Source organism: Aeromonas sp. R5-1 (assembly GCF_040908265.1).
Taxonomy (GTDB): domain Bacteria; phylum Pseudomonadota; class Gammaproteobacteria; order Enterobacterales; family Aeromonadaceae; genus Aeromonas; species Aeromonas caviae.
The window spans coordinates 1-45,665 of the sequence record NZ_JBFODJ010000061.1 but is presented as its reverse complement, the minus strand read 5'-3'; the positions used below and the strand labels follow the sequence as shown (position 1 = coordinate 45,665).

Genomic DNA, 45,665 nt, shown 5'->3' with positions numbered 1-45,665 from the left:
GGCGTTGTTGCTCAAATCAGGGAACTATCCCGCAGTTTGGTGATCTGATCTCTTAGGTTCACCACCGGGAGCGCCAGATGGGCAAGTCCAAGCACAAGATCAGCAACTGGAAACAGTACAACCAAGCCTTGGTGCAACGTGGTTCGTTGACCGTCTGGATGGATGAGCAAGCCATCCAGCAGTGGCATTGCCAAACCCATCATGGCCGCCGGGGGCGAGGCTTCCATTACAGCGACTCTGCCATTGAAACCGCGCTGATGCTCAAGGCGGTATTCAAGCTACCGCTGCGTGCCTTGGAAGGCTTCATCAACTCGCTGTTCAAGCTGATGAAGGTGCCCTTACAGTCGCCGGACTACAGCTGTATCAGCAAGCGTGCCAAGACGGTCGAAATCAAGTACCGCCTACCGAGCCATGGCCCGGTGGCTCACCTCGTCATCGATGCCACCGGACTCAAGGTCTATGGCGAGGGCGAATGGAAAATTCGCAAGCACGGCAAGGAGAAACGCCGCGTCTGGCGCAAGCTTCACCTGGCCGTAGATGCGGCGACCCATGCCATCGTCGCAGCCGAAGTCAGCCTGGAAACGGTGGGCGATAACGAGGTGCTGCCCACGCTGCTCAACCCCTTGCGCCGCAAGATAGAACAAGTCAGCGCCGATGGTGCTTATGACACCAGAGCCTGTTATGCCCTACTGCAAAAGAAGGGCATCAAGGCCACCATACCGCCGAGAAAGAATGCGGCATTCTGGAAGAAAGGCCATCCACGCAACGAGGCGGTTGCCGCGCTCAAGGCAGGAGAACTGGAGCAATGGAAAAAGGACTCTGGCTATCATCAGCGCTCGATAGCTGAGACCGCCATGTATCGCTTCAAGCAGCTCATCGGTCCGAAACTGAGTCTGCGGAGCTACAACGCCCAGGTGGGTGAGATCCTGGCCGGGGTGAAAGTCATGAACAAGGTCATAGGGCTTGGTATGCCTATTCGGCAGGCCGTCAACTAAGCCCGCCCGGCGGGTTGGGGAGCGAGTATCCGACTTTGGATTTGATCAACAAGGCCTCTTGATCATGGACGAGCCCACCACGGCGCTCGACGTGGTGGTGCAGCGGGAGATTTTGCAGAAGGTCTATGCGCTCAAGGCGAAGTTCAACTTCTCCATCCTCTTCATCACCCACGACCTCTCGCTCATGGTCGAGTTCTGCGATCGCATCGGCATCATGTACGCGGGGGAACTGGTGGAGGTGGCGCCGGCCAAAGCGATCCTGACCGCGCCCCTGCACCCCTACACCCGGGGCCTTGGCAACTCCTTCCCCCCCCTGCTCGGGCCCAAGACCGTGCTGGAGGGGATCCCTGGCAGCCCACTCAATCTGCTGGAGGTGCCGGTGGGCTGCCGCTTCCAGGCACGCTGCGCCAAGGTGCATGAGCGCTGCCGCCAGGAATACACCCGGCTGGCCGAGATCCGGCCCGGCCAACAAGCTGCCTGTCACCTTCATGAGGCAGCAGAGGAACAACCGGATCTTCCGATCCATCTGGACAAGGCCGCTGGCTGTTAAGGATGTCTGTCATGCAAATCGCCCAAACCGACGCGCCCATCATCGAGGTCCAGCACCTCTACAAGGACTTCGCCGTCAACTCCAACGCCATCAAGAGCGGCAAGATGCGGGCGCTGTCCGACATCACCTTCAACCTGCACCGGGGCCGCGCCCTGGCAGTGGTGGGGGAATCCGGCTCCGGCAAGAGCACCATCGCCAAGATCATCGCCAAGATGTACAAGCTCTCCAACGGCCGCATCCTCTACCGTGGCCGGGATCTGGAGGAGTTCAACAAGGGCACCGCCCTGCTGGACTATCGCCAGAGCGTGCAGATGGTGTGGCAGGATCCGTTCGGTTCACTGAATCCGACCCACACCATCTACCACCACATCGCCCGCCCCCTGCTGCTGCACAGCAAGGTGAGTGACAAGCGGGATCTGCCCGACATGGTCTATGGCCTCCTTGAAAAGGTGGGGCTGACTCCCGCCAAGGCGACCGCGGCCAAGTACCCGCACCAGCTCTCCGGCGGCCAGCGCCAGCGGGTCAACATCGCCCGCAACCTGGCGGTGGAGGCGGAAGTGGTGCTGGCGGACGAGCCCACCTCCATGCTCGACGTCTCCATTCGCATCGGCATCCTCAACCTGATGGAGCAGATGAAGAACGAGCTCGGCGTCTCCATGCTCTACATCACCCACGACATCGCCACCGCCCGCTACGTGGCCGAAGATCTGGCGGTGATGTATGTGGGCCACATGGTGGAGTGGGGGGAGGTGGACGAGATCCTGCACCACCCCCAGCACCCCTACACCCAGCTGCTCATCTCGGCGGTGCCGGATCCCGAGAAGAGCATCCACGCCGAGCTGGAGGGAGGCCGCAAGGGGGAGATCCCGCTCTGGACCCCGGAATCCCGTGGCTGTCCCTTTGCCGGGCGCTGCCATCAGGCCATGCCCCGCTGCAAGGAGAGCCTGCCCCCGGTGACCCGGCTCGCCGACAACCACTTCGTGCGCTGCTACCTCCACGAGCAGGGGTAAGCAGGCCTGCGGCCGGGCGCCGTCGCCCGGCCATGCCTCGCGTCGGGGCCGCAAGGCCCCGCAATGAGCCTCGCCCGCCAGGGGCGAGCCTTCGGAGTAAGACCTTGATGGAACTTTTGATCAACCAGGTGGGTTACGAATGTGACGGGGAGAAGAGCGCCCTGCTGCAGTGCGGCGCCGACCTCGATATCCGCGGCCACGTCAGGTTGCTGCGCCAGCAGGACGACCACCTTTTGCTGGAGACGCCGCTGGTGGCGGCGGGATGCGTCCCCGGCTGGCAGGGGCGCCACTACTGGCGGGCCGATTTCTCCGCCTTCACCGAGCCCGGCCACTACCGGCTGGAGGCCGTCGTGACCACGGGAGCGCAGGAGCATCTGGTGCGCTCCACCCCCTTTGCCATCGGCCGGGGGCTGCTGGCGCGCCGCTGCCTCTCCGATGTCATCCACTACTTCAAGGGACAACGCGCCAGCGGCACCTTCGACCGGGCGGACCGTAGGGCACGCCTCTTTGGCACCGATCAGCGCCGGGACGTACATGGCGGCTGGTTCGACGCCAGCGGCGACATGAGCAAGTACCTGAGTCACCTCTCCTACGCCAACTACCTCAATCCCCAGCAGACCCCCATGGTGGTCTGGTCCCTGCTCAAGTGCAGGGAACTCCTGGCGACACGTCGCGACATCGACGGGATGAACCTGTGTAAACGGCTCAATGACGAGGGGCTGCACGGGGCAGATTTTCTCTGCCGGATGCAGGACGAGCGCGGCTTTTTCTACATGACCCTGTTCGACAAGTGGAGCAAGGATCCCGAGCAGCGGGAGCTGTGCGCCTATTCGACCCAGCAGGGGATCAAGTCCGCCCGCTGGCAGGCGGGCTTTCGCCAGGGGGGTGGCATGGCCATCGCCGCCCTGGCCCGCGCCGCCCGGGAACCGATTGGCGGCGACCTTGACACAAGCCAGTACGCCGACGCGGCCAGACGCGGCTACCAGCACCTGCGCGAGCACAACCTCGCCTACCTGGACGACGGGGTCGAGAACATCATCGACGACTATTGCGCCCTGCTGGCGGCTGTCGAGCTCACCAGAACGCTGGGCGCCGAGTGGCTCGCCGAGGCGCGGGATCGAGCCGGCCGGCTGTGCGCCCGCCAGCGCGCCCACCCCGATCTCGGCCACCATTGGGCCGCCAACGACGATGGCTCTCGCCCTTACTACCACGCCGCCGAGGCGGGCCTGCCGGTGCTGGCGCTGCTGGAGTATCTCGCCATCGAGCCGGATCCGGCGCGCCAGTGGGCGGCCCGGACCGTCGCCGAGCAGGCCCTGGCGGCCGAGCTGGCCCTCGCGGCCCGGGCAGGCAATCCCTTCGCCCTCGCCCGCCAGTATGTGAAAGGGGTCGATGAGGCGCCCCGGGTGAGCTTTTTCATGCCCCACCACAACGAATCCGGTTACTGGTGGCAGGGGGAGAACGCCCGGCTGGCATCGCTGGCCGCCATGGCGTTTGCTGCCGCACAGCACCTGCCCGGGCAGAGCGCACTGCTCTGCACCTTCGGCCAGCAGCAGCTCGACTGGATCCTGGGGAGAAACCCCTTCAACGCCTGCATGCTGGCGGGTCAGGGCATCAACAACCCGGAATACACCGCCGGCTACCCCAATGCACAGGGGGGGATCTGCAACGGCATCACCGCCGGCTTCGATGACGAAAATGACGTGGCCTTTATTCCAGAGGCGTACAAGGATCGGCTGGATCAGAACTGGCGCTGGGGGGAGCAATGGATCCCGCACGCCGCCTGGTTCGCCCTGGCCATCACCTGGCAGAGCGCACAAGGAGGCCACCATGATTGAGTTCTGGGTCGGGGTGGACGGCGGCGGCACCCACACCCGGGCCCGCATTCGCAACAACGCAGGCAAGCTGCTCGGCGAGGGGCGCGCCGCCGGCTCCAATCTTGAGTTGGGCATCGCCCTCGCCCACGGCCATGTACTGGCTGCCATCGATCAGGCCCGCATCGACGCAGGGCTGCCCAGGGAGAGCGAACAGCGGATGGGAGTCGGGCTCGCACTCGCCTCCGCCGAGCTCGCCGACTGCTACCACGCCATGCTGACCATGCCCTTCCCGTTTGCGCGGGTGAAGCTCACCTCCGATGCCTTTGGTGCCTGCCTCGGCGCCTTCGACGGCCAGGAGGGGGCCATCCTGATCGCGGGCACCGGCTCGGCGGGGCTCATCTACCGGGAGGGACGCCTTCACACCTGCTCGGGTCGCGGATTCCCCGTCTCGGATCTCGGCAGCGGCGCCTGGCTCGGGCTGCGCGCCATCCAGCAATCCCTGCTCTGCCACGACGGCATCCTGCCCCCCAGCACCCTGGCGGTGCGCCTGATGGATCACTTCAAGCGGGATCAGGCCGAGGTGGTGCGCTGGGCTGCGCGCGCCATCCCGGCCGACTATGGCCGCTTCGCCCCCTGGGTGTTCGATGCCGCGAGCGACGGGGACGATCTCGCCACCGCCCTGCTGGATGAGACCTGTGCCCAGCTCGGCATGCTGCTGGAGGGCATGACCCAGCTCGGGGCAGACCGGATCGCCCTGCTGGGCGGCATCGGCACGCGCCTCGCCCCCCGTCTGGGCCACTTCCATCTGGTCGCCCCCAAGCGCGACGCGCTGGAGGGGGCCATCCTGTTTGCCAGGACGGAGGCGCTGCCATGTCTGCATCCCTGAGCCTGGTCGGGCCGACAACACCTGCGGGACAGGCTCCCGTTTCCTTCATCCCATCAGAGGAATTCCCATGTCCGCACCCCTGATCCACACCCGGGTCGATCACCGTGACGGTGACGATGTCTGGTTTCGCTTCACCCTGAGCCAACTGCCAGCAGCCCCCTGGAAACTCCACTTCTGCCTAGCCCGCCAGATCGATCCCCACTCGATCGAAGGGGGCACCCTGGAGCGCCAGAGCGGCAGTTACAAGGTCATGGTGCCCCACGAGGGGGTGAGCGAGTTGCGCTTCTGCTGTCGCAGCACCCCGCTCAAGCATGACTCCGATATGCCTAAGGGTTTCTTCCTGAGCCTGGAGAGTAAGGGACAGCTGCAACCCCTGGTGCTGGAGGGGGAAGACCTTGGCCTGACCAACCCGCCCTCCCCGGGCCCCGACCTGCCACCGGTGGAGGCCGTCAACGGCCTCGTGCCCCAGCCCGCCCACCTGATTTATACAGAAGGCAACTTCCGGCTGGCCGAGCGGGCCCACGTCGACGGCCCCGTTCCCCTCGCCTCCCTGCTCGCCCATTTCAACGAGCTGACAGGCCTGGCCCTGACCCAGGATCACGATGCGGAGATCCACCTCGTCGAGGCGACACTTCCCCCCGAGGGGTATGAGCTCACCATCACCCCTGAGGAGATCGTCATCCGGGCCGCCGGCGAGGCGGGCTGGCGCCACGGGCTGGTGAGCCTGGCCCAGTGGGCACTCCAACACGGAGAGAGCCTGCCCTGCCTGACGGTGCGGGATGCACCGCGCTTCGGTTTTCGCGGCATCTTCCTCGACTGTGCCCGCCACTTCCACTCCATCGCCACCCTCAAGCGCCTGCTCAAGCAGATGAGCCTCTACAAGTTCAACCGCTTCCACTGGCACCTCACCGATGACGAGGGGTGGCGCCTGGAGATCAAGGCCTTCCCCCAGCTGACCGCAGTGGGAGCCTGGCGCGGCCATGGCCTGGCGGTGGGGCCCCAGCTGAGCGGCGGCCCCGATCCCTACGGCGGTTACTACACCCAGAGCGAGGTGCGCGAGCTGGTCGCCTACGCCGCCGGGCTTGGCATCACCATCATTCCGGAAATAGACATCCCGGGGCACTGTCACGCCGCCATCAAGGCGCTGCCCGAGATGCTGGTGGAAGAGGCAGACCGCTCCCGCTACCTCTCGGTGCAATATTTCGACGACAACGTGCTTAACCCAGCCCTGCCCGGCACCTACCGGTTCCTGGACGCCGTGATGGACGAGGTGTGCGATCTCTTCCCAGGGAGTCAGGTTCACATGGGGGGGGACGAAGTGCCCACCAGCGTCTGGACCGACAGTCCCGCCTGCCAGCAGCTGATGGCCGAGCAGGGGTATCAGGATTGCCGCGAGCTGCAGGGCCACCTGCTGCGCCACTGCCAGCACTACCTGGCTGGCAAGGGCAAGCAGATGCTGGGGTGGGAGGAGATACTTCACGGTGACAAGGTGAGCCGGGAGGCCACCGTCTTCGCCTGGACCAGCTTCCAGGCCGGCCTGGATGCCGCCGCATCCGGTTACCCCGTGGTGATGGCGCCTGCCCAGCACCTCTATCTGGATCTCGCCTGGAGTCAGGACATCCACGAGCCGGGACTCTACTGGGCGGGTACCCTCAACCTGGCGCAGGTGCATGCATGCGATCCTGCCCCGGCCGATTTCCATGCCAACGATAACATCCTGGGGGTGCTGAGCCCCTTGTGGTCGGAACTGATCACCTCTCGCGATCGTCTCGACTACATGTTGTTCCCGCGCATGCTGGCCACGGCAGAGGTGGCCTGGAGCACTCCCGCCCGCAAGGTGTGGGAGCACTTCGTCGCCCGTCTGCCCGGCCAGCTGCACATCCTCGACCAGTTGCAAGTGCGTTACCGGGTACCACAGAGGTAGTGTTATCTTTTTCTTTTCGGCGACCTTTTGGTCGCCGTTTTTTTACCCATCGACAACAAAAACCCAACCTAGCCCCTACTTTTCATCTGCCTTTGTTGGCAAAATAAGGCCCCCGATGAAACCAGACAGGGGATGCACCTCCCTGCGGTTCCGCCACAATAACAATCAGCAAACAGATCGGAGCTTACCCTTATGGCCCGCAAACACGCCCAGGTCGTGGACAGTGAAGTGGAATTTCCCGCCGACGTGCAACTCGTTTCCACCACGGATCTGCGCGGCGTCATTACCTACGCCAACCCCGCCTTCTGCCGCATCGCCGGTTACCAGGTCGATGAACTGGTCGGCCACAACCACAACCTGGTTCGCCACCCCGACATGCCCAAGGCCGCCTTCGCCGACCTCTGGGATCGCCTCAAGGAGGGCAACCCCTGGCGGGGAGTGGTGAAAAACCGCTGCAAGGATGGCCGCTATTACTGGGTCGACGCCTACGTCACCCCCATCTACGAGCACGGCAAGATAAGCGGCTACCAGTCGGTGCGCTGCAAGCCCGACCCCCAGCTCAAGCAGGCTGCCGCCCAGGCCTATCGGGCCCTGCTTTCGGCCGAGCAAAAGGGCACCCCGGCCCGCCCCTCGCTGCGCCGTTTCAGGCCGCTGGTGCTCGGCCTGCCGCTGCTGGCGCTGCTGGTCTGGGCCGCCCTCACCCAGGGCCCCCTCACCGCGCTGCTGATGCTGCTCCCCCCCCTCGCCATTGCGGGCGCCTACTGGCGCGAGCTCATCGCCTTGCCCCGCTATCTCAGGCAGCTCGGTCAGCAATATGACAGCCTGACCCGGCTGGTCTATTCGGGGGATGCCCCGGGTGCCATCGCCGATTTTCACCTGAAGATGCTGCAGGCCCGGATCCGCACCGTGCTGGGGAGAGTCGACGATGCCACCCATCCGCTTCAGGCCCTGGCAACCGATCTGCAGGACTCCTCACACCGCGCCTTCCTCGACATCAACGAGCAGGATGCCCAGACCCAGCAGATGGCAGCCGCCATGACCCAGATGGCCAGCACCGCCCACGAAATCGCCCGCAACATCCAGGACACCAACGGCCAGGTGACCGAGGCGCGCAGCAGTTGCCAGAGCACGGTGGAACAGCTGGACCAGACCCAGCAGCAGATGACCAGGCTGGCCAGCCAGGCGGAGCAGGCCTTCCACTCCGCGGTGGAGCTCGCCAGCGAGTCGGAGCGCATTGGCAGCGTGATGGGTGAAATCCAGGGCATCGCCGAGCAGACCAACCTGCTGGCCCTCAACGCCGCCATCGAGGCCGCCCGTGCCGGCGAGCAAGGGCGCGGCTTTGCGGTGGTGGCGGACGAGGTGCGCACCCTGTCGACCCGTACCCACAAGGCGACCGAGCAGATCCAGGGCAGCATCAGCCAGATCCAGCACACCCTGGAACGCTGGCAGGGCATGATGCAGGACAACCTGGCCCAGACACGGGAATGTGTCGAGATGACCCGCCAGGGATCAGGCAACCTGCACCTGGTGCTGGGGGAAATCGATCAGGTGACCGAATTCTCCACCCAGATCGCCGCCGCCGCGGAGCAGCAGCAGGTGGTGGTGGAGGAGATCAGCCGCAACATCCACCAGATCTCCGAATACTCCCGCGCCAACAGCCAGAAGATCCAGGCGGTGGACGACTCCAGCCAGGAGCTGCTCAGGCGGGCCCGCGAGCTCAGGGGACTGAGCCAGACCTTCGGCTGACAGATTGCAAGCCCCATGACAGAAGCGCCACAATGGCGCTTCTGCTGTTTTTGACGAGCCATCATCATGAGAACGAACGCGCTCCCTCTGGACAAGACGGCCCGCATCGAGGCGATCCTCGCCCTGATCCCCCCCGGCCGCGTGGTGAGCTACGGCCAGGTGGCGGATCTCGCGGGCCTGCCCGGACGGGCCAGGCTGGTGGGAAAAGTCTTGCGGGAGACCGACAAGGTGCTGCCCTGGCACCGGGTGCTGGGGGCGGCAGGCACCATTTCGCTGCCAAAAGGATCCGCAGGCTTTGACAAGCAAGCGGGGCTGCTGCAGGAGGAGGGGGTGCCCGTGATTGGCGGGCGGGTCAGGATGCGGGAGTGGCAGTGGCAGCCCGACCTGGCCGAGCTGCTCTTTCTGGTTCCCTTCTGACGAGGCTGGCACGTCCCGAAGGGATGGGGGCTCTTGCAACAAAGGGAGGGCCTCTGTGATCGCCCTCCGTCACGTTCTCTTCCCTAGTCGCCGGCAATGGGTCCCAGAATGTCATCGCTGCGCACCTGTACCGGGATGGTCTCATCTTCCCGTTGCAAGAGCACCAGCAGACTCTGTCTGTCCACCTCCAGCACATAGGCTGTCCCTTCACGGGTCAGGCAGGTCATGCCCGGCCGTATTTCATGTATCTCCATGACAACTCCCTGTCTTGCGCTGCCATCCATGCAGCCATTCCAGTATATCGCCATCCACCAACAAAGAAGCCCCTCGCAAGGGGCCTCTTTCATCATGCCGTGAGCGGCGTCGCCATCAGGCTTTCTTCGCCTTGGGCAGGCTCTCCTGCCATTTTCCGTTGTCGTAATGGGCTGTCCAGCCGGTCGCCTTGCCGTTGACCTCGGTCATCACGTACTGCTCCTTGGTCTTGCGGCTGAAGCGCACCACGGAGGCGTTTCCGTCAGGATCTGACGCCGGGGCGTCCGCCAGGTACTGGTGCTTGGGAGAGAGGCGATCACGGAAGCGCTTGAGCTCCTCCACCAGGGGCGCACGGGTCTCGCGGGATTTGGGGAAGTTGCTGGCGGCCAGGAAGAGGCCGGCGGCGCCGTCCCGCAGCACGAAGTGGGCGTCGGACTGGGTGCATTTCAGCTCGGGCAGGGGTACCGGATCCTCTTTCGGCGGCGCAATGTCGCCATTTTTCAGGATCTTGCGGGTGTTCTTGCAGCTCTCGTTGGTGCAACCCATGTATTTGCCGAAACGGCCGTTCTTGAGCTGCATCTCGGAGCCGCAGCGATCGCACTCGATGCTCGGCCCTTCGTAGCCCTTGAGCTTGAACTGCCCCTGCTCCACCTCGTAGCCATCGCAATCCGGGTTGCGACCGCAGACGTGCAGCTTGCGGCTGTCGTCGATGATGTAGGCGTCCATGGCGGTGCCGCAGATCCCGCAGCGATGCTTGGCACGCAGGGCATCGGTTTCCGCCTCGTCCCCGTCGGTGGCGGAGACGAACTCGTCCGCACTGACCAGGTTGATGGTCTTCTTGCAGCGCTCCTTGGGCGGCAGGGCATAGCCGGAGCAGCCGAGGAAGACGCCGGTGGTAGCGGTACGGATACCCATCTTGCGGCCACAATCCGGGCAGTCGATGTCGGTCAGCACCATCTGGTTGGCACGCATGCCCCCCTCTTCATGGGGCTTGTCGGCCTGCTCCAGCTCCTGGGTGAACTCGGCGTAGAAGGCGTCGAGCACCTTCTTCCACTCCAGGCTCCCCTCGGCGATGCCGTCGAGCTTGTCTTCCATCTTGGCGGTGAACTCGTAGTTCATCAGCTCGACGAAGTTCTCCACCAGGCGGTCGGTGACGATCTCCCCCATCTTCTCGGCGAAGAAGCGGCGGCTCTCGACCCGCACATACCCACGGTCGACGATGGTGGAGATGATGGAGGCATAGGTGGACGGACGGCCGATGCCGCGCTTTTCCAGCTCGCGCACCAGGGCCGCTTCGGTGAAGCGGGCGGGCGGCTTGGTGAAGTGCTGGCGCGGATCCAGCTTGACCAGTTTCAGCACCTCGCCGACGGTCACCGCCGGCAGCTGGCTGTCTTCACCCTTGCGGCCCATGGGCGGCAGGGCCTTGGTCCAGCCGGCGAAGCGCAAGGTGCGACCACGGGCCTTGAGCTCGAACTCCCCTGCCTTGACGGTCAGGGTCGAGGAGTCGTACTGGGCCGGGGTCATCTGGCAGGCGACAAATTGGCGCCAGATGAGGTCATAGAGCCGCATGGCATCGGGCTCCATCCCTTCCAGCATCTCGGCAGTCACCTGGACGCTGGAGGGGCGGATCGCCTCGTGGGCCTCCTGGGCATTGGCCTTGGCGCCGTAGAGGTTCGGCTCGCTCGGCAGGTAGGCGGCACCATACTGCTCGCCGATGTATTCCCGCACCGCGTCCACCGCCTCTTTGCTGAGGTTGGTGGAGTCGGTACGCATATAGGTGATGTAACCCGCTTCATAGAGACGCTGGGCCATCATCATGGTCTTCTTGACCCCGAAGCTCAGACGAGTAGAAGCGGCCTGCTGCAAGGTGGACGTGATGAAGGGAGCGGACGGCTTGGAGCCGGTCGGCTTGTCTTCCCGGTTGACCACCTTGTAGTCGACCCCTTCCAGGGCCGCCACGGCGGCGAAGGTCTCGGCCTGGGTCACCGGCTTGAAGTCGGCACCGTTGCGGCTGACCACCTCCATGCGCAGCTCGCTCTTCTCGGCTGTGAGCAGGTCGGCGTTGAGATCCCAGAACTCCACCGGCACGAACGCCTTGATCTCGCGCTCCTTGTCGACGATGAGGCGCACCGCGACGGATTGCACCCGACCGGCGGAGAGGCCGCGGGCCAGCTTCTTCCACAAGAGCGGGGAGACCATGTAACCCACCACCCGGTCGAGGAAACGACGGGCCTGCTGGGCGTTGACGCGATGAATGTTCAACTCGGACGGCTGGGCGAACGCCTCCTGGATGGCGCTCTTGGTGATCTCGTTGAACACCACGCGCTTGTAGCGGCTGTCGTCGCCACCGATGATCTCGCGCAGGTGCCAGGCGATCGCTTCCCCCTCTCTATCCAAGTCGGTTGCGAGATAGATGGTGTCGGCCTTGGCGGCCAGACTTTGCAACTCGCTGACCACTTTTTCCTTGCCGGGCAAAATCTGGTAGTTGGCCTGCCAGCCTGCGGTCGGGTTGATGCCCATCCTTGAGAACAGGGCGTTGCGATCCTTGGCCGCCTTCTCGGATTCGCTGAGCTTGATGCCGCGAATGACAGGTTTTTTGGGCTCGGTGCTGGCGCTGCCGCTGGTCGGCAGATCGCGCACGTGGCCTACGCTGGATTTCACCACGTAGTCCTTGCCCAAATATTTGTTGATGGTCTTGGCCTTGGCCGGAGACTCCACGATGACCAGTGATTTGCCCATGCTGTAACTATTATCCTCATTGCACCCGACGGGGTTGGCGTGCGGTTTTGTGGGGCTGTATAAGAGATTTGACGGGAAAAAGCAATCTTGCGGGTCAATTTGCCCGACAGCCCGAACCGCCCTGCTTCTTTATTTATTAATGCGAAGCCGGGGCGCGGGAAGCAACCGCTTTTTTGTTTTTATGCTATATCCCCCCCTTTTTTAGATTGGAAATGACATATCCAGCCACCCTTGTGACATAAAAACCCATTCTGGTTATCAGCTTGTTACAAAGGATGAAATCTCTTTATAATGGCCGCACACCGCAGCTTTGTGCGCGGAAGGAACCGCTCCCCATATAAAAATCGAAAGGATGTGATCATGAAGCACTTCGAGGTCAACTTCGACGGCCTGGTCGGCCCCACCCACAACTATGCCGGCCTCTCCTATGGCAACGTCGCCTCCCAGAGCAACGCCAAAGAGGCCTCCAACCCCAAGGAAGCGGCCAAGCAGGGGCTGCGCAAGATGAAGGCGCTGACCGACCTCGGCATGGTGCAGGGCGTGCTGGCTCCTCAGGAGAGACCGGATCTCGCGACCCTGCGCCGCCTGGGCTTCACCGGCAACGACGCCAGCGTCCTGGCCCAGGCCGCCAGACAGGCCCCCGCCGTGCTGGCCGCCTGCTACTCCGCCTCCAGCATGTGGACTGCCAACGCCGCCACCGTCTCCCCGAGCGCCGACACCCAGGATGGCCGCATCCACTTCACCCCCGCCAACCTGACCAACAAGTTCCACCGCTCCCTGGAGCCCGAGGTGACCGGGCGCATCCTGCGGGCCGTGTTCAACAACGATCGCCACTTCTATCACCACCAGCATCTGCCGGAGAACGACCACTTCGGTGATGAAGGCGCCGCCAACCACACCCGGCTGTGCCGCGCCTATGGCGAAGCGGGGGTCGAGCTGTTCGTCTATGGCCGCAGCGCCTTCGACGTCTCCCAGCCCGCCCCCAAACGCTACCCGGCCCGCCAGACCCTGGAAGCGAGCCAGGCCATCGCCCGCCTGCATGGTCTGGGGGATGAGAGTGCGGTCTTCATTCAGCAGAACCCGGACGTGATCGATCAGGGAGTGTTCCACAACGACGTCATCGCGGTGGGCAACCAGAACGTGCTCTTCTTCCACCAGCAGGCGTTCCTCCATACCGAGGCGGCGCTGGCCGAGGTGCGTACCAAGTTCGGCGACGGGGAACTGCACTTCATCGAGGTACCGACTGCAGAGGTGTCGGTGCAGGATGCGGTGAAGTCCTATCTGTTCAACACCCAGATCCTCACCCTGCCATCCGGCGAGATGGCGATCATCGCCCCCACCGAATGCCGCGACAACCCGGCGGTGTCCGCCTATCTGGCCAGGCTGGTGACCCAGGGCACCCCCATCAAGGACGTCCACTACATGGACGTGAAGCAGAGCATGAGAAACGGCGGCGGCCCCGCCTGTCTGCGCCTGCGGGTCGCCATGAACGACACCGAGCTCGCCGCGGTCAACCCGGCCTGCCTCATCACCGACAGCCAGTTTGCCCGCCTAGATCAGTGGGTCGAGAAGCACTATCGCGACAGCCTGGCGCTGGACGATCTGCGCGACCCCTCCCTGGTGCTGGAGACCCGCACCGCCCTGGACGAGCTGACCCAGATCCTGAAACTGGGTTCCGTCTATCCCTTCCAACGCTGAGGTGCGCCATCGGCCTGCAGAGCCGACGCAATAAAAAAAGAGAGCCGGGCAATGCCCGGCTCTCTTTTTAGTCCTTTGCACTGAGCTATAAAACCTGTTCACGAGCTGTAGCGAGAGATCGTCAGCAAGGTGAAGAGCTGCGCAGGAACCGGAGTGTGTAGATACACATGAGGATTCCGAGCAGCACATGAGCCTTGATCACGACCTCGCAGTAAGCTCGAAACAGGTTCTCAGCGCCAGGGGCTCTGCTGCCACAGGCGGCCGAGGGCCCCCTCCAGCCCCAGTGCCGCCTGCTTGCCAAGCTTCTGGGTCAGGCTCCTGGGTTTGCTGTAGCGGATGCCGACCACCTTGTGATGGCTGGCCTGGGCCAGCAGGTAGTCATCGCTGGTGCAAAGCGCATCCACCAGTCCGAGCTGCTTAGCCTGGCTCGCCAGCCAATGCTCGCCGGTGGTCACCTTGTCGATGTCGAGACCGGGTCTGTGCTCGGCCACGAAGGCCTTGAACTGTTCGTGGATGGCCCCCAGCTCCTCGCGAAACTTCTCCCGCCCCAGATCGTCATTCTCGCCGAACATGGTGATGGTGCGCTTGTACTGGCCTGCGGTGTGCATCTCGAATTCGATGTCGTGCTTCTTGAGCAGCTTGTTGAAGTTCGGCATCTGGGCAATCACCCCGATGGATCCGACGATGGCGAACGGCGCCGCCAGGATCTTGTCCGCGACGCAGGCCATCATGTAGCCACCGCTCGCCGCCACCTTGTCGATGGCCACGGTCAGCGTGATGTCCTTGTCCCGCAGCCGCTGCAACTGGGAGGCGGCCAGGCCGTAGCCATGCACCACGCCACCGCCGGATTCGAGGCGCAGCAGCACCTCGTCCCCGGGGCGGGCCACGCCTATCACGGCACTCACCTCTTCCCGCAGGGAGGCCACTTCCTTGGCATCCATGCTGCCGTTGAAGTCGATGACGAACAGCCGGCTGCGCTCATCCTCCCCCTTGGCTTTGGCCTTGTGCTCGGCCTTGCGGGTCTTCTCCATCTGCTTGCGCTCGGCCTTGCCCGCCAGGGCTGCCTGCAGTTGATGGCGCCCCTGCTCCAGCTCGCCGGAGAGATCGGTCACCACCAGCTCCCCCTTGCGGGATTTGGGCTGGCGGCTGCTCGCCACCATCAGGATGACGGCGCCGATGGCCAGCAGGAAGGTGAGGGTCTTGGCCAGAAACAGGCCGTATTCGGTCAAAAATGCCACTTGATGCTCCGCGCTATGTTCGGTTTTTTCACATAGTAAGGAGTTTGCCCCCCTCGCGCAAAAACTCTGCCATCTCCCGTGCCAAGGACGGAGGGATCGACGCTATCGCCCTGTTTTATTCACATTTTTGCCGTCTCATACTGGTCAACTGCCGGGCCGGGTCAGTACACTTGCCCACTCGATTCGTTGCGCCAAGCCGCCAGGCATTGTTAACAGGAGTCCACATGCTCGACTATCAGGCCCCCCGTGATCTGCTCAAGGACAAGGTCATTCTGGTGACGGGTGCCGGTGACGGCATCGGCCGCGAAGCGGCCCTCACCTATGCGGCCCACGGCGCCACCGTGATCCTGCTCGGGCGTACCAGTGCCAAGCTGGAGGCGGTCTACGACCAGATTGAAGCGGCCGGTCACCCCCTGCCCGCCATCGTGCCGGTGGACTTGAAAGGGGCTACTGCCGCCCACTACCGCGGCATGGCGGAGACCTTCGCTCAGCAGTTCGGCCGCCTCGACGGCGTGCTGTTCAACGCCGGGCTGCTCGGCACCCTGTCGCCGTTCGAACACATTCAGGAGCAGGAGTGGGACGAGGTGATGCAGGTCAACGTCAAATCCGAATTCCTGCTGACCCAGGCGCTGCTGCCCCTCATTCGCCAGACCGCCAAGGAGCACGGCGAGGCGTCCATCGTCTACACCTCCTCCAGCGTGGGCCGCAAGGGGCGCGCCTACTGGGGCACCTATGCCATTTCCAAGTTCGCAGTCGAAGGCATGATGGAGGTGCTGGCGGACGAGCTGGAGAACACCAAGGTGCGGGTCAACACCCTCAACCCGGGCGGCACTCGCACCAGGATGCGGGCCAGCGCCTTCCCGGCGGAAGATCCGCAAACCCTCAAGACCCCGGCCGATCTGATGCCCCTCTATCTCTACCTGATGGGGCGTGACAGTCAGGGCCAGAGCGGCAAGACCTTCGTGGCCCAGCCCAAATAAATCAACAAATCAACCGGATGGGATTACAGTGAAGAGGGGGTGCCAAGGCGCGCCCTGTTGAATCCCATCGGCCCCAGACAGGTTGCACTATGTTTCGTCCCAAGAGCACGTTTGAGCAATGGCGGATCTTTCAGGCGGTGGTGGACTGCGGCGGTTATGCCCAGGCTGCCGAGGCGCTGAACAAGAGCCAATCCTCCCTCAATCATGCGGTTGCCAAGCTGCAACAGAGTCTGGGGGTGGCCCTGCTGGAGGTGCGGGGACGCAAGGCGGTGCTGACGCCGGCGGGGGAGATCTTCCTCAAGCGGGCGCGCCAGCTCAGCCAGCAGGTGGAAGAGCTGGAGAACCTGGCCAACAACCTGGAGCGGCAGTGGGAGCCGCAGATCAACCTCTATGTGTCCGTGGTGCAGCCGCGGGAGCGCCTCTACCGGGCGCTGGCCCACTTCTACCCCCGCAGCCGCGGTTGCCGCATCAACCTGCACGAGCGGATCCACTGCCACTTCAATGCGCTGCAGGCGGGAGATCTGATGCTCTCCGAGCACCTGCCCCAGGATCGCACCGGCCTGCCGCTGGACGAAGTCTGTCTGCTTCCTCTGTGCGCAGCGGGCCACCCCCTTGCGGAGCAGGGAGAGCCCATCACCGCCGAGGTGCTGGCAAGCCACAACCAGATAAGCCTGCATCCCCCCATCCACCGCTCGGTGGACTGGAACGATGCGGACGACACCGGCTGGAAGGCGACCCACTATCATGAGGTGCTCAACATGGTGCGCCTTGGCATGGGTTACGCCTGGGTGCCCCGCCACCTGGTGCAGGAGGAGCTCGCCGAGGGCTCGCTGGTGCAGCTGGATCTCACCGGCGGCAGCGAGCGCTATCTCTACACCTACCTGCTCACCCCCTCGGTGGAGGCGCTGGGGCCGGCGGCCGAGCTGTTGCTGCGCTGCCTGCGCATCGAATACCAGGGAGACAACCCCAGGTAAGACCGCTTCTTCCCCGCACGACCGGGGCACTGGTGCCGGCACATCCGGGCATCGACTCCCCTTTGCATCCCCTATACGTTGGGGACCCGCCAGCAGGCGGCCAGCGCCATCAGCGCCAGGGCCGCCGCCACCATGAAGACCCCGTGGAAGCTCCAGAGCTCCGCCACCGTTCCCGCGATGGCCCCCGCCATGATGGAGCCGGTGCGGATGCTGTTGGAAAAGAGCGTGGTCGCCACCCCGGCGCGCCCCGGCATCAAGTCCTGGAAATAGGACATGCCGATGCCGGCCACGATGCCGATGAAGATGGCATTGAGCAGTTGCAGCGCAATGAGGGCATGCTGGCTCGACAGGGTCACGAGACCGCCATAGAAACCGACCCCGGCCAGCACCGCCAGCAGCATCATGGGCCGCTTGCCGAAGCGCCGGGTGTAGTAGCCCGCCAGCAGCATGAAGGGGATCTCCAGGGCCGCCGCCGTGCCCATCAGCAAACCGGCCAGCTTCTCCTCCAGCCCCAGCTCGCGGGTGATGTAGAGGGGCATGTTGATGAGGTACATGCTGTTGCAGGTCCACATCAGGGTGGAGGCGATGAAGAGCGCCCGCACCGACGGATCCCGCCAGCTACTCACCCGCTCCACCTCGCTGTCCATCACCGGCAGCGGCAGGGAGGGAAGCCAGCGCCACACCACGAAGGCGCAGATGACATAGGCCAGCGCCGAGGCCAGATACATCACCTCGAAGCCGTAGCCGATGGCGAGCGCGAAGGCGATGGGCGGCCCGATCACCCAGGCCAGGGAGAACTGGGCCCGCAGCACCGAGCTGAACATGTCGGCCTGTTTGTTGCGGCTGTCGGCGTATTCCCGCGCCAGGGCGAACAGCTGCGGGCTGGCGGTGGCGGTCAGGCTCGCCAGCAGCACCCCCAGGCTCACCAGCAACCAGTACTGCCGGTTCGAGGCAAACAGCAGGGAGAGCACGATGCCGGCGAAGCAGCAGCGCAGGATCAGCTGCTTGCGATCCCCCTTGTTGTCGGAGCGGTGGCCGAGCCACTGGCTGATGAGGATGCCGATCACCGCGTTCACCGTGTAGAAGAGCCCCACCAGGAAGGGACGCACCTGCACCTCCTCGGCCAGAAACAGGCTCAAGGTCGGCACCTGCAGCGCCACCGCCACCCCGGTCATAAAGGTCACGGCGAGAAACGAGAGAGAGACGGGATCCGGCCTCTTGCGGGCAACAGACAGCAAACTCATAGAGATACCATTGATATGGAAGAAAAAAAGGAGCCAGATGCGGGCGGGCTTGGCGTATGGCGGCGGCTATTTTATGTCATTATCAACAGCCACCTCAAGGGTTGCGGGGGGGCGTCCAAGTCCGTACATTGGAAGCCCATCCAGCGCCAGTACAAGGATTTAACATGTTTGATTTTGACCGGGAAATAGATCGCAGCGGTACCATGAGCCTGAAATGGGACAAATACAAGGGTCAGGATGTCCTGCCCATGTGGGTCGCAGACACCGACTTCGTCTCTCCCCCCGCCGTACTGGAGGCCCTCACCCAGCGTGTCGCCCACGGCATCTTCGGCTATTCGCGCCCCTCTCCCCGGCTCATCGAACTGATCGTATCGCGTCTGGCCAGCCGCTATGGCTGGACCATCCAGCCCGAATGGCTCGTCTTCCTGCCCGGGGTGGTGCCGGGCCTCAACCTCGCCTGCAAGGCCTGGAGCCAGCACGGGCGCGGCATCATCACCCCCAAGCCGGTCTACTACCCCTTCCTGCAGGCACCGGGCTTCAATGACCGCCCCCTGCTCACCGTCCCCGTGGTGGAGGAAGAAGGTCGCTGGGTGCTGGATCTCGAAGAGCTTGAGCGTCAGGCCCCCTCGGCGGATCTGCTGCTGCTGTGCAACCCCCATAACCCGGGCGGCACCGTCTTCACCCGGGAAGAGCTGCTGGCCATCGACGCCATCGCCGAGCGCCACAACCTGGTGATCTGCTCCGACGAAATCCACTGCGACCTGCTGCTGGACAAGGATGCCCGCCACATCCCCTATGGTGCCCTGAGCCCGGAGGCGGCCGAACGCTCCGCCGTCATGATGGCGCCGAGCAAGACCTTCAACATCGCAGGGCTGTGCTGCTCCTTCGCCGTGATCCCCAATGCCCGCCTGCGGCTCAAGCTGCAACAGGCGATGCGCGGCATCAGCGCCGACGTCAATCTGCTGGGGTTCGTGGCAGCCGAGGCGGCCTATGAGGGGGGCGAGCAGTGGCTGAATGAACAGCTCGACTACCTGGCCGGCAACCTGGCCCTGATCGAGCAGGCCGTGGCCCGCTGGCCCGGCGTCAAGCTGGCCCGCAACCAGGCCACCTACCTCGCCTGGATCGACATGAGCGCCCTGGGCCTGGACGATCCCGTCGCCTTCTTCGAACAGGCGGGCGTGGGTCTCTCCCCCGGAGCCCAGTTCGGCAACGGCCAGTTCGTGCGGCTCAACTTTGGCTGCACCCGGTCCCGTCTCACCGAGGCCCTGGCCCGCATGGAGAAAGCCATTCTCCAGACCCGCTAGCGAACCGTCCCGGGCGGCGGCCCCAGACCGCCCGGTGCGCGCAAAAGCGGTAAAATCCGTTCAGCTTCCCGTCTGATACGGATAAGATGAGGCTCATCACCGGATGAGCCCGCCTCCTCCTCATGTTCAGCCACGGTTTCGGTCCACTATGCGCCCATTCGCCTTCTCTGCCCTGTTGCGTCTGTCACGTACCGCCCTGCCCTGGCTTGCGGCCGTGCTGGCGCCCTCCCTCTTCGCCTCCCCCGCCTATGTCACCATCGGTACGGGAGCCCTCAACGGCGTCTACTACCCCACAGGGGGCGCCATCTGCCGCCTGCTCAACGAGGAGAGTGCCCGCCACGGCCTGCACTGCACGGTGCAGAGTACCTCGGGCTCCATCGCCAATCTGGCGGCCCTCGCCAAGGGGGAGGTACAGCTCGCCCTGATGCAGTCGGATGTGCTCTACCATGCGGTGCATGGCACCGGCCCCTTCGCGGGCCAGGCCCCGGACGATCAGCTGCGCAGCCTCTTGCGGCTCCACAAGGAGTCCCTGACCCTGATTGCCAGCGCCACCAGCAACATCACCACCCTGGCCGACATCAAGGGCAAGCGGGTCGATGTCGGCGCCCCCAACTCCGGGGACAGAGTCACCAGCCGGGCCCTGCTCGATGCCATGGGGTGGCGGATCGCCGACTTCAGCCGCCCGCCCGTGATCTCCCCGGGCAACCGGCTGGAGGGGCTCTGTGACGGCACCCTGGATGCCGCCTTCGTGGTCGCCGGTCACCCCAATCAGGCCATCGGCGATCTCACCGGCCGCTGTCAGGCCCGCCTCATTCCCATCGAGGGGGAACAGGTGGACAAGCTGCTCAAGCAGCACCCCTACTACGATCGCAGCCGCATCGGCGCCAACCTCTATCCGGGGCAGACAAGCGGCGTCAATACCTTCGCCGTCACCGCCGAACTGGTGGCGCTGGCCAGTCTGCCCGAGAGCGAGGTGCGCACCCTGCGGGACGTGCTGAACGAGCGGCTCAAGCAGTTCACCCGGCTGCATCCGGCACTGACCACCCTCACCTGGGAAGGCATGCAGGCGGGCAGCATCGCCCTGCTCCATCCCGGCATGCTGGATGCCGTGCCCACCCTCCCGGCGGACACCCTCACGGCATCCGGGGCAGGGGCCACCTCGGGCGCCCTGCCGACCTTGCCCCCGGCGAGCAGCGCGGCCACACCGTCCGATGGGACAGGCCCCCTGGAAGGCACCGCGCCACTGGAGGGGTCCGACACCTTGCCGGAGCAGCCGGCCGCCGCGACCCTCTCAACCAGTTCGGGGGCGGCCTCCACCAACCAGGCCCCGGCCCTGACCGAGCCGCCCACACCGGGCAGCGCAACCCTGGCACCAGGCCATCCCCTGACCCCGCCTGAGGCGCCCGCCTCGTCGGCAACGCCGCTGGAGGCGCCATCACCGCAGGCCATGCCCGCCAGCCCGCCCAGCCACGCGGTGGGGACCACAACCCCCGCCGGGCAATGAACACCAACCAAGAGGCCACCCCAGGGGTGGCCTCTTGGTTATGGGGAGCGGGCGCCTGGCCTGTCACGGCGCCAGCAGCAGCGCCGGATTCTGGATCTCCTCCTCCACCCAGTGCAGCAGTTGCTTGATGGCCCGCGACAGCACCTGGTTCTGGCGCACCACGTACCCCAGGCTGGTACCGGGAAAATCGGTGAGCCGGGTCACCGGGGCGGTCAGCTTGAGCCTGGGGTGCAGGGAGAAATCCGGCACGATGGCGACGCCAAAGCCCGCCTCGGCCCAGTCGAGCTGGGCATCCACGCTCCCCACCTCCATGATGCGGCAGCTCGGCAGGCCGAGCAGGGGCAGGGAGGGATCGATCAATGCCCGGGTCCGGGTGTCGTGCCCCAGCAGGATCAGGGTCGGCTCGTCCAGAGGATCGCTCTCCCCCGAGCTGGCCCGCGCCTGCCAGCGGGCCAGGCCGTGCCCCAGGGCACACCAGGTCACCTGCTGCAACTCGGTGTAGAAGAGCGGCTCGCTGCGCTTTTGTGCCATCACGAAGCCCAGATCCGCCTTGCCCGCCCGCACCAGATCCGCCGCCTGATCCGAGGTGGTGTTGAACAGGGTGAGGTCGATGCCGGGGAAGGCCTGCTTGAAGCGCTGGAACGGCTGGATCAGCAGCAGGCGCGAGATGATGTCGCTGGCGGCGATGGCGAGCGTCCCCTGGCTCAACTGGCTCAGGGCATTGAGATCGGACTGGCAGAGTTGCAGCTCGTTGATGGCGCGCTCGGCGCTTTGCAGCAGCCGCTCCCCCGCCTGGGTCAGGCGAAACGGGCTGCGCTCCACCAGCTTGACCCGGGTCGCCTGCTCCAGGTTCTTGAGGTGCAGGCTCACATTGGGTTGCGTCATGTGCAGTTCGGTGGCCGTCTGGCCGAAGTGCTGCAACCGGGCCAGGGTGACGAAGGTGTGCAGCCAGTGAATGTCCAGCATGGGGTTCCTCTTCTCCCGGGTCGATGGCAGGGCCAGCGCCGCCAGGGCACGGGCACCACGCAAGGGAGCGCGGTGTCGATAATGGCACCGGAATTATATGGCTTTCTTATCGGAATTATAAAGATAATTAATTTTTCTAATCCTCACGGGGCTCCTAGGATGGACGCCTAACGTCTTAGGAGAAAGAGTCATGTCGTCTATCGTAGTCGTAGGTGCTAACTGGGGTGATGAAGGCAAAGGCCGCATCGTCGATTATCTGGCAGGCCAGGCTGGCGCCAGTATTCGTTTCCAGGGCGGCAACAACGCCGGCCACACCGTGGTCAACGATCTGGGCACCTTCAAGCTGCACCAGGTGCCGAGCGGCGTCTTCAACCCGGATTGCCTGGTCGTGCTGGGCCCCGGCATGGTGATCAGCCCCGAGAAGCTCACCGTCGAGCTGGAAGAGGTCAAGGCCTCCGGCGTCATTCCCAAGCTCGCCATCTCTGACCGTGCCACCCTCTGCCTGCCGCTGCACGCGCTGGAAGACACCCTGGAAGAGCAACGCCTGGGTGACGGCGCCTACGGCTCCACCCGTCAGGGCATCGCCCCGGCTTACGGTGATCGGGTCATGAAAAAGGCGATCCTGGTGGGCTGGCTGAAACAGCCGGACGTGCTGGTCGAGCGCATCCAGTTCATGCTGGACTGGAAACTGCCGCAAATGAAGGCTCTCTATCCGGACTTCGAATTCACCCAGACCGCCCAGGAGATGGCCGACTGGCTGCTGGAAGTGTCCGCTCCCTGGCTGGACGCCGTCTGCAACGTCAGCATGCCCCTCAAGGCGCTGCAAGCCGAAGGCAAGACCCTGCTGTTCGAAGCCCAGCTGGGTGCCGGCCGTGATCTCATCTACGGCGAATACCCCTGGGTCACCTCCTCCCACGTTTCCGGCGCCTACGCCGGCATCGGTGGCGGTCTGCCGGGCCTGCGCCCGGAGCGCGTCATCGCCGTGGCCAAGGCATTCAGCTCCTCCGTCGGTACCGGCACCCTGCTGACCGCCATGGAGAACCAGGACGAGTTCCGCAAGATCACCAACGAGTTCGGCGCCACCACCGGCCGTCCCCGTGACGTGGGTTACTTCGATGCCGTCGCCACCAAGAACGGCGTCGAGCTGCAGGCTGCCACCGAAGTGGCCCTGACCAAGCTGGACTGCCTGACCGGTCTGCCGGATCTGAAGATCTGCGTGGCCTACGAAGGTGCCCACACCGAGAACCCGATCTGGCCGCAGACCGCCGCCCTCACCCCCGTCTACGAGAAGATGGAGAGCTGGAGCGAAGACATCAGCGCCTGCCGCACCTTCGCCGAGCTGCCCAAGGCTGCCCAGGACTATGTGCTGCGCATCGAAGCCCTGCTGGGCGTGCCGGTGCCCATGGTCTCCGTCGGCCCGGGCCGTGACGAGATGATCCTGCGCTAAGGCCCCTCGCCTCTCCCAAAAACCGGCATCCCAGGATGCCGGTTTTTTTATGCCCCTCAAAAGCCCCGAACAGCTCACAAAAGCCGCCTCTATGGCATAATTTGAGCCATACGGGCACTCTGTTTTGAGCCAGCCCCCTTAGAGTGAATGCCGTATTCACACAAAGGAGTGCCCATCATGAGATCCCCCATTATCCCGCTGCTGCCCCTGTTCTGCCTCGCGGCTCTGCCCGCCGGCGCCATGACCCTCAAGAGTACCGACATCCGCGAGGGTGAACCCATGGACAAGGTCTTCAGCTTCAACGGCTTTGGTTGCAGCGGCGAGAACCGCTCCCCCCAGTTGAGCTGGCAGAGCCTGCCCGCCGGCACCCAGAACGTCGCCATCACCGCCTATGACCCGGACGCCCCCACCGGCAGCGGCTGGTGGCACTGGCTGGTGGTGAACCTGCCGGCCAGCCAGAGCGAGCTGCCGAGCAATGCCTCCGGCAAGATCAAGCAGGGACTGGAGCTTGGCACCGACTACGGTACCCAGGGTTATGGCGGCCCCTGCCCACCCGCCGGTCACGGCATGCACCGCTACCAGTTCACCGTCTGGGCCCTGCCCAAGGCGCTGGAGGTGAAGGCCAACACCCCGCCCGCCATGGTAGGCTACATGCTCAACAGCCTGGCCCTTGGCAAGGCCACCCTGACCGCCACCTTCACCACCCCCTAGGAGCCCGCCCGATGAGCACGCCCCTGCTGCAACTGAATCACTACTTCGGGATCCGCCAGCAGCCCCTGCGCCGGGTGCTCATCTACGCACCGACCCTCATCTGGGTGCAGCAGGGCCGCAAGCAGCTGTGGTGGCGGGAGCAGCGCCTCTCCTTTGACAAGGAGAGCTGGCTGCTGATCCCGGCGGGTCACCGGCTCACCTTCGTCAACCAGCCGGAGCAGGGCACGTTTCGCTCCCAGGCGCTCACCCTGCTGGCCCCGCCACCGGCCGAGTGGCTGGCAGAGAGCACCCTCGATCTCCTCAAGCCACCGGCCATCAGGGTGACGTCGGCCCTCGCCTTCTGCTTCGATCTCGTCACCACCATGGCGCAGCGGCAGCTCTGCGAGACGGCCCAGACCCAGCTGCTGCAAGGGTTTTATGGCGAGCTCAGGGAAGCGGGGGGCCTTGGCCTGCTCTTTCCTGCCACCACCATGACCCTGGGGGAGCGGCTGGCCCGTTACCTCAGCGTGGAGCCTGGTCTTGATCACCGGCTGGAGACGGTAGCGACCCACTTCGCCATGAGCCGCGCCTCCCTGGTCCGCAAACTGGCCGCCGAGGGGCGCAGCTTTCGCCAGGTGCTGACCCAGGTACGCCTGGGGCACGCCCTCACCCTGCTGCAACAGGGGCTCACGCCGCTTCAGACCGCCCTCGCCTGTGGCTACGACTCCCCCGGCCGCTTTGCCGCGCGCTTCAAGGAGGAGTTCGGCCTGACCCCCCACCAATACCTGCGTACCTGCCCCTCCTCTCTCTCGCTGACTGCCACCACAAAAGTAAATAATTACTAAAATATAAGACTATGTAACCTCGTGTAACCGGGTGATCCGGCTCACACTCGTCCCTCCTGCACTGTGACACAGCGCCAATAATCCCGTCAAAATCGCCCTATAATGGCTCTCGCAAACGCTTTCACTAAAACAAATACTAAAAAACACCTTCCTTAACCGACAAAAACTGTCATTGGAGCGAGAGATGTTTCGTAAAAGTTTACTATCCGTCACCCTGAGCGTCGCCCTGTTCGGCCTCACTGCCTGCAACGGCAATGACTCCAGCAGCCCGGCCGCCCCCAGCGCCACCCTGGCGAACCAGTATCAGAACGTGATCGACCGCAGCGGCACCCCGCTCCAGTTCCGTGACTTTGACAGCTACGCCAACCTCAAATACAACCCGCTGCTCGATCTCGGTGCCTGGCACGGCTTCCTGCTGCCCGCCAGCGACAGCGAGTGGGGCGGCTTTACCGGCCCCATGGTCATCGCCGAGGAGTACAGCCTGTTCTTCGCAAGGGAATTGGACAAGCTGACCCTGAGCGACGAGAGCGGCCGCGCCTTTCCGCTCACCAGCGCCAGCAAGCAGGCGCTGTACGCCATCCCGGGGGCGCTGGTGCAACGCTTCGATTTCGACCCCTTCACCCTGGAGCTGGAGCTGCGCTACGGCGATGCCCGCACTGCGCTGGTTCGCACCCGCACCATCAGCCAGACCGAGCGCGGCGTGGCATTCCAGTTCGGCAAGCTGCGCAGCACCTGGAACATCATGCAAAGCGGCAGCGCCAGCTACCGCATCGATCGCACCCTGCCCAGTCGCACCACCCTCGACGAGCAGGGGCTCGGCTACGTGAGCGAGGCCAGCCTCACCCTGGTCGCCAAGGGCCAGCAGGATATCTACACCCTGCAGAGCTATGTCCACAGCAGTGCTGACGCGAGCCGCTTCGAGCGAAGCCGCCAGGCGCTGCTGGCCGACCCCGCCAGCCATTTCGACGACTCCATCCGCCGCTGGGAGGATTACCTGGCGCGCGGCCTCTCCAATCAGGGGATCCCGGAGTCGGAGCGGCGCATCGCGGTCAAGGCGATGGAGACCCTCAACGGCAACTGGCGCTCACCGGCCGGCGCCATCCTGCACGACGGGGTCACCCCCTCCAACACCGCCCGCTGGTTCGACGGGGTCTGGGCCTGGGACAGCTGGAAGCACGCTTACGCCATGGCCCACTTCAACCCCGAGGTAGCCAAGAACAACGTGCGCGCCATGTATGACTACCAGATCCAGGCCGATGACCCGGTCCGTCCGCAGGATGCCGGCATGGTGATCGACGCCGTCTTCTACAACAAGCTCGCCGATCGGGGCGGTGATGGCGGCAACTGGAACGAGCGCGACACCAAGCCGCCCCTCTCCGCCTGGGCCATCTGGGAGATCTACAGCGCCACCCAGGACAAGGCCTTCATCGCCGAGATGTACCCGAAGATCCTGGCCTATCACGACTGGTGGTATCGGGCGCGGGACAACAACCGCAACGGCATCATCGAATATGGCGCCACCCGCCACGTCGAGCACAACGACGAGTTCGGCAACATCACCTTCAAGGTGCAGTACCCGACGGGGGCTCCGGCCGGGCTGGATCTGTCGAGCTGTACCAATGAGGGAGATGGCTGGTATGGCTGCGCCGGCATGGCGCTCTATCAGCAGGTATTGAGCGTTGGCGGCTACGCCGACATGGATATCGGCGCCCAGCACGGCGCAGGCTGGGAGTCCGGCATGGACAACGCCGCCCGCTTCGGCTTTATCGAACCGGATCAGCTCAAGCGCTATGCCGACAAGACCTATGGCGGCGACCTGGCCAGGGCGCGCCAGGACTGGAACGTCTTCTTCTTCGAAAACCATCAGGACGATGGCAGCCTCATCGGCTTCTCCATCGATCAGGAGTCGGTGGAGCTCAACGCCTTCCTCGCCAAGGAGAAGCGCATCCTGGCCGACATGGCCGAGCTGCTCGGCAAGCCTGACGAGGCGAGCCGCTACCGCGAAGGGGCGACCCAGCTGGCTGGCTACATCAACAGCTGCCTGTTCGATGAGGCCTCCGGCTTCTATTACGATCGCCAGATAGCCCAGGGGGATCTGCCCGACGCCAACGGCTGCGTCGGCAAGCTGTTGACCGCCCGCGGCCGTGGCCCGGAAGGGTGGAGCCCGCTCTGGGCCGAGGTAGCGGACAAGGAGAAGGCGGCGCGGGTGCGCGAGGTGATGCTCAATGCCCAGGAGTTCAACACCAGGGTGCCGCTCGGCACGGCGGCGCTGACCAACCCGGCCTACGACCCCGACATCTACTGGCGCGGCCGGGTCTGGCTGGATCAGTTCTACTTCGGGGTGAAGGGGCTGGAGAACTACGGCTATCGCAGCGATGCCCAACAGCTCGTCAACAAGCTGTTTAGCAATGCCGAGGGGCTGGCGGGCAGCGGCCCCATCCGCGAGAACTACAACCCGGAAACCGGCGCCATGCAGGGGGCCAGCAACTTCAGCTGGAGCTCGGCCCACCTCTACATGCTCTATCGCAACTTCCTGAAAACCGAGGGTTGATCCCTCTTTGCAGCAATGAGCCAACAAAAAGGCCTCCGCAAGGGAGGCCTTTCTTATGGCAGCGCCAGAGGTGGCGACTTACTTCACGGTCACCCGGGCAAACTTGCGCTTGCCGACCTGGTAGACGGCGGTACCGGCACCGATGAGGGCCTTGCCATCGTCCAGCTTCTCGCCGTCGCGCTTCACCGCGCCCTGCTTGATCATGCGCAGCGCTTCGGAGGTGGTGGCCACCAGATCGGCGTCTTTGAGCAGGTTGGCGATGGCCAGCCCTTCCCCTTCCAGTGCCAGCTCGACTTCTGGCATGTCGTCCGGAATGGCGTTCTTGGAGAAGCGCTGGGTGAAGTCTTCGTGGGCCGCTTCGGCCGCCGCTTCGTCGTGATAACGGGCGATGATCTCCTTGGCCAGCCAGATCTTCACGTCGCGCGGGTTGAGGGTGCCGGCGGCGATACCTGCCTTGAACTCTTCAATCTCGGCGAGCGGACGGAAGGAGAGCAGCTCATAGTAGTTCCACATCAGATCGTCGGTGATGGACATGATCTTGCCGAACATCTCCCCCGGGGCATCGTGCACGCCGATGTAGTTGGCAGCGGACTTGGACATCTTCTTGACACCGTCCAGGCCTACCAGCAGCGGCATCATCAGCACGCACTGGGTCGCCATGCCCGCATCTTTTTGCAGCTCGCGACCCATCAGCAGGTTGAACTTCTGATCGGTACCGCCGAGCTCGACATCCGCCTTGAGCGCGACCGAGTCATAGCCTTGCAGCAGCGGATAGAGGAATTCGTGAATGGCGATGGACTGGCCGTTGCTGTAGCGCTTCTTGAAGTCGTCGCGCTCCATCATGCGGGCCACGGTCTGCTTGGCCGCCAGCTTGATCATGCCGGTCGCGCCCAGCTCACTCAGCCAGGTGGAGTTGTACTCGATGCGGGTCTTGGCCGGGTCGAGGATCTTGAACGCCTGCTCGGCATAGGTGAGGGCGTTGTGCTTGATGGCCTCTTCGGAGAGCGGCGGACGGGTGGCGTTCTTGCCGGAGGGGTCACCCACCATGGCGGTGAAGTCACCGATCAGCAGGATCACTTCATGGCCCAGATCCTGGAAGGTCTTCAGCTTGTTGAGGATCACGGTATGACCCAGGTGGATGTCCGGCGCGGTCGGGTCCATCCCCAGCTTGATGCGCAGGGGGCGCCCTTCCTTCAACTTGGCGATCAGTTCTTCTTCAACCAGAATTTCTTCCGCTCCGCGCTTGATCTCGGCTAGCGCCACCTCGAGCTGGGACATTTTTTGACTCTCCAATCACGATTCCACAGGGCCAGACATATTACTGGAATGGCGGGCCAATTGGAAAGGCGGTAAACTCCGACCTTCTTCCGGGTTCAACTTTGTCTGCTTCTCATGGTCCTTTGGCACGCCTTCAACTCTCTCCCTCACTGGCACCGCAAGATGGTGCTGATCCTGAGCATCATGGTGATGATGCTGGCGGCCTGGCCGAGCGAACAGGCAGTCGCCACCCGGGTCGATGACAACGACAACGAACTGGCCGTCGAGCAGCAGGTCGACGAGGAGGCCCAGCTGGCACGGGCCGAGCCCGTCACCCCGCCCAAACCGCGCTATGTCACCAGACAGGTGAAGGTGCGCAGCGGCGACAACATGGGGGTCATCTTCCAGCGCCTGGGCCTCAGCACCACGGATCTGCACCTCATCGACCAGCTCGAGGGCACGGATACCCTGCGCCTGCTCAAACCCGGTCAGGAGCTCACCTTCAAGCTCACCAAGGGCGGCGAGCTGCACAGCCTCTATTACCCCCACAGCCTGGAGCAGGCGCTCAAGGTGAACCGCCGGGATGACGGCTTCGTGGCCAGGCCGGTGAAGATCGAGCTCGACACCCGCGAACAGGTGGCCCAGGGGGAGATCCGCTCCAGCTTCTGGGGCGCCGCCGTCGAAGCGGGCATGACGGAAGACCAGATCATGGATCTCGCCGCCATCTTCGGCTGGGACATCGACTTTGCCCAGGACCTGCAACCGGGGGACAGCTTCCGGGTGGTCTACCAGGACAAATACCAGGATGACGAGCGGGTTGCCTCCGGCGACATCCTGGCCGCCGAGTTCGTCAACCAGGGGGCCATCTACCGTGCCGTGCTGAACACGGATGGCAACTACTACACCCCGGACGGCAAGGCGATGCGCAAGAGCTTCCTGCGCGCGCCGGTCAACTTCAAATACATCAGCTCCAACTTCAATCCGCGCCGCCTTCACCCGGTCACCGGCAAGGTGCGTCCCCACAACGGCATCGACTACGTGGCGCCGGTGGGGACCCCCATCATGGCGGCGGGCGGCGGCAGCGTGGTGGCCGCCGGCTACAACCAGTTCAACGGCAACTACGTCTTCATCAAGCACGCAGGCAACTACGTGACCAAGTACCTGCACCTCTCCAAGCGCACCGTCAACAAGGGGCAGCGAGTGAAGCAGGGGCAGACCATCGGCCTGCTCGGCGGCACCGGCCGGGTCACAGGCCCGCACCTGCACTATGAATTCGTGGTGGGCGGCGTGCACAAGAACCCGCGCACCCTCAACCTGCCCCAGGCGGAGTCTCTCAGCGGGCGGGCGCTGGCCAGCTTCAAGGCCCAGGCCATGCCCCAACTGGCCAAGCTGGACAGCCCCGAGCTGCAACTGGCCAGAAACAAGGGCAACGGCGACGACAGCTGAGCGCTGTCGACCAAGGCGGAACACGGCATCGGACGGTTCCCCCGCATCATTGAAAGGGGTTGTCATGACGGAACGCTATATAGGCTTGATGTCCGGTACCAGAGCGGGGCATGGTATCGAACCGTTCCCCCGCATCATTGAAAGGGGTTGTCATGACTGAACGCTATATAGGCTTGATGTCCGGTACCAGTATGGATGGTATCGACGCCGTGCTGGTGCAGCTCGAGGGGGATGCACTGCGGGTCGAGGCGGCGCTGTGCCATCCCTGGCCAGCGGAGACCGCCCACGAGCTGCACGCCCTCTGCACCCCGGGGGAGAACGAAATCGACCGCATGGGGGTCGCCGACAACCTGGTGGCCCGCGAATTTGCCGCCGCCACCCAGGCCCTGCTCGCCAAGGCGGCGCTGACTCCCAAGGAGATTCGCGCCATCGGCAGTCACGGCCAGACCATACGCCACCGCCCAGCCCTCGGTTTTACCCTGCAGATTGGCAACGCGGCCCTGCTGGCGGCCCTGACCGGCATCGACGTGGTGGCCGATTTTCGCACCATGGACATAGCCCTCGGCGGTCAGGGGGCGCCCCTGGTGCCCGCCTTCCATCAGGCGCTCTTTGCCCGCCCCGGTGCCCTGCGGGTGGTGCTGAACCTCGGCGGCATTGCCAATATCTCGGTGCTGCCCGGCCAGGCCGACGGGGGGGCGGGTTCAGGGGTATATGGCTTCGATACCGGCCCCGCCAACACCCTGCTCGATGGCTGGTATCGCCGCCACCATCCACACGGTGACAGCTATGATGCCGGTGGCCAGTGGGCCGCCAGCGGCAAGCTTATTCCTGCGCTGCTGGAGCAGTTGCTGGCTCACCCCTACTTCGCCGCCCCCGCCCCCAAGAGCACGGGGCGTGAGATGTTCACCCTCGACTGGCTCGACGGCGAGCTGGACGGCTGCGCATACGCCCCCGCTGATGTGCAGCGTACCCTGCAATCCCTCACCTGCCACAGCATCGCCCGCCAGTTGCCCACCCACCGTGATGCGCCAACCCGGCCCGAGCTGTTTGTCTGCGGCGGCGGCGCCCACAACGCCCCGCTGCTGGCGGAGCTTGCTGCCCTGCTGCCCGACTGGCATCTGACCAGCACCGCCCAGCTCGGCCTTGCACCGGACTGGGTGGAAGGGGCCGCCTTTGCCTGGCTGGCACAACGCTTTATCCAGCGAAAGCCGGGCAACCTGCCTGCGGTGACCGGTGCGAGCCGCCCGGCGGTGCTGGGCGCCCTCTATCCCGCCTGAGCCGCTTCCCGAGCGCCCTCCCCTCTAATGGAACAAGCCCGAACAGGTGCACCTGATCGGGCTTGTTGTTATGCCTGGCGCCAGATGGCGCAGACCCGTCACTCTGTGCTCCCTACCCGAGCCGATCTTTCAACCTGGCCGCCTGCGCCTTGAAGGTCTCATAATCGGCGACATGCCGGCTCCTGGCGGCGGTAATCCACTGCACGCCCGTCTCGTCGGCGTGGGAAAATTCGATGCAAAACTCATATTTCGCGCTGGAGAGCAGCCCCATCAGCGCACCAGACAGAAAACCCACCAGGGGCAGGAAGAGCACGATGAGCCAGTTGCCCGCCTGCTCGTAGGAAGGGGTGAAGTAAAAGAGCACACTGGAGGTGACCACCCCCAGCAACAAGGTCTTCTTGAGCCTATCCATCCAGCCGAGTGCTTTTACCTGCACGCCGACGATGCGGTCCAGATCGTAGCGATCCTTGTTCACCCTCAGTGTGTTGTCCGACTGTTCAATGGCAATGGCCATCCTGATACTCCGTCCTGTTGGCTATGGCGATAAGGGGTTGCCGTGGCGGCCCCGGATTGTGCATCCCATGATCATGACGGACCAGCAGCCAGCCACGGGGTGATGGGCGGCACCTCCCCCAACAGGAACACACGCTGCGCATGGTATCGTATGGCGCCAAACATCAAAAGACGTTCACATCAAAAGGCGAGGTGGATCACCTTCTATCCACCCCTTGTCCCCCGTGCAGCCGTTGGCTTTTCTGGCCATCCTCTCATGGGCAAGGTAGCCGGGGGATCAGGGGTCAGTGAGATAACAGCCCCGTGATGACCCTCAGGAGGGGCGGGCCGATGGGATGGCGCCATAGGCCCGCCCCTCGAGAGCACTCCCATGGCCCTAGAAGGCCCACTTCAGGAAGCGGTTTACCTGGCGCTTGACCGGTGCACAGAGCGGCGGTTTGGGAGGCTCCAGGTTGATCTGTCTGCGGCCCACCCTGGCTTCGCCCCGCAGCAGGATCTGGAGATAGTGGGGGTGCTGGCGCTGGATGAATCGAGAGATCTCATGGGCCCAGGGTTTGGGGACTCCCCACAGGGTCGAGGCCAGGGCGCCGACGATACAGAAGAAAGCGGGCTCGTGCATGCCCATCCTGACGCCATTCTCCAGCGCCTCCTTGAAGGAGCCCGAATGGGCGATGCAGGTCATCACATTGACCATGAAGGCGGCATAGTCATCTTCCCCGCCGTGGCCCACCCTGGCCACCAGCCCGGCCTGCGGCCTGTAGCCGAACTGGTGGCCGATGTGCTCAAGCACTGCATTGCGCTGGCGAATGACCTTGGCATAGAACATCAGCATGGCGGTGCAGTCGAGCGCCTGGCTCAAGGCCGCCTGATGGGGATGGGTCTGGGTGGGACGGGGGGTGGTCAGCAGCGCGATCTCCTCCGAGATGGCGAGCAGACCGATGGGCACCGCCGTGCTGATAAAGGCGAGGTCAATGGCGATCGCCAGGTCCTGGCCCTCCTCCATCCGGCCGATGACCACCTGCTCGGCAAAGAGGCGACGCTGGCGCTCGATAAAGGCGCCATAGATCAGGGCCCTGAACTTCTTCTGGGGATAGGGGGTATCGAGCAGGGTCTCCATGGTCAGGATGGCGGCACCGGTGCGACCGCGCAGTTGATAGTCGGGGGCGAGGGGGAAGTGCTTGCCTAGGCGGGGGGGGTGGCCGAAACCCGCTGGTGCGGCTGTACATGTCACCCAGAATGAATCCAAGCATAAAACCTCCGAAGTCAGATGACGGGGATCGCGATGCGATCGCATGTGCCACTCCCGGGCAGATGAGTGCCGATCCGTGCTGCTCGTCGGCAGGGTCCCTGATTTCATTATTAATCATACAGTTAATAATCCACCCAAACCCCGACCCAGGTCGCAATAACGGCAGTTGATGACAAAAAGCACAAATAAGGGTGGTGCGGGGAAGATGAGCTGGCTGCATCGCAAGGAGTGCGGGATACGCCAGGGCGGCAAAGCAGGGCGGACTCCGGGGCCCCCTCACAGGGAGGGTCATGACAGGAGTGATATGCATCGGGGGGCGGCAAGTCGGGGCAGGCAAGGGGAAGGCCCCCTCCCCTTGCTTATGAGCCTTGTTGGCGGGGTGCGTTCGCGCCGCTGAAAAGATATGGCATAGGCGATGTGGCGACCCGCCCATGTCAGCCTCCGCCGCAGGGGCTAAAAAGCGCCCTCTCTTTCTCCCGTATTTATGTCATGACCTGTGGCCATGCAAAGAGGGTGAATGTTATTTCAGTGTGCTCACCGCAGCATATTTTGACGGCGCTGAACAGGGCGTCGAGAGAGCGATAAATAGATAGCTATGCAAAACCGGGAGAATAAGCTGCAATGTCGCCAAAAGTATTAACGGAGGATTCACAGGCTGTAACCCTGATGCGCGACAATATGGCGCTATCTGGTTCCATTTTCATGGTAAAGCGGGATCATCATCACCTTTATTTGCCATACCCGTCATGAATTGAATCGCAAAATGAATATATTTCACTCTGTTGAGCCACTTCATAGAAACAGGATCCCGGTTTGCATCCCCGGATAACCGCCCCCTAGAATTCTCCCGTCTGAATCACCAGGCCAACTTCTCTCCCTTGTCTGTTGCACGCGCTGTCTGCATCGAAACAGGGCTCGACACTGTGATGATCGTTCTCCTTTTCTCCGTCGCCCTGCGGCGGGAACGGGCAACTGTTGCCGCAATATCACGAGTCATCAGCGTGCCGTATTCGGCCAGGGAAGAACAATGCGGCCCGGACCCTACATCAAAAACGAAAAAGGAGTATCGCCATGAGTGGTACCATCATCAAGTCAGCCAGAAATACCCCCAATGCGCCTCAGGATCTGGGGCCCTATACCCAGAGCGTGGCCTTCTCCCACTACAACAATATTGCCGCCCAGCTCCCGGTCGATCCGAAAACGGGCGCGCTGGTCGCAGGGGATATCCAGGCGCAGGCCAGACAGTGTCTCACCAATATCCAGGCCATCGTCCAGAGCGTTGGCCACGGCATGGAGGACATGGTGAAGGTGACCCTGTTCCTCGCGGACATCGCCGACCTCGATGCCGTCAACGCCGTCTATCGGGAATTCTTCCCCCACTCGCTGCCGACCCGCACAGTGCTCGCCGTCGCCGGTCTGCCGCTCGGCGCCAGGGTGCAGATGGACGCCCTGCTCTCCAACGGGGAAGGCACCTTCCCCCAGGCCCCCTGCCCGCTGCTCAAGATCTCCCGCAATAGCGACCGCGCCCCGCAGGATCCGCTCTCCAGCCAGAGCGTCGCCTTCTCCCATTACAACAATATCGGTGCCCAGCTGCCCCTCGACCCCGCCTCCGGCGCTCTGGTTGACGGTGGCATTCGCGAGCAGGCGGCCCAGTGCCTGCGCAACATCAAGCACGTGCTGGAGAGCATCGACGTGCCCTTTGACGACATCGTCAAGGTGACCGTCTATCTGACCAATCTGGCGGATCTCGACGCCGTCAACGAGGTTTACACCACCTTCTTCCCGGACTCCGCCATCGCCCGTGCTGTCGCCTATCTGCCCGCCCGCTCTGTGGTCAGTGCCGCCGCCCTGCCGCTGAGCGCCCGGGTGCAGATGGATGCGGTCATCTCCCACGGTGACGGCACCCCGCCCCAGCTGGTGGAAGACAGGCACAATCTGGTGATCCGTGCCCGCAATACCGACAAGGCACCGAGAAGCCCGCTGCATACCCAGAGCGTCGCCTTCTCCCACTACAACCATATCGCGGGCCAGCTGCCGCTCGACAGGACCACCGGCAAAGTGCTGACCGGTTGCGTCCGTGAGCAGACCGCCCAGTGCCTCGGCCATATCAAGACCATCGTCGAGAGCATCGGCCACGTGATGGACGATATCGTCAAGGTCAATATCCAGCTTGCCAACATCGCGGATCTGGCGGACGTGGATGCCATCTACGCCAAATATTTCCCGGGCTATCTGCCTGCCCGCACCGTGATTGGCGTTAGCGAGCTGCCCGCCGGCGCCCTGGTGCAGATGGATGCGGTGATGTCCAACGCCGAAAGCACCCCGCCGCAGGTGTAATGTTGCGGTAAATAAAAAAGAGACCGGCTGATGGCCGGTCTCTTTTTTGGTAACAGGAAGGGATATTATGGCATCGACGCAGATATGCGAACTTTCGATGACGCTTCGCTAATCTAACCTACGGGCTCAGCCTCATCAGTATGAAACATTCTTCTTATGAAGAATCGAAAGTAACTTTGTGAGGTTAGATAGTCAACTCCAAGATATGGCATGTCACCATGAATGGGATGTTCAGTAAGGCCATAAAAATGAGATGCTTTATAATCAAGATCTGTTACATCTTCATATAACCTTCTTAATAAACCTGTTGGTCTTACAAGAAAATTATGACAGTAAACATCTTCTAGAAGAGACCGTTGATATGCTTCCCAATCTAAAAAACCTTGATCAATATCTCCATTTTTCCCATCAGTTGTCTGAGTGACAGCTTCAACTACACTCCGACCTATTATAAATAGCTGAGAGCTCCACACCGCATATAAATCAAACATTGTATCTTCATTGTCATCGCATGGAACTCCTCTTTTAATTAAGTCACAAATATTTGGCAAATAATTTAGTGGTGCAGGAATCTCACTTGGTTTAATTTTTTTATTATCGACCAAGTACTGTGCACTTGCAGCCGCATAAGGGTTCAACCCTACTAATACGAGGGAGTTGGTGTATGGGAATTTTTCAGACAGCTCTGACCAAAGTTGAGAACAATATACAAAACCATGGATCCCTGATTCTTCCATTTTTTGAGCGGCAATAGTCGATATACTATTAAATTGTTCTCTTAATTCAGCAGAGGGATTTTCTCCCTTGGGAGCATCCCAACGCTCTTCATCGTACTCCCAGACAATCTTACAAACACTAAAGTTATCTTCTTTAAAAATAACATGACTGAACGTTGCTAACTCATTTTCTGTCGGAATCCATAACTTCAACCTCAAAGAGGCTATATTACTTGGATCGTCAAAATAGGGGATCAGAGCAACTATTTTTCGATTATCAAATGTTAATGTTTGGATGACAGCATCTCGAGCGATGCGAGTTTCCATTGGTGATATTAGAATATAAAAACTATCTTCCCTACTCATAGCAGGAAATAATGTTGTCAGATGGTTTGAATATGCAAGCAACTCAGTAAATGCTTGTCTTTCAGTCTGTTCACTTTTCTTTAGCTCTATAATTCCTATCCCAGTATCTCCAGGGAATGTAGCTAAAAAATCAGCTCTAATTGTTGAATTTGATTGCTGTTCTAAAGGAACTTCACACCCAATTAATTTAATGCCGTATAGTTTGGCGTGAAACTCCTCCAGTTTTGTGTTGATTCTATTTCTTATTAAATTATTTGCTGAAACGTTTGATAAGTCATCTTCAAATTTAAAAATATCTAGGCCTACAGGTTCATCTAAGAACGAGTCAAATCTCTCTCGATTACTCCAAATATAATCTTGTATTTCTCTTTCGGTAAAAGATATTTTTCCCATGTCGATCCTTGTTTGTACTTTATTAAAGTTTAACTTTTCGCATTACTTGCAAACCTATCAATATTATTTACTTATATCCATAAATGATATTTATAAATTTCAATAAAAAAAGCGCCTCCCAAGGGAGGCGCTTTTCAGTTCTATACAAAGCAATTAGCTATTACAGGGACTCTGCGGTCGCCACCACGTTTTCCACGGTAAAGCCGAATTCCTTGAACAGCAGCTCGGCCGGAGCGGACTCACCGAAGGTGCGCATGCCGATGATCTTGCCGCCAAAGCCCACGTACTTGTACCAGTAGTCGGCGATGCCGGCTTCGATGGCCACACGCTTGGTGACGGCGGCCGGCAGGACGGACTCCTTGTACTCGGCGGACTGGGCATCGAACACGTCGGTAGACGGGATGGAGACCACGCGCACGGCACGGCCCTTGGCAGTCAGCTGCTCATAGGCGGCCACGGCCAGCTCCACTTCGGAACCGGTGGCGATCAGGATCAGCTCCGGGGTACCGGCACAATCCTTCAGCACGTAACCACCCTTGGCGGCATCGGCCAGTTGCTGGGCGGTGCGGTCCATCTGGGCCAGGTTCTGACGGGAGAAGATCAGGGAGGTCGGGCCGTCGGTACGCTCGATGGCGTGTTTCCAGGCGATGGCGGACTCTACCTGGTCACACGGGCGCCAGGTGCTCATGTTCGGGGTCAGACGCAGGGAGGCGATCTGCTCCACCGGCTGGTGAGTCGGGCCATCTTCACCCAGACCGATGGAGTCGTGGGTATAGACGAAGATGGCGCGCTGCTTCATCAGGGCGGCCATGCGCAGGGCGTTGCGGGCGTACTCCATGAACATCAGGAAGGTGGCGCCGTAGGGGATGAAACCACCGTGCAGGGCGATGCCGTTCATGATGGCGGACATGCCGAACTCGCGCACGCCGTAGTGGATGTAGTTGCCTGCGGCGCTCTCGGGAGTCAGGGACTTGGAGCCGGACCACATGGTCAGGTTGGACGGCGCGAGATCCGCGGAGCCGCCCATGAATTCCGGCAGCAGCTTGCCGAAGGCTTCCAGGGAGTTCTGGGACGCTTTACGGGTCGCGATCTTGGCCGGGTTGGCCTGCAGGGTTTCGATGATCTTGGCGGATTCAGCAGCCCAGTTGGCCGGCAGCTCGCCAGTGGTACGGCGCTTGAATTCGGCAGCCAGGGCCGGGTGAGCGGCTTCATAGGCGGCGAACTTGGCAGCCCAGTCGGATTCGAGCTTGGCGCCCTTCTCCTGACCGTTCCACTCGGCGGCGATGTCGGACGGGATGACGAACGGCGCGTGGTCCCACTTCAGGAAGGCACGGGCGGCGGCGATCTCGTCGTTGCCCAGCGGTGCGCCGTGGCAGTCGTGGGAGCCGGACTTGTTCGGGGAACCGTAGCCGATGATGGTGCGGCAGCAGATCAGGGTCGGCTTGCCGGTCTCGGCCTTGGCGGCTTCGATGGCAGCGTTGATGGCTTCCGGGTTGTGACCGTCAACGGCCGGGATGACGTGCCAGCCGTAGGCTTCGAAGCGCTTGGGTGTGTCGTCGGTGAACCAGCCTTCTACGTGACCGTCGATGGAGATGCCGTTGTCATCCCAGAACGCGATCAGCTTGCCCAGACCCAGGGTGCCGGCCAGGGAGCAGGCTTCGTGGGAGATACCTTCCATCAGGCAGCCGTCGCCCATGAAGGCGTAGGTGTAGTGGTCGACGATGTCGTGACCCGGCTGGTTGAACTGCTCGGCCATGGCCTTCTCGGCGATCGCCATGCCCACGGCGTTGGTGATGCCCTGACCCAGCGGACCGGTGGTGGTTTCAACGCCCGGTGCATAACCATACTCCGGGTGACCCGGGGTGCGAGAGTGCAGTTGGCGGAAGTTTTTCAGATCGTCGATGGAGAGGTCATAACCGGAGAGGTGCAGCAGGGAGTACAGCAGCATGGAGCCGTGGCCGTTGGAGAGGATGAAACGGTCGCGGTCGGCCCACTTGGGGTTGTTCGGGTTGTGTTTGAGGTGGCTGCGCCACAGCACTTCAGCGATATCCGCCATTCCCATGGGGGCGCCCGGGTGACCGGAGTTGGCTTTTTGAACGGCATCCATACTCAATGCACGAATGGCATTGGCAAGCTCTTTACGAGAAGGCATCTGTATCTCCTGCGATTGCTTCATTTGATGGCCAAGATTAAGGCGCGTTATTGTCCCAGCAGGGGGCGCGGCGTGCAAATATTATCTGGGCGAATAAAGTGGCTTTGGGAGCACAATCGCTTTTCTGGGCGGGGAAAACGATTCAATCCGCCCCCTGCCTTACCTCCATGGAGGTGGATCCCTTCCCCGTCCCGCCCCGGGCGGCTCCACCCCCAAATAGTGCTGGCAATCACCGGATGACCTATTTAAAATAGACGTCCAGATGTAGATACCTCTACAGTCATCCTGTCATTATCCGGTTATGGCCAAGGCGATAACCCTTACGAATCGAGAACCAAACATGGCAAAGCTGTTTACTTCCGAGTCGGTCTCCGAAGGCCATCCCGATAAAATCGCCGACCAGATCTCCGATGCGGTGCTGGACGCCATCCTGCAGCAGGACACCAAGGCGCGCGTCGCCTGCGAAACCCTGGTCAAGACCGGCATGGTGATGGTAGCCGGCGAAGTGACCACCTCTGCCTGGGTCGACATCGAACAGATCGTGCGCGACACCGTGCGCGAGATTGGTTACACCCACTCCGACATGGGCTTCGACGCCGACTCCTGCGCCGTGCTGAACGCCATCGGCAAACAGTCTCCGGACATCAACCAGGGCGTCGACCGTACCGACCCGCTGGAGCAAGGTGCCGGTGACCAGGGCCTGATGTTCGGCTACGCCACCAACGAAACCGACGTGCTGATGCCCGCGCCCATCACCTACTCCCACCTGCTGGTGAAGCGTCAGGCAGAAGTGCGCAAGAACGGCACCCTGCCGTGGCTGCGTCCGGACGCCAAGAGCCAGCTGACCTTCGCCTACGACGACGCAGGCAAGATCCTGGGTGTCGATGCCGTGGTGCTCTCCACCCAGCATTGCGACTCCATCAGCCACAGCGATCTGGTGGAAGCGGTGCGCGAAGAGATCATCAAGCCGGTGCTGCCCGCCGAGTGGATCAACAAGGACACCAAGTACTTCATCAACCCGACCGGCCGTTTCGTCATCGGCGGCCCCATGGGTGACTGCGGTCTGACCGGTCGCAAGATCATCGTCGACACCTACGGCGGCATGGCCCGTCACGGTGGTGGCGCCTTCTCCGGCAAGGATCCGTCCAAGGTGGACCGCTCCGCCGCCTACGCCGCCCGCTACGTGGCCAAGAACATAGTCGCCGCGGGTCTCGCGGATCGCTGTGAAGTGCAGGTCTCCTACGCCATCGGCGTGGCCGAGCCCACCTCCATCAGCGTCGAAACCTTCGGCACCGGCAAGGTGGCCGAAGCCCTGCTGGTCAAGCTGGTGCGCGAGTTCTTCGAGCTGCGCCCCTATGGCCTCATCGAGATGCTGGATCTGAAGCGTCCGATCTACCAGGCAACCGCCGCTTACGGCCACTTCGGCCGCGACGAGTTCCCCTGGGAGAAGACCGACAAGGCCGAGCTGCTGCGCGCTGCCGCTGGCCTGTAAGGCTCGAGGTTGTGATAAAAGGGGAGCCTGGCTCCCCTTTTGCTTTTGTGTCCTGTCCCGAGGATCCCATGCCTGCCACTGCCACCCGGCTTGACCCCGCCCTCATCGAGATGCTGCTCGCGCGCGTCGAGGCCTGCTTTGTGCAGGCTGAAACGCGCCTTGGCCGCACCTTCCCGCGCCCGCAAGTCCACTGCAACATGCGGGGCCGGGCGGCAGGATCTGCGCGGCTGCAAACCTGGGAGCTGCGTTTCAATCCGGCGCTCTATCAGGCCAATCAGCAGGCATTTCTCAGGGAAGTAGTGCCCCACGAGGTGGCGCACCTGCTGGTCTATGCGCTCTGGGGAGAGGGGCGCGGCAAGAGCCGAGTACTGCCCCATGGCCGCCAGTGGCAGTCGGTGATGCGGGAGCTGTTCGGCCTCGAACCCAGCACCACCCACAGCTTCGATCTGGGGGTGCTGGCCCAGCGCACCTTCGTGTATGCCTGCGCCTGCCAGCAGCATCCCCTCTCGGTGCGCCGCCACAACAAGGTGATGCGCGGCGAGGCCCGCTATCACTGCCGCCGCTGTCGCCAGCCCCTGGTGTGGCAGCGCGACACGACGGCGGATTGAGTCACCCCGTGTCGCGCTCCTGTGATAGGGTGCGCGCTTACTTCATTCAACTGTCTCATTGCCAAGGATATTCATGTTTCGCCCTCTGCTCTCCCTCTGCCTGGCCCTGCTGGTCAGCGCCCCGGCCCATGCCGACAACATCCAGACCTTTCGCGCCGCCAAGCAGGATCTGAACAAGCTCTACCAGAGCCACCCCGTCACCTTCTACTGCGGCTGCAACATCAAGTTCAGCGGCAAAAAGATGGCCCCCGACTGGGAGAGCTGCGGCTACCTGCCGCGCAAGCAGGCCGAGCGGGCCTCCCGCATCGAATGGGAGCACGTGGTGCCCGCCTGGGAGTTCGGCCACCAGCTCCAGTGCTGGCAGGACGGGGGTCGCAAGAATTGCGGCAAGAGCGACGAGTTCAACAGGATGGAGGGAGACATGCACAACCTCTTCCCCGCCATCGGCGAGGTGAACGGCGATCGGGCGAACTTCCGCTTCAGCGACTGGAACGGCAAACCGAACCAGTACGGCAAGTGCCAGATGCTGGTGGACTTCAAGGAGCGCCAGGTGCAGCCGCCCAAGGGGCCGGTGCGTGGCCAGATCGCCCGCGCCTACCTCTACATGAGCCAGCAGTACGGACTGCGTCTGGCGGCCCAGCAGCGCAAGCTTTACGAAGCCTGGGACAGGCAGTATCCGGCTGATCGCTGGGAGTGCGAGCGCAACCGCCGTATCGGCAAGCTGCAGGGCAATACCAATCCCTTCATTGAAAAGCAGTGCCAATAACCCCATTTGACCAGGGAGGGGGAGCGTCCCCCTCCTCCTGAATCCCTTCACTCTCTGTCTCGCGAGCCTTGCTCGCCGCCGTGCAGTAGGGTATTGAAGGGTTTCCAAGCAAGAGACTGACTATCAGCCATGCGCATTCCACGTATCTATGAACCGGCCAGCCTGCAGGTTGGCCAGACCCTCGCCCTGTCGGAAGACGGTGCCAATCACATCGGCCGCGTGCTGCGCATGCAGCCGGGCCAGCAGCTCGAGCTGTTCAACGGCGACGGCAACCAGTACCCCGCCACCATCGCCAACGTCGGCAAGAAGTCGGTGGAAGTGACCATCGACAGTTGCGAGACCCGCTCGGTGGAGTCCCCCCTTGCCATCCACCTGGGTCAGGTGATCAGCCGCGGCGACAAGATGGACTTCACCATCCAGAAATCCGTGGAGCTCGGCGTCACCTGCATCACGCCCCTCTTCTCCGAGCGCTGCGGCGTCAAGCTGCCCGCCGATCGGCTGGAGAAAAAACGCGAGCAGTGGCAAAAAGTGGTGATCAGCGCCTGCGAGCAGTGCGGCCGCAATACCGTGCCCGAGGTGCGCATGCCGATGGAGCTGGACGCCTGGCTGGCGGAAGAGACCCAGGAGCTCAAGCTCAACCTGCACCCGCGCGCCCCTTACAGCATCAACACCCTGCCGATCCCCGAGCACGGCGTGCGCCTGCTGATCGGCCCGGAAGGGGGCTTGTCCGGCGACGAGATCGCCCGTACCGTGCAGGAAGATTTCAAGGAGATGCTGCTGGGGCCGCGGGTGCTGCGCACCGAAACCGCCGCCCTGACGGCGATTACTGCGCTTCAGTGCCGCTTTGGCGATCTGGCCTGACAGCCGACCCCACCCCGGCCCTCCCCTTCGCAGGGGAGGGAGCAACAGGCCCCTCCCCCTTGTGAAGGGGGAGGCAGGGAGGGGGTCATCACATCCAATCGAGCCATTAGGAAGGAAACTCGGATGACCATTAAACTCGGCATCGTGATGGACCCCATCTCGGCCATCAACATCAAGAAGGACTCCAGCTTCGCCATGCTCGAAGAGGCGCAAAAGCGCGGCTACGAGCTGTTCTATCTGGAGATGAAGGATCTCTACATGGAGGCCGGTCGCGCCTTCGGCACCATGCGTCCGCTCACCGTCAAATATGACTATGCCGACTGGTATAGCCTCGGCGAGGTGGTGGATCAGCCGCTCTCCAGCCTGGACGTGATCCTGATGCGCAAGGATCCCCCCTTCGACACCGAGTTCATCTACGCCACCTACATGCTGGAGCGGGCCGAGGATGAGGGTTGCCTCATCGTCAACAAGCCCCAGAGCCTGCGCGACGCCAACGAGAAGCTCTACACCGCCTGGTTTGCCGAGCACACCCCGACCACGCTCGTCACTCGCAGAGCCGACAAACTGCGGGCTTTCCACGCCAAGCACAAGGACGTCATCCTCAAGCCGCTCGACGGCATGGGCGGCGCCTCCATCTTCCGCATGAAGGAGGATGACGCCAACGTCGGCGTCATCATCGAGACATTAACCTCTCACGGCAGCCAGTACTGCATGGCGCAGACCTATCTGCCCGCCATCAAGGATGGCGACAAGCGGGTGCTGGTGGTGGATGGCGAGCCGGTACCTTACTGCCTGGCCCGCATTCCGGCCCAAGGTGAGACCCGTGGCAACCTGGCGGCCGGTGGCCGTGGCGAGGCACGCCCCTTGAGTGAAGCGGACTGGGCCATCGCCCGCGCGGTGGGCCCGACCCTGAAAGAGAAGGGGCTCATCTTCGTCGGCCTCGACATCATCGGCGATCGCCTGACCGAGATTAACGTCACCAGCCCGACCTGCATCCGCGAGATAGAGGCGGCCTTCGACGTCTCCATTACCGGCATGCTGATGGACGCCATCGAGCGCCGACTGGGCCGCTGACCCCTTCGTTGCCACGGCGAGGAAACACACACAAGGGGCCGTGAGGGCCCCTTTGACTGCCGCCCTCCTGCCGGCAAAAAGCGGTTTTGCCCGCCGCCATCAACTGCCATAATCACCCCAAATACCTTTGCACGCTAAGAGATACATACGCTCCATGCAAACACTGCAAAATCACTTTCTGCTCGCCATGCCGAGCCTCACGGACGCCTATTTCCAGCGCTCCCTGGTCTATCTGTGCGAACACAGCAGCGAAGGCGCCATGGGACTGGTGGTCAACATTCCGGTCGACATGTCCCTGGACGCCATGCTGACCAAGCTCAACCTCAATCCCCCCGCCACCGCCGAGATGAAACAGCCGGTGTTGCAGGGGGGGCCGGTGCACGGGGATCGCGGCTTCGTGTTGCACAGCTTCCGCCCGGGCTTCAATTCCACCCTGCAGGTGAGCGACGAGATGATGGTCACCACCTCCAAGGACATCCTGGAGACCCTGGGCACCGACGAGGCGCCGGACCACTGGCTGGTGGCGCTCGGTTACGCCGGCTGGAGTGCAGGCCAGCTCGAGCAGGAGCTGGTGGATGGCGCCTGGCTGGTGATCCCCCCCAATCCCAAGCTGGTCTTCGATACCCCCATCCACCTGCGCTGGCAGCAAGCCGCCGCGAGCATTGGGGTCAACCCCCTGCACCTCTCCAGCCAGGTGGGCCATAGCTGACACCCCGGCCCTCCCCCACGAGCAGGGGGAGGCAGGGAGGAGGCTTCCCCCTTCATTTATCCATCCATTTCGAGGAGACCCCATGTCATCACGCAGCATCATGGGCTTTGACTACGGCACCAAGAGCATCGGTGTCGCCATCGGCCAGGAGCTCACGGGCAGCGCCCGCCCCCTTCGCTCCCTCAAGGCCAACGACGGCATCCCCAACTGGGACGAGATAGAGAAGCTGATCAAGGAGTGGCAACCGGATCTGCTGATCGTCGGTCTGCCCCTCAACATGGATGGCACGGACCAGGAGATCACGGTGCGGGCCCGCAAATTCGGCAATCGCCTGCATGGCCGTTTCGGCAAGCCGGTGGAATTCAAGGATGAGCGACTCACCACCACGGATGCCCGCGCCCGCCTGTTTGAACGTGGCGGCTACAAGGCGCTGGACAAGGGGAGCGTGGACGGCGTCTCCGCCCAGCTCATCGTCGAAGCCTGGATGGAAGAGCAGTACGACTAAACCGGGGTGCCTCCTCCCCCTTGCTTCTCTTTCGCCGCCCCGCTCTCCATGGGCCCGCCCCAGGCAAAACGCGTCATACCAATCAGATTAAAGATGTGATCTAATTGCTCTATTCTGGTTTCACTGTACTCAGTATGTCCGATCCAATCGATTTCTTGGCCCTCGCCAAG

At 62.8% G+C, this 45,665-nt stretch carries 36 protein-coding genes and 1 pseudogene; 27 read left to right on the top strand and 10 right to left on the bottom strand.

Annotation, left to right across the window (positions count from 1 at the left end; genetic code table 11):
- Positions 1–77 precede the first annotated feature (77 nt).
- The 8 genes and pseudogenes from AB5Y64_RS09780 to AB5Y64_RS09745 all read left to right on the top strand — a co-directional run bounded on the left by AB5Y64_RS09780 (position 78) and on the right by AB5Y64_RS09745 (position 9,342).
- Positions 78–995: an IS5-like element ISEc35 family transposase gene (locus AB5Y64_RS09780; RefSeq protein WP_113979304.1), complete on the top strand. Its 918-nt coding sequence runs from the start codon at positions 78–80 to the stop codon at positions 993–995.
- 55 nt (positions 996–1,050) lie between these two features.
- Positions 1,051–1,545: pseudogene (locus AB5Y64_RS09775) on the top strand (oligopeptide/dipeptide ABC transporter ATP-binding protein); the annotation flags it as partial.
- Positions 1,546–1,556: 11 nt separating this feature from the next.
- Positions 1,557–2,555, top strand: coding sequence for an ABC transporter ATP-binding protein (locus tag AB5Y64_RS09770; RefSeq protein ID WP_039040529.1), 999 nt, complete (start codon positions 1,557–1,559; stop codon positions 2,553–2,555).
- A gap of 107 nt (positions 2,556–2,662) precedes the next feature.
- Positions 2,663–4,390 (top strand): glycoside hydrolase family 9 protein, encoded by a 1,728-nt coding sequence (locus AB5Y64_RS09765; protein ID WP_161470476.1) that lies wholly within the window; start codon positions 2,663–2,665, stop codon positions 4,388–4,390.
- Positions 4,383–5,255: a BadF/BadG/BcrA/BcrD ATPase family protein gene (locus AB5Y64_RS09760; RefSeq protein WP_368203697.1), complete on the top strand. Its 873-nt coding sequence runs from the start codon at positions 4,383–4,385 to the stop codon at positions 5,253–5,255. Before AB5Y64_RS09765 ends, AB5Y64_RS09760 begins: the two co-directional genes overlap by 8 nt.
- A gap of 67 nt (positions 5,256–5,322) precedes the next feature.
- Positions 5,323–7,179, top strand: a complete 1,857-nt coding sequence (locus tag AB5Y64_RS09755; RefSeq protein ID WP_279982533.1) for a beta-N-acetylhexosaminidase — start codon at positions 5,323–5,325, stop codon at positions 7,177–7,179.
- 192 nt (positions 7,180–7,371) lie between these two features.
- The gene (locus tag AB5Y64_RS09750; RefSeq protein WP_161470397.1) at positions 7,372–8,925 is read left to right on the top strand and encodes a PAS domain-containing methyl-accepting chemotaxis protein; all 1,554 of its coding nucleotides are present in this window, start codon (positions 7,372–7,374) and stop codon (positions 8,923–8,925) included.
- Between the two features lie 66 nt (positions 8,926–8,991).
- Positions 8,992–9,342, top strand: a complete 351-nt coding sequence (locus AB5Y64_RS09745) for an MGMT family protein (RefSeq protein WP_161470396.1) — start codon at positions 8,992–8,994, stop codon at positions 9,340–9,342.
- Between the two features lie 83 nt (positions 9,343–9,425).
- Here AB5Y64_RS09745 and AB5Y64_RS09740 read toward each other — a convergent pair whose 3' ends face one another.
- A complete protein-coding gene (locus AB5Y64_RS09740; RefSeq protein ID WP_164882955.1) occupies positions 9,426–9,596 on the bottom strand; it encodes a hypothetical protein in 171 nt (56 codons plus the stop codon).
- A gap of 115 nt (positions 9,597–9,711) precedes the next feature.
- Complete coding sequence (gene topA / locus AB5Y64_RS09735; RefSeq protein WP_010673895.1) at positions 9,712–12,333, bottom strand: type I DNA topoisomerase; 2,622 nt, start codon at positions 12,331–12,333, stop codon at positions 9,712–9,714.
- A gap of 360 nt (positions 12,334–12,693) precedes the next feature.
- Between topA and astB the strand changes: the two genes are divergently transcribed.
- Positions 12,694–14,031, top strand: coding sequence for an N-succinylarginine dihydrolase (astB, locus tag AB5Y64_RS09730; RefSeq protein WP_045525189.1), 1,338 nt, complete (start codon positions 12,694–12,696; stop codon positions 14,029–14,031).
- A 230-nt stretch (positions 14,032–14,261) separates the two neighbouring features.
- Here the strand turns inward: astB and sohB are convergent, their stop codons facing one another.
- Positions 14,262–15,269, bottom strand: coding sequence for a protease SohB (sohB, locus tag AB5Y64_RS09725; protein WP_042880316.1), 1,008 nt, complete (start codon positions 15,267–15,269; stop codon positions 14,262–14,264).
- A gap of 224 nt (positions 15,270–15,493) precedes the next feature.
- Here sohB and AB5Y64_RS09720 point away from each other — a divergent pair, with 224 nt between their 5' ends.
- Together AB5Y64_RS09720 and AB5Y64_RS09715 are read left to right on the top strand one after the other, a co-directional pair.
- Complete coding sequence (locus AB5Y64_RS09720) at positions 15,494–16,249, top strand: YciK family oxidoreductase (RefSeq protein ID WP_111896436.1); 756 nt, start codon at positions 15,494–15,496, stop codon at positions 16,247–16,249.
- A gap of 89 nt (positions 16,250–16,338) precedes the next feature.
- On the top strand, positions 16,339–17,223 hold the full coding sequence (locus AB5Y64_RS09715; protein ID WP_049637266.1) for a LysR family transcriptional regulator: 885 nt from the start codon (positions 16,339–16,341) through the stop codon (positions 17,221–17,223).
- A 71-nt stretch (positions 17,224–17,294) separates the two neighbouring features.
- Here the strand turns inward: AB5Y64_RS09715 and AB5Y64_RS09710 are convergent, their stop codons facing one another.
- Positions 17,295–18,467: an MFS transporter gene (locus tag AB5Y64_RS09710; RefSeq protein ID WP_161470395.1), complete on the bottom strand. Its 1,173-nt coding sequence runs from the start codon at positions 18,465–18,467 to the stop codon at positions 17,295–17,297.
- A gap of 164 nt (positions 18,468–18,631) precedes the next feature.
- Here AB5Y64_RS09710 and AB5Y64_RS09705 point away from each other — a divergent pair, with 164 nt between their 5' ends.
- Together AB5Y64_RS09705 and AB5Y64_RS09700 are read left to right on the top strand one after the other, a co-directional pair.
- Positions 18,632–19,771, top strand: coding sequence for a MalY/PatB family protein (locus tag AB5Y64_RS09705; RefSeq protein WP_161470394.1), 1,140 nt, complete (start codon positions 18,632–18,634; stop codon positions 19,769–19,771).
- Between the two features lie 148 nt (positions 19,772–19,919).
- A complete protein-coding gene (locus tag AB5Y64_RS09700; RefSeq protein WP_161470393.1) occupies positions 19,920–21,275 on the top strand; it encodes a TAXI family TRAP transporter solute-binding subunit in 1,356 nt (451 codons plus the stop codon).
- A gap of 63 nt (positions 21,276–21,338) precedes the next feature.
- Here the strand turns inward: AB5Y64_RS09700 and AB5Y64_RS09695 are convergent, their stop codons facing one another.
- Complete coding sequence (locus tag AB5Y64_RS09695; protein WP_041212603.1) at positions 21,339–22,241, bottom strand: LysR family transcriptional regulator; 903 nt, start codon at positions 22,239–22,241, stop codon at positions 21,339–21,341.
- 190 nt (positions 22,242–22,431) lie between these two features.
- On the opposite strand from AB5Y64_RS09695, the gene AB5Y64_RS09690 reads away from it, so the two are divergent.
- The 4 genes from AB5Y64_RS09690 to ygjK all read left to right on the top strand — a co-directional run bounded on the left by AB5Y64_RS09690 (position 22,432) and on the right by ygjK (position 27,774).
- The gene (locus AB5Y64_RS09690; protein WP_042880306.1) at positions 22,432–23,688 is read left to right on the top strand and encodes an adenylosuccinate synthetase; all 1,257 of its coding nucleotides are present in this window, start codon (positions 22,432–22,434) and stop codon (positions 23,686–23,688) included.
- Between the two features lie 177 nt (positions 23,689–23,865).
- The gene (locus AB5Y64_RS09685; RefSeq protein WP_161470392.1) at positions 23,866–24,399 is read left to right on the top strand and encodes a YbhB/YbcL family Raf kinase inhibitor-like protein; all 534 of its coding nucleotides are present in this window, start codon (positions 23,866–23,868) and stop codon (positions 24,397–24,399) included.
- A gap of 11 nt (positions 24,400–24,410) precedes the next feature.
- A complete protein-coding gene (locus tag AB5Y64_RS09680; protein WP_048207195.1) occupies positions 24,411–25,223 on the top strand; it encodes an AraC family transcriptional regulator in 813 nt (270 codons plus the stop codon).
- 184 nt (positions 25,224–25,407) lie between these two features.
- Positions 25,408–27,774, top strand: coding sequence for an alpha-glucosidase (gene ygjK, locus AB5Y64_RS09675; protein ID WP_324051431.1), 2,367 nt, complete (start codon positions 25,408–25,410; stop codon positions 27,772–27,774).
- Between the two features lie 78 nt (positions 27,775–27,852).
- Here ygjK and tyrS read toward each other — a convergent pair whose 3' ends face one another.
- Complete coding sequence (gene tyrS / locus AB5Y64_RS09670; RefSeq protein WP_041215604.1) at positions 27,853–29,052, bottom strand: tyrosine--tRNA ligase; 1,200 nt, start codon at positions 29,050–29,052, stop codon at positions 27,853–27,855.
- Positions 29,053–29,166: 114 nt separating this feature from the next.
- On the opposite strand from tyrS, the gene AB5Y64_RS09665 reads away from it, so the two are divergent.
- Together AB5Y64_RS09665 and AB5Y64_RS09660 are read left to right on the top strand one after the other, a co-directional pair.
- Entirely contained in the window at positions 29,167–30,477 is a 1,311-nt protein-coding gene (locus AB5Y64_RS09665; RefSeq protein WP_041212599.1) for a peptidoglycan DD-metalloendopeptidase family protein, read from the top strand.
- A 152-nt stretch (positions 30,478–30,629) separates the two neighbouring features.
- Positions 30,630–31,754 carry an anhydro-N-acetylmuramic acid kinase gene (locus AB5Y64_RS09660; RefSeq protein WP_368203692.1) on the top strand — a complete coding sequence of 375 codons (1,125 nt, stop codon included), beginning with the start codon at positions 30,630–30,632 and terminating at the stop codon, positions 31,752–31,754.
- A gap of 112 nt (positions 31,755–31,866) precedes the next feature.
- On the opposite strand, the gene AB5Y64_RS09655 is transcribed toward AB5Y64_RS09660, so the two are convergent.
- Positions 31,867–32,268, bottom strand: a complete 402-nt coding sequence (locus AB5Y64_RS09655) for a hypothetical protein (RefSeq protein ID WP_233721082.1) — start codon at positions 32,266–32,268, stop codon at positions 31,867–31,869.
- Between the two features lie 375 nt (positions 32,269–32,643).
- A complete protein-coding gene (locus AB5Y64_RS09650) occupies positions 32,644–33,498 on the bottom strand; it encodes a hypothetical protein (protein ID WP_233721084.1) in 855 nt (284 codons plus the stop codon).
- A gap of 1,089 nt (positions 33,499–34,587) precedes the next feature.
- On the opposite strand from AB5Y64_RS09650, the gene AB5Y64_RS09645 reads away from it, so the two are divergent.
- Entirely contained in the window at positions 34,588–35,853 is a 1,266-nt protein-coding gene (locus AB5Y64_RS09645) for a Rid family detoxifying hydrolase (protein WP_368203690.1), read from the top strand.
- 113 nt (positions 35,854–35,966) lie between these two features.
- On the opposite strand, the gene AB5Y64_RS09640 is transcribed toward AB5Y64_RS09645, so the two are convergent.
- A complete protein-coding gene (locus tag AB5Y64_RS09640; protein ID WP_324021225.1) occupies positions 35,967–37,328 on the bottom strand; it encodes a hypothetical protein in 1,362 nt (453 codons plus the stop codon).
- Between the two features lie 160 nt (positions 37,329–37,488).
- Positions 37,489–39,480 (bottom strand): transketolase, encoded by a 1,992-nt coding sequence (tkt, locus tag AB5Y64_RS09635; RefSeq protein ID WP_039040146.1) that lies wholly within the window; start codon positions 39,478–39,480, stop codon positions 37,489–37,491.
- 340 nt (positions 39,481–39,820) lie between these two features.
- Here tkt and metK point away from each other — a divergent pair, with 340 nt between their 5' ends.
- The 7 genes from metK to ruvX all read left to right on the top strand — a co-directional run bounded on the left by metK (position 39,821) and on the right by ruvX (position 45,495).
- Entirely contained in the window at positions 39,821–40,972 is a 1,152-nt protein-coding gene (gene metK / locus AB5Y64_RS09630; RefSeq protein WP_010673869.1) for a methionine adenosyltransferase, read from the top strand.
- Between the two features lie 68 nt (positions 40,973–41,040).
- Complete coding sequence (locus AB5Y64_RS09625) at positions 41,041–41,580, top strand: SprT family zinc-dependent metalloprotease (RefSeq protein ID WP_039040145.1); 540 nt, start codon at positions 41,041–41,043, stop codon at positions 41,578–41,580.
- A gap of 73 nt (positions 41,581–41,653) precedes the next feature.
- The gene (locus AB5Y64_RS09620; RefSeq protein WP_039040144.1) at positions 41,654–42,346 is read left to right on the top strand and encodes an endonuclease; all 693 of its coding nucleotides are present in this window, start codon (positions 41,654–41,656) and stop codon (positions 42,344–42,346) included.
- 129 nt (positions 42,347–42,475) lie between these two features.
- Positions 42,476–43,207: a 16S rRNA (uracil(1498)-N(3))-methyltransferase gene (rsmE, locus tag AB5Y64_RS09615; protein WP_069651517.1), complete on the top strand. Its 732-nt coding sequence runs from the start codon at positions 42,476–42,478 to the stop codon at positions 43,205–43,207.
- 123 nt (positions 43,208–43,330) lie between these two features.
- Positions 43,331–44,281 (top strand): glutathione synthase, encoded by a 951-nt coding sequence (gshB, locus tag AB5Y64_RS09610; RefSeq protein ID WP_104452499.1) that lies wholly within the window; start codon positions 43,331–43,333, stop codon positions 44,279–44,281.
- Positions 44,282–44,435: 154 nt separating this feature from the next.
- The gene (locus AB5Y64_RS09605) at positions 44,436–44,990 is read left to right on the top strand and encodes a YqgE/AlgH family protein (RefSeq protein ID WP_010673864.1); all 555 of its coding nucleotides are present in this window, start codon (positions 44,436–44,438) and stop codon (positions 44,988–44,990) included.
- A gap of 82 nt (positions 44,991–45,072) precedes the next feature.
- Entirely contained in the window at positions 45,073–45,495 is a 423-nt protein-coding gene (ruvX, locus tag AB5Y64_RS09600; RefSeq protein WP_010673863.1) for a Holliday junction resolvase RuvX, read from the top strand.
- The last annotated feature ends 170 nt before the right edge of the window (positions 45,496–45,665 follow it).

Bases quoted from the DNA above. Each gene is read 5' to 3' on its own strand.
- AB5Y64_RS09780 (WP_113979304.1), top strand. From the start codon at position 78: ATGGGCAAGTCCAAGCACAAGATCAGCAACTGGAAACAGTACAACCAA.
- AB5Y64_RS09770 (WP_039040529.1), top strand. From the start codon at position 1,557: ATGCAAATCGCCCAAACCGACGCGCCCATCATCGAGGTCCAGCACCTC.
- AB5Y64_RS09765 (WP_161470476.1), top strand. From the start codon at position 2,663: ATGGAACTTTTGATCAACCAGGTGGGTTACGAATGTGACGGGGAGAAG.
- AB5Y64_RS09760 (WP_368203697.1), top strand. From the start codon at position 4,383: ATGATTGAGTTCTGGGTCGGGGTGGACGGCGGCGGCACCCACACCCGG.
- AB5Y64_RS09755 (WP_279982533.1), top strand. From the start codon at position 5,323: ATGTCCGCACCCCTGATCCACACCCGGGTCGATCACCGTGACGGTGAC.
- AB5Y64_RS09750 (WP_161470397.1), top strand. From the start codon at position 7,372: ATGGCCCGCAAACACGCCCAGGTCGTGGACAGTGAAGTGGAATTTCCC.
- AB5Y64_RS09745 (WP_161470396.1), top strand. From the start codon at position 8,992: ATGAGAACGAACGCGCTCCCTCTGGACAAGACGGCCCGCATCGAGGCG.
- AB5Y64_RS09740 (WP_164882955.1), bottom strand. From the start codon at position 9,596: ATGGAGATACATGAAATACGGCCGGGCATGACCTGCCTGACCCGTGAA.
- topA (WP_010673895.1), bottom strand. From the start codon at position 12,333: ATGGGCAAATCACTGGTCATCGTGGAGTCTCCGGCCAAGGCCAAGACC.
- astB (WP_045525189.1), top strand. From the start codon at position 12,694: ATGAAGCACTTCGAGGTCAACTTCGACGGCCTGGTCGGCCCCACCCAC.
- AB5Y64_RS09720 (WP_111896436.1), top strand. From the start codon at position 15,494: ATGCTCGACTATCAGGCCCCCCGTGATCTGCTCAAGGACAAGGTCATT.
- AB5Y64_RS09715 (WP_049637266.1), top strand. From the start codon at position 16,339: ATGTTTCGTCCCAAGAGCACGTTTGAGCAATGGCGGATCTTTCAGGCG.
- AB5Y64_RS09710 (WP_161470395.1), bottom strand. From the start codon at position 18,467: ATGAGTTTGCTGTCTGTTGCCCGCAAGAGGCCGGATCCCGTCTCTCTC.
- AB5Y64_RS09705 (WP_161470394.1), top strand. From the start codon at position 18,632: ATGTTTGATTTTGACCGGGAAATAGATCGCAGCGGTACCATGAGCCTG.
- AB5Y64_RS09700 (WP_161470393.1), top strand. From the start codon at position 19,920: ATGCGCCCATTCGCCTTCTCTGCCCTGTTGCGTCTGTCACGTACCGCC.
- AB5Y64_RS09695 (WP_041212603.1), bottom strand. From the start codon at position 22,241: ATGCTGGACATTCACTGGCTGCACACCTTCGTCACCCTGGCCCGGTTG.
- AB5Y64_RS09690 (WP_042880306.1), top strand. From the start codon at position 22,432: ATGTCGTCTATCGTAGTCGTAGGTGCTAACTGGGGTGATGAAGGCAAA.
- AB5Y64_RS09685 (WP_161470392.1), top strand. From the start codon at position 23,866: ATGAGATCCCCCATTATCCCGCTGCTGCCCCTGTTCTGCCTCGCGGCT.
- AB5Y64_RS09680 (WP_048207195.1), top strand. From the start codon at position 24,411: ATGAGCACGCCCCTGCTGCAACTGAATCACTACTTCGGGATCCGCCAG.
- ygjK (WP_324051431.1), top strand. From the start codon at position 25,408: ATGTTTCGTAAAAGTTTACTATCCGTCACCCTGAGCGTCGCCCTGTTC.
- tyrS (WP_041215604.1), bottom strand. From the start codon at position 29,052: ATGTCCCAGCTCGAGGTGGCGCTAGCCGAGATCAAGCGCGGAGCGGAA.
- AB5Y64_RS09665 (WP_041212599.1), top strand. From the start codon at position 29,167: ATGGTCCTTTGGCACGCCTTCAACTCTCTCCCTCACTGGCACCGCAAG.
- AB5Y64_RS09660 (WP_368203692.1), top strand. From the start codon at position 30,630: ATGACTGAACGCTATATAGGCTTGATGTCCGGTACCAGTATGGATGGT.
- AB5Y64_RS09655 (WP_233721082.1), bottom strand. From the start codon at position 32,268: ATGGCCATTGCCATTGAACAGTCGGACAACACACTGAGGGTGAACAAG.
- AB5Y64_RS09645 (WP_368203690.1), top strand. From the start codon at position 34,588: ATGAGTGGTACCATCATCAAGTCAGCCAGAAATACCCCCAATGCGCCT.
- AB5Y64_RS09640 (WP_324021225.1), bottom strand. From the start codon at position 37,328: ATGGGAAAAATATCTTTTACCGAAAGAGAAATACAAGATTATATTTGG.
- tkt (WP_039040146.1), bottom strand. From the start codon at position 39,480: ATGCCTTCTCGTAAAGAGCTTGCCAATGCCATTCGTGCATTGAGTATG.
- metK (WP_010673869.1), top strand. From the start codon at position 39,821: ATGGCAAAGCTGTTTACTTCCGAGTCGGTCTCCGAAGGCCATCCCGAT.
- AB5Y64_RS09625 (WP_039040145.1), top strand. From the start codon at position 41,041: ATGCCTGCCACTGCCACCCGGCTTGACCCCGCCCTCATCGAGATGCTG.
- AB5Y64_RS09620 (WP_039040144.1), top strand. From the start codon at position 41,654: ATGTTTCGCCCTCTGCTCTCCCTCTGCCTGGCCCTGCTGGTCAGCGCC.
- rsmE (WP_069651517.1), top strand. From the start codon at position 42,476: ATGCGCATTCCACGTATCTATGAACCGGCCAGCCTGCAGGTTGGCCAG.
- gshB (WP_104452499.1), top strand. From the start codon at position 43,331: ATGACCATTAAACTCGGCATCGTGATGGACCCCATCTCGGCCATCAAC.
- AB5Y64_RS09605 (WP_010673864.1), top strand. From the start codon at position 44,436: ATGCAAACACTGCAAAATCACTTTCTGCTCGCCATGCCGAGCCTCACG.
- ruvX (WP_010673863.1), top strand. From the start codon at position 45,073: ATGTCATCACGCAGCATCATGGGCTTTGACTACGGCACCAAGAGCATC.